A 44274-nucleotide genomic window follows, 5' to 3' on the forward strand; every position below is an offset into this window, starting at 1 on the left:
TGAGGCTGCAATTTGAAGCTAGAGAAGGCTTGTGAGCTGAAGCCAGAGTAGGATGATTATCTGAATCTGAAAGAGGCTTTCGAACTGAAGCCAGAGAAGGATTATTATCTGGATCTGAAAAAGGCTGCGATCTGAGTCGAGAATAGGCTTGTGACTTTGTTAGGTCATGATTTCAGACCTAAGACCTAACCCCTCGTCCCTCGCTCCTCTCACCTCTCACCTCCCATCTCAGACCTATCCCCTCTTCCACCAGAAAGGAAAATAACATGACTAAGAACACAAAGTTTGTTTTCGTGACAGGCGGTGTCGTATCAGGACTTGGAAAAGGAATTACGGCGGCATCTCTTGGTAGACTGTTAAAGACCCGTGGCTATAAGGTCGCTTCAATGAAGCTTGATCCATATATGAATGTTGATCCGGGTACTATGAGTCCGTATCAGCATGGCGAGGTGTTCGTCACGGAGGATGGTGCGGAGACAGACCTTGATCTCGGTCATTACGAGAGGTTCATAGATGAGAATCTGAATAAGTTCTCGAACATGACATCCGGAAAGGTATACTGGAATGTGCTTAACCGAGAGAGATCCGGAGAGTACCTGGGACAGACAGTCCAGGTTATTCCTCATATCACGGATGAGATCAAGCATTTCATCTATCTCGGATCAGAGAGCACGAATGCAGATATCATGATAGTAGAGATCGGTGGAACGACAGGAGATATTGAGTCGCAGCCATTCCTTGAAGCCATAAGACAGGTTTCTCTGGAGAGAGGAGCAGGGAATACCCTCTTCATACATGTGACACTGGTTCCTTTCCTTGCAGGCTCCAATGAGCATAAGAGTAAGCCGACCCAGCATTCTGTAAAGGAGCTCCGCTCACTTGGAATTTCTCCTGATATAATAGTAGCAAGGGCCAATGAGCCGCTCGAGCAGAGCATAAAGGACAAGATAAGCCTCTTCTGTAATGTCAAGAAGGACTGTGTCATAGAGAATACGACAATGGAATCCCTTTATGAGGCGCCTCTGATGCTCCATGACAACGGACTTGATACAGTAGTCTGTCGTGAGTTGAATCTCGGAAACAAGAAGCCTGATCTGACAGAATGGCAGAATCTTGTCAAGAGGATTCATAATCTGAAGAAGAGTGTGAAGGTCGGAATAGTGGGAAAGTACGTAGCTCTGCATGACGCATACCTTTCTGTAAGAGAGGCACTCTATCACGGCGGATATGAAAATGATGCCAATGTAGAGATAGCATGGATCGATTCAGAGAAGATCACAGATGAGAATGTAGCCGATACCCTGAAAGGACTCGATGGAATGGTGGTTCCGGGAGGCTTTGGCGAAAGAGGTATCGAGGGCATGGTTACAGCCTGCAGATATGCCAGAGAAAATGATATCCCTTACCTTGGTATTTGCCTTGGAATGCAGATATCAGTGATAGAGTATGCCCGTGACGTGGTTGGGATTGATGATGCCAACAGCCGTGAATTTGATGAGAATGGAAAGCATCTGGTCATCGATCTTATGGAAGAGCAGATGCGGATAGTTAGAAAGGGCGGCACAATGCGTCTTGGAGCATATCCTTGCAAGATCGTAAAGGGTACCATGCTCGAGAAGGCATATGGACAGCATCAGGTAGATGAGCGTCACAGACACAGATTCGAGTTCAATAATGAATACAAGGAGACGCTTACTAAGGCAGGACTTAAGATCTCCGGAACCTCTCCGGATGGTTCTATAGTTGAGGCTGTTGAGGAGCCTAAGAACCGTTTCCATGTCGGAGTCCAGTTCCATCCTGAGTTCAAGAGCCGTCCTAATAAGGCGCATCCTCTGTTCAGAGAATTTATAACAGCATGCGTAAGTAAATAAAAAGACAGGGATCATGGATTAATGCTAATTCCTGAAGGCATTGAAAGACTTTAATATAGAGCCACCCAATTCTCATATGAGAATTGGGTGGCTCTATTTATCAAAGACAAGTCTCTTTATATCGGAGACCGGCATCCTTTGTCCCGTCCATTCATAGAATGATGATGCTCCCTGAAACAGGAGCATATATCTGCCATTGGCATAGCGGCAGCCCATTTCCCTGGCATAGGAAAGAAGAGTGGTTTCACAGGGATGGTATATGATATCTGATACAAAAAGCGAAGGACGCAGAAGCTCCTTTGGAACAAGACTATTTTTATCATCCTCCATGCCGACGTTTGTGGCATTTGTCAGGATATCTGAGGAAGCGATAGAAGCTCTCATGGCGTCCATATCCTCCATTGGGAAGAGGCGGACATTACAATCTGTTTCTGCTGACAGTCTGTCGACAAAATCCTGTACTGATCCGTATGTCTTGTTTCTGCGCTTTAAGATATCGATCTCCCTTAGTCCGGAAAGGGCGGCGGATACTGCAATGGATGTCGCAGCACCACCGGCGCCGAGAAGAGTCATCTTTTTACCGTGATAATCGAAGCCGGCATCTGAAAGCGAATCCAGATAACCGGTCCCGTCTGTGGTATCACCGATGAGCTCACCGTCATTATTTACCACAGTGTTTACAGAGCCCGACAGACGTGAGGCCTCGGTAATCCTGTCAAGGAAAGGGATGACTGAGCGCTTGAAGGGCATGGTCAGATTGAATCCGCCTGCGTTCATAAGACGAAGCGATGCGACAGCCTCTTCTATCTTGTCAGGCTCAATATCGAAGGCCAGATATACCATATTTATGCCTAGAAGCTCTGCCGCAGTCGTATGCATGATCGGGGAAATGCTGTGTCTGGCCGGATGTCCGAGAAGACAGAATAATCTTGTATGACCATCGATATTCATATCTTTTTCCTCAGGCCTGCTCAGCCATTTCGTAGAGAAGACGCTCAGTATCCTCCCAGCCCAGGCAGGCATCGGTGATCGACTGGCCGTAGGTTGTATGATCGGAGATTTTCTGATTGCCCTCGACCAGATAGCTTTCTATCATCACACCCTTGACAAGGCTGTGTATATCACTTGAGAAATGACGGTTGTGCATTACCTCGTGAACGATCCTTATCTGCTGCTTGAACTGCTTTCCTGAATTGGAATGGTTGGCATCAATGATAGCAGCAGGATTTACTACATCCATGTCGTTATACATGGAAAGAAGTCTGATCAGATCCTCGTAATGATAGTTCTGTGTTGTGTTACCATGCTTGCTTACGGCTCCGCGGAGAATGGTATGAGCCAGAGGATTGCCGCTGGTCTCCACCTCGTAGCCGGCAAAGGTGAAATGATGCGGATGCTGGGCAGCATAGACTGAATTGAGCATTACAGAGAAATCACCGCTTGTAGGATTCTTCATACCGCTTGCGACATCAAATCCGGAAACTGTCAGTCTGTGGTGCTGATCCTCTACTGATCTGGCGCCTATTGCAACATATGAGAGAAGATCATTCACATAGACCCAGTTCTCAGGATAGAGCATTTCGTCTGCTGCGCTCATTCCGAATTCGCTTATGGCTCTGATATGCATATGCCTCATGGCCTTAAGACCGGCGATCATATCTGGTTTCTCCATAGGGTCAGGCTGTGAGGCTATACCCTTGTAGCCCTCTCCTGTAGTACGGGGCTTATTCGTATAGATCCTTGGAACTACGAGTACAGCATCCTTGATCTTGTCAGCTACTCTTGAGAGCCTTTCGATATATTCAAGAACAGCATCCTCATTGTCCGCAGAGCATGGACCGATAATAGCCAGAAATCTGTCATCGGCGCCTGTTATTATATCTGCGATCTCCCTGTCTCTTTTTTTCTTCACCTCTCTGGCCTCCGCTGAGAGAGGAAGCTCCTCCTTTATTTCCTCAGGAGTAGGCATTTTCTTTAAGAAATTAAAACTCATCTGTTATTCCCTTTCCTTGAATTAAGTGCTTTCTTATGATAGAGTATTAAAGGAGTTTTGTCAATCAACCAGGAACCGTGAAAAGCTATATGAAAATAAGAAATCTTGAGATAAATAATGGAGTCCCGACTGTATGTATCCCGCTTACTGATACGGTACAGGAGGAAATGGTGGAGCATGCCGGCCATGTGACCCAGGAGACTGATATCATTGAATGGAGGATCGATCTCTGCACAGGTCTTAAGGACCTTGGGCAGGCACTTTCTGACCTGAGAGGGGCGGCATCCGATACTCCACTTCTTGCGACACTAAGGACTGAGATGGAGGGCGGAGGCTTCAGAGGAAGCTCATCCGAATATCGTGATATTATAATGCAGTGTGCCTCGAGCAGCTGCGTGGATCTTGTCGATGTGGAATACAGAGCACTTCCGGACCTTAAGGCATTTCTTAAAGCCATAAAGGATAATGGAGTGAGATCCGTGGTCTCACATCATGATTTTTCTGAGACGCCGGATGAGAAGGAGATGTATTCGATCCTTGAGGAGATGGCTGATACAGGGGCTGATATAGTAAAGCTTGCTGTAATGCCACGCACCGTTCATGATGTCTTATCCCTTCTGTCGGTCACTTACAGATTCCATGCTCTTCATCCAGATAAGCCTCTTGTCACGATGAGTATGGGACCGCTTGGAGTCTCAAGCAGGGTATGTGGTGGAACATTTGGCTCATGCATCACATTTGGATGCGATGGTAAGGCCAGCGCTCCCGGCCAGCTTGACTATCGTAAGCTTAAGGAAATGATCAGGATCCTTGATGAGGCAGGCAAAAGATGATATATCTTATCGGATTTATGGGATGTGGCAAGACATCCACAGGAATAGAGCTTGCAGGCTTACTTGGCTTTCCATTTCTTGATACCGACCAGCTTATCGTAGACAGGGAGGGCATGTCGATCCCCGATATTTTTGCAAAAGAGGGAGAGAGAGGCTTTCGGGAAATAGAGACTGCCGTGTTCAGGGATCTCTCAGGGGATACAAAGGATGCGGTCGTATCGTGCGGAGGCGGCGCTGTTTTAAGAGATGAGAATGTCATCCTTATGAAAAAGAGCGGAAGGGTGATCCGCCTCAGCGCAGATGCCAGGACAGTATATGACAGGGTGAAGGGGGACAGTAACCGCCCTCTTCTTATGAGCCCCGATCCGCTTTCCCGTATAAGGGAGCTTATGGCAGAGAGGGAGGAGGCCTATAGCAGGGCCTCTGATATCACGGTCGCGACCGATGGCCTGACACCTGCTGAGGTGGCCTCCAGAATACTGGCTGTCTTGACAAAGTAGGACCATACTGATATCATACAAAGGCACGGTTGCCTTTATGGGACACCATGCCTGTAGGCGTAGCGCAGCTGGATAGCGCGTCAGACTCCGACTCTGAAGGCCGTGGGTTCGAATCCCATCGTCTACATTTTTTTACTGCCGCTGATGCGGCAGTTCTTTTTTTTTATACTGGTATCGTGTTATGCCTGACTGATAAGCTGATCCCTATAAACAGAAAAGCCTGGTTGTGCCCTGTGGGAGTATTATGATTCCTGGCCCGGGTCTTTTTTTACTATGTTTTAACCATATGATCACACTTTTATCACAATAGGGCTGTATCATATGAATTGTCAAAGGGACAAACCCTTTGATGGAAATTGTTTTCGTTTTTCATACTCCCCCTCTTTTACAAGGAGCCCCGCGCGGGGCTCTTTTGTTTTATCATAACTGGTGGGAATTGTGCATCTGTTACAAATGTGTTATAATTGTTGACTGTAACTGTGACTTTTGTGAGAGCAAGGTTATGGGAATCATAAAGTATCAGGATTGGAGAAGGATAATGAAATTCCTGGATGAGATAAAGAAGTTTTTTTATAACAAGAGACATATAGAAGCGATAGTGCTGTCAGTTATTCTACTGGTAATCGTATCTGTGGTGCTATCCGAAGGCCCCGGAAGCATAAGTCATTACGGAGGGAGCGCTTCCTCAGGAGATGCAAGCATTTCAGGGGGCTCAGGTAAGACAGAAAAAACAGCCTACAAGAAGGAGAAGAAGGGGTCACAGCTGCATGATCTGCTTGAATCATATTATAAGGACTATGCGGCAGGCGATACGGATGATCTGGCAAAGATCGCCGATCCTATCTCGGATATGGAGAAGAGCTATATCAGGTTCATGAGCTCCATAGTCGATTCCTATGATATAGAACAGATCTATACGAAAAAGGGAGTAAGCGAGACGTCATGGCTTGTCTCGGCCTATGTCAATATGCACTTCAAGGGACTTAAGTCTGCGGCACCGGGACTTGATTTCTTCTATGTGGAGCAGGGAAGTAACGGCGCGCTCAGGATAAATAATCTATACAGCTCATTCAACCAGACCAACCGTGAGAATGTGATGGATCCTAAGGTCGTTTCTGCAATAGCCTCATTTGAGGAGCAGAAGGATGTTGTCGATCTGCAAACCAAGGTGCAGAAGGAGTATAACGAGATCTCACTTTCTGACAAGGACTTTGATGAATTCATGACTAAGACCTACCCTAAGAAGGTGAAGTCATGGCAGGCAAAGTACAGAGTAGTCGCGAAGAAGGCGAAGAAGGCAGAGGAGGCAAAGAAGAAGGCAGAGGAAAAGGCAGCTCGGAAGGAACAGAAGAAGGAAGAGGAAAAGAAGGAAGAGAGCACAGAGAGTAAGAATTCCGGAAAGCCTCTTTACAAGACAAAGACCAAGACCAATCTGAGAAAGCACTCCTCAGTAAATTCAGATATCATAAAGACACTTGCCAAGGGAACTAAGGTCACAAAGATAAAGGACAAGGGCAAGTGGATGAAGGTCAAGTACAATGATAAGACAGGATACATCAGGAAGATGTATCTGAAGAAGGTAAAGTCGTCATCGTCTTCATCTGAGAAATCTGATAAGGCCCAGAAGCCGAAAGAGGGGAAGAAGCTTATCCTTAAGGATACGCTTAATATCAGGAAGAAGCCTGATACGGATGCCAAAAGGATCAATCTCGCCTATGCGGGAGAAAAGGTTCTCGTAATAAAGAACCGTGATGACGGCTGGACCAAGGTTTCGTATCATCATAAGAAGGGATATGTCAAGACGGAGTATCTTAAGTAATGGAAGAGATAAGGATAAATAAATATCTGTCAGAATGCGGCTACTGCTCGAGAAGGGCTGCGGACAAGCTTGTAGAAGAGGGAAGGGTAACGGCTGATTCCAGAACGCTTACTACCGGAGATAAGGTGACAGAGTCAATGGATGTAAGAGTCGATGGAAAATCAGTAAAGCTCGAGACCAGACGGGTCGTCATTGCCTTTAACAAGCCGGCTGGCATAGTATGTACCTCAGATAAGAAGGAGCCGGACAATATCATAGACGCGATCTCATATCCAATCAGGATATATACTGTCGGCAGGCTTGACAAGGAATCCAGAGGACTGATTTTTCTTACAAATGACGGCGATTTCATGAACCAGATGACCGCTGCCAGATATCATCATGATAAGGAATACTATGTTACCGTAGACAAGGAGGTAACAGACGATTTTATAAAGAGGATGGCGGGTGGAGTCTATCTGCCTGAGCTGCGCCAGAGGACCAGGAGATGTCAGGTCAGAAAGATCAGATATGATTCATTTGCAATTACTCTTAATCAGGGCATGAACAGACAGATCAGACGGATGTGCGAGGCCTTAGGTTACAGGGTAAATGACCTGCAGAGGATAAGAATCTCAGGGTTGAATCTTAAGGCTCTTAATCTGCGAGAGGGAGAATACAGAGAGCTTACCGATGAAGAGATGAAAAAACTGGAGATACGATGAATTATCAGGATTATCAGGCGCTTTGTGATAAGATAAGCTATCACATGGATCTTTATTACAATAAGGATCGAAATGAGATAAGCGACTATGAGTATGATCAGCTGATGCAGAGTCTGAAGGAGGCGGAGAAGGAGCACCCTGAATGGATAAGCCCGGATTCTCCGACCCAGAGGATAGGCGGAAGTGTAAAGCGTGAGGCCGGAGTCAGGGTGACTCACAGAGTCCCGATGCTTTCAATAGAGGACGTTTTCGATAAGAATGAGGTAAGGGCATATGTGGCAAGAGTGCTTGCCGCGCATCCTGATGCCTCTTTTTCTGTTGAAAGAAAGATCGATGGACTTTCGATGACACTTCGATATGAGCATAGCGATTCTGACAATATGCTGCATCTGTCTCTGGCCGAGACGAGAGGAGACGGCTTTGTAGGAGAGGATGTGACTCTTAATGCAAGGGTCATACCAGATGTAAAAGAGACAATAGATCTGCCCTTCGAATATCTGGAGCTTCGCGGTGAGGTCTATATGAGCCATCAGGATTTCTTCAGATACAATGACGAGATGGAGGAGCAGGGGAAAAAGCCGGCTGCAAATCCGAGAAATCTGGCAGCAGGCACATTGAGACAGCTTGATCCGGAGGTCACAAGATCCCGTGGACTTAGGATGTTTATCTTTAATGTACAGGATGGACCGGCTGATTTCATGAAAAGCCATACACAAGCTCTTGCAGAGCTATCCAGGAAAGGGGTCCCGGTCGTTTATCATAAAAAGTGCGATAACGCCGACCAGGTGATAGCTGTGATCGATGAGATAGGATCCATGCGTGACGGACTGGCCTTTGATATAGATGGCGCAGTCGTAAAGATCGACCAGGTGGCATACAGAGGAGATTTCCCGGAGGGAGCCAAGTACAGCGCAGGTCATATAGCCTTTAAGTATCCTCCTGAGGAAAAGAGAGTCAGGATGGACCAGATAGAGGAGACGGTCGGCCGGACCGGAAAGATAGGCTTTATTGGACATATTTCCGATGAACAGACTAATAGGCCTGTAAGGCTGAACGGGACCAATGTGTCAAGAGTCACACTCCATAATCAGGACTATATAAACGAGAAAAGGATAGGAATAGGTGGTATCTATCTGCTGAAGAAGTCCGGAGACATAATACCAAAGATAAGCGGTACCGTGAAGGAGCCTGAACGGATCTATCATGTCGGAGATACATGCCCGGTATGCGGACATAAGCTTATAAAGGAAGCGGACACAGCAGATTATTACTGTATAAACCCTTCATGCCCATCCCAGCTTCTAAGGACCTTAAGCTATTTTACAAGCCGCGGATGTATGGATATAGCCGGACTTGGCGAGAAGCAGATAAAAAACCTTATAGATGCCGGATACCTGAAGGATTTTACCGATATTTACAGACTTAAGGACAGCCGCGATAAGCTTATAGCGGATGGTATAATAGGCAGGGAAAAAAATACTGACAAGATCCTTGCTGCAATAGAGGAATCAAAGACAAGAGGACCAGTAAGACTCTTAAGCGCTCTTGGCATAAGAAATGTAGGCGGCAGGACTGCCGCGGCTCTTATAGGTCATTTTCATTCGATAAGTGCTCTTTCAGAGGCCGGGAAGGATGAGCTTACTGAAATAACCGATGTAGGCCCTGTTATAGCAGATGACATAGTCAGCTTTTTTGCTCAGGATGATTCTAAAAAGCTTATAGCAGAGCTTAGGGATATGGGGCTCGTGATGGAGGAGAAGCCTGAGGAGAAGGGGACTGCGCTTTTGGGACTTACGATCGTTGTCACAGGGACTCTCCCTGGACTTGGCAGGGCAGAGGTAAAGGAGCTTATAGAAAAGAATGGCGGCAAATGCACAGGCTCTGTTAGCAGAAAAACAGACTATCTGGTGGCCGGAGAGGCAGCAGGCAGTAAGCTTGATAAGGCAAGGGAGCTTGGTATCCCTGTGATCACAGAGCAGGACCTTATCGGTATGATAGGGGATCCTACACATCAGGCTTAATGAATATTGCATTGTCATGGCTTAAGTGTAATGATAGTAGGAAAAGATGAGAGAAAGGAGCAGATTATGCCGATCAGAACTCAGGCTGATATGCCGGTCAATGAGATACTTGAACAGGAGAATATCTTTCTTATGGACGAGAACCGGGCAATGCACCAGGACATCCGCCCGATCGAGATAGGTATCCTTAATCTGATGCCTCTCAAGGAGGAAACCGAGCTTGCTCTTCTGCGTTCTCTTTCAAATACACCGCTGCAGATAGATGTGACCTTTGTCTGTACCAAATCACATCTGGCAACTCATACATCAAGGAGCCATCTGAATAAGTTCTATGAGACATATGATGATATAAAGGATCGCCAGATGGACGGCTTTATAGTCACAGGTGCGCCTGTCGAGCTTATGCCATTTGAGGAGGTCGATTACTGGGAGGAATTCACCCGGATACTGGACTGGGCCAGACAGAATGTGACCAGTACCATGTTTCTCTGCTGGGGCGCTCAGGCAGCAATGTATTATTATTACGGGATCGACAAGATCACGCTTCCGAAAAAGCTTTTCGGCGTCTATCCTCACAGGGTTTCCCACAGGAAGGTGCCGCTGGTAAGAGGCTTTGATGATATATTCTGGGCTCCTCATTCCAGAAATACAGAGGTGGATGATGAGGCGGTAAGAAAGGATGACAGGTTCATAATCCTTGCCGAATCCAATGAGGCCGGAATCTTTCTGGCTACGACCTGTGATGGAAGTGAGATCTACTGTATGGGACATCCTGAGTATGACAGGATGACTCTTGACAAGGAGTACAGAAGGGATCTGGCAAAGGGAATTCCTATTGATATGCCGGTGAACTATTATCCTGGTAATGATATGAATAAGAAGCCGCTCCTGCAGTGGAGAGGACATGCCAATACCCTTTATACCAACTGGCTCAACTATTATGTATATCAGAATACACCATATGAGATGAACAGAATCAAAAAAGAACTGATCTGACTGCTATAGTTTCCTGTCCTATAGATACTAATCAGATATGTCAGGTCAGCATAAATGCGGCGATAGAAAAACGGTACACCACGAGGATGTACCGTTTTTTTATTGCTTTTATGGGCAGGACCAAGGGATCCGGATGCCCTTGTCATGGATCACTGGTTATTGGACTTCTCGTTTTCCTTGACCTCACGCATCTTCATAGCTCTTACCTTCATAGGCAGACCGAACAGGGTGATGAAGCCCTGTGCGTCATGGTGGTCGTAGAGATCACCGGTTGTGAAGCTTGCCAGAGACTCATTATAGAGTGAGTAAGGTGATGTGGTGCCTGCCTTTATGATATTTCCCTTGTAGAGCTCGAAACGGACCTCTCCGGTAACCGGCTTCTGAACGGTCTTTGTAAACGCGATAAGACCCTCCATAGTAGGAGTATACCATTTGCCTTCGTATACCAGCTGAGCCATACGGTTTGCAACGTCCTTCTTGAAGTCCATTGTGTCACGGTCGAGAGTCAGCTCCTCCAGCTGCTTGTGAGCCTCACAGAGGATAGTTCCGCCCGGAGTCTCATAGACGCCGCGGCTCTTCATACCTACGACACGGTTTTCTACAATATCAATGATGCCGATTCCGTGCTTTCCGCCGAGACGGTTGAGCTCTCTTATGATATCAGCAACCTTCATCTTCTTTCCGTTGATCGATGTAGGAACGCCCTCCTCAAAGGTCATCGTAACGAACTCGCCCTGATCAGGAGCTTTCTGCGGGGTACTTGACAGAACGAGAAGATGGTCGTAATCAGGCTCGTTTGAAGGATCCTCTAGCTCGAGTCCCTCATGGCTTATATGCCAGAGATTCCTGTCACGGGAGTAGGACTGGTCTACTGAGAAAGGAAGGTTGATACCGTGAGCCTTTGCGTAGTCTATCTCGTCCTGTCTTGACTGAAGAGTCCATTTGTCATCACGCCATGGGGCAATGATCTTTATATCAGGTGCTAAAGCCTTGATAGAAAGCTCGAATCTGATCTGGTCATTACCCTTTCCTGTTGCTCCGTGACAGATAGCCACAGCGTTTTCCTTACGTGCGACCTCGACAAGCTTCTTTGCTATGCCAGGACGAGCCATAGAGGTGCCGAGCAGATACTTGTCCTCATATACAGCATCAGCCATCACGCATGGCATGATATAATTCTCTGCGAAGTCATCTGTGATATCCTCGATATAGAGCTTGCTGGCTCCTGAGAGCCTTGCCCTCTCCTCGAGACCATCAAGCTCCTCTTCCTGTCCGCAGTCAACGCAGCAGCAGATCACATCATATCCATAATTCTCCTTGAGCCACGGAATGATAGCCGTGGTGTCCAGTCCGCCGGAGTAAGCGAGTACAACCTTTTCTTTTGCCATTTCTGATCCTTTCATCAAGAATATATTTTTTAACATCTATATGTTACTACAAGTTTCTTTATGATTCAAGTGGAAATTTATACAAATGGCATGAATAAATATACGGATGCATTCATCAAAATCCAAAAAGAACTTTCCTAATACCACTTGAAAATTATAAGACAAAGATGTATTATTATTCAGTCACGAAAAAGGTACTTCATTTATGCCATGGTTGTGCTATCATAGTATTCGGAGTTTTTATTATGAATTATAGAGAAATGACAATTGATGATTTTGAAAAGGTGCATGCTCTGTGGATGTCGATACACGGGTTTGGCATAAGGAGTATAGATGACTCCAGAGAGGGAGTGGAGGCCTTTCTGAACAGGAATCCAGGATTCTCGGTAGTCGCAGAGGAAGGCGGACAGATAGTCGGAAGCATTCTCTGTGGCCATGACGGAAGGACAGCATGCTTCTATCATGTCTGTGTCCGTGAGGACAAGAGACGACAGGGTATAGGCAAGGATATGACGGTCTGGTGCATGAGAAAACTGAACCAGGCTCATGTAAATAAGATATCACTGGTTGCCTTCAAGGATAATTCGATCGGCAACAGCTTCTGGCAGCAGGAGGGATGGAAGGAGAGGGAGGATTATAATGTGTATGATTTTTATCTGAATGAGAAGAATATAACGGAGTTTAACAGGTGAAAACAAGGAGGCAATTATGCAATTAATAAAAGGCGGCGTTACCGCTCCAAAGGGTTTTATGGCAGCTCATGCTGCTGCCGGAGTAAAGTATGCAGGCAGGGATGACATGGCTATGATCGTCAGCAAGAAGCCATGCATAGCGGCTGGCACCTTTACAAGAAATGTAGTAAAGGCGGCTCCGGTTCTTTTTGATAAGGAGATAGTCGAGAAGTCCGATGAGGTCCATACAGTAGTTGTAAATGCCGGAATAGCAAATGCCTGTACCGGGGAGGAGGGCTTCTCATACTGCAGACAGACCGCAGAGGTAGCGGAGAGGGAACTGGGCTTCCCTTCTGATTCTACTCTTGTCGCATCGACTGGTGTTATAGGAATGCAGCTTCCTATGGACAGGGTAAAGGCCGGAGTAGTAAAGCTGGCAGGAGCGCTGGATGATAGTAATGAGGCATCAGATGCAGCTGCAGCGGCCATAATGACTACAGATACCAGGCCAAAGCAGGTCGCAGTAGGGGTGATGATGAGCGATGGAAGTGAGATCAGGATAGGAGCCATGGCCAAGGGCAGCGGAATGATCCATCCGGATATGTGCACTATGCTCTGCTTTATCACGACTGACTGCAATATAGACAAGCAGTTAATGAGCGAGGCCTTAAGGTCAGTCGTCTGTGATACCTTCAATATGATCTCTGTCGACGGTGATACATCGACAAACGATACCTGTCTTCTTCTGTCAAACGGAGAGGCAGGAAATAAGCGCATAGTATCTGAGGATAAGGACTTTGCAGCCTTTACAGAGGGACTTTTCTATGTGGCAAGAAAGATGGCCATGATGATGGCAGGAGATGGCGAGGGAGCCACGGCACTGTTTGAGGTGAAGGCAGTCCACTGCAGGGACAGGCAGGAGGCAAAGACCTTTGCCAAGTCTGTCATCACATCCAATCTGACAAAGGCAGCCATATTCGGACATGATGCCAACTGGGGAAGGATACTTTGTGCCCTTGGCTATTCAGGCGCATCCTTTGATCCGTCAAGGGTGGATATCTCTGTAGAGAGCGAAAACGGCAGGATAGAGCTTGTAAAGGATGGAGTCGCTACCGATTACAGCGAGGAACTGGCAAGCAGGGTCCTCTCAGCCGAAAAGGTCACCTGCATATGCGATATGAAGCAGGGTATAGAGGAGGCGACAGCCTGGGGCTGCGACCTGACCTATGACTATGTAAAGATAAATGCTGATTACAGAAGCTGACTTAGGAGTATAAATATATGATAATGCGTAAGGATGAGATGCAGACGGTGATGAAAAAGGCCGAGGTCCTTATAGAGGCACTGCCATACATCCAGAGATTTAACCGTAAGATAATGGTGGTAAAGTATGGTGGATCAGCCATGCTCGATGAGAATCTGAAGCAGCAGGTCATAAAGGATGTGACCCTGCTGAAGCTGGTAGGCTTCAAGCCCATAATAGTACATGGCGGAGGAAAGGAGATCTCCGAATGGGTAAAAAAGGACGGAAGAGAGCCACAGTTTATTAACGGACTTCGTGTCACGGACAAGCCTACAATGGATATAGCAGAAATGGTCCTTAACAGGGTAAACAAGTCACTTGTATCAATGGTCGAGCGTCTGGGAGTCAGGGCCTGCGGGATAAGCGGCAAGGACGGAGGTCTCCTTCATGTACAGAAGAAGTATTCTAATGGACAGGATATAGGTTTTGTAGGCGATGTGGACAGGGTAGATCCCAAGATCCTCTATGATCTTTTAGACAACGATTTCCTGCCAATAGTATGTCCTATAGGATTGGATGACGATTACAACACTTACAATATAAATGCCGACGATGCTGCAACAGCGATAGCGGAGGCAATGGAGGCGGACAAGCTGGTATTCCTTTCAGATACACCTGGAGTTCTTAAGGATAAGGACGATCCATCGTCACTTATATCTGAGCTTTCTGTAACAGAGGCAAGGGAGCTTATAGATGACGGAGTGATCCAGGGAGGAATGCTTCCAAAGGTAAAGAGCTGCATTGGTGCTATCACCAACGGAGTTCACAGGGTCCATGTCCTTGACGGAAGGATAGAGCATTGCCTGCTGCTCGAGTTCTTTACCAACAAGGGAATCGGAACAGCAATTTTATCAGATAACGAGGAAAGATACGATGAACAGGAATGAGTTTATGAATAAGGCCGAAGAGCATCTGATCCATGTATACAACCGTTTTCCGGTTGTCTTCGAAAGGGGAGAGGGAGTCTATCTCTATGATACGAACGGGAGAGAATATCTCGATTTCGGCAGCGGAATCGGTGTAATGGCCTTTGGCTACAACGATAAGGAATACAATGATGCGCTTAAGGCGCAGATAGACAAGATCATCCATACATCAAATCTCTTCTATCATGAGCCTCTTCTTCTGGCAGCAGAAAAGGTATGTAGGATCAGCGGAATGGATCGTGTCTTTTTTACCAATTCAGGTGCAGAGGCCATAGAGGGAGCCTTAAAGACCGCCAAGAAATATGCCTACAAGAAGCACGGAGCCGGAAAATACGAGATAATCGCCATGAGAAACAGCTTTCACGGACGCACGGTAGGAGCTGTTTCTGTCACAGGAACTTCAGAGTACAGGCAGCCATTCTATCCTCTGATGGATGGAGCCAGATTTGCTGATTTCAATGACATAAAAAGCGTCGAGGATCAGATAGACGAGAATACCTGCGCTATCATTACAGAGACAGTACAGGGAGAGGGCGGAGTGACCCCGGCCAGCAAGGAGTTCATTAAGGGACTTAGAAAGCTCTGCGATCAGCATGACATCCTTCTTATCCTTGATGAGATCCAGTGCGGAATGGGACGTACAGGCTCTATATTTACCTACAAGCAGTATGGGATCACACCTGATATCCTGACAACTGCAAAGGCACTCGGCGGAGGAGTTCCTGTCGGAGCCTTCCTTGTCACAGAAAAGGTTGCAGCCAATTCTCTTGAGCCAGGAGATCACGGCAGCACCTATGGCGGTAATCCGCTTGCCCTTAGCGCTGTAAGCAAGTCAATAGACATAATAGAAGGAAGGCATCTGCCTGAAAACGTGGTTGCCCTTACACCTTACTTTGAGAGCATCCTTGATTCGTTTACGGAAAAGTATTCCTTTATCAGGGGGCACAGAGGCATGGGCTTCATGCAGGGACTAATAGTCGATAAGAGCATCCCTGTAGGAGGAATCTTAAACAAGGCTCTTGATGAGGGACTCGTCATACTTTCCGCAGAAGGCAATCTGATCCGTTTCCTGCCGCCTCTTATAATGGATAAGGATGGCTTTGATCAGATGGAAGAAAAATTAAATAAAGTATTTGCTGCTATTTAGCCTTGCAGAAATCTCATCTTTCATTTAGAATATAAGGAGCAGTTACCGGATACTCCCTGAAAGGAGATCCGATTATGAAAAAAGGTTTGATAACAGCTCTTGTGATGCTCATGCTTATGCTTGCTTCCTGCGCAGACAGCTCCTATCTGGAGAAGTCCAATGCCCGAGGAGACTTAGAATCTGTCTCCTCCTCTGATAAGGAAAGCGTGAAGGCGACAGAGGACAGAATCTTTGTGCAGATAGAGGGCGCAGTGAAGTCTCCAGGTGTATACCAGATGGAGCAGGGCGACAGGGTCTTTGCTCTGATCGAAAAGGCAGGAGGCTTCAGAAAGGATGCCTATACAGTTGATATCAATCAGGCAGAGCCACTTAGCGATGGAATGAAGCTTATCGTATCCACAAAGGATGAAAGAAAGCAGCAGGCAAGCGGGACCGCCTCATCTGAAGGATCGCAGATAGATATCAATACAGCGGATTCTGCTGAGCTTATGACTATAAGCGGCATAGGCCCGGGAAAGGCTGCTGCCATTATAGAGTACAGGGAGCAGAACGGGAGATTTTCCTCTACAGAGGATATCACTAAGGTAAGCGGTATAGGTGAGAGCACCTACAAGAGGATCAAGGACAGGATAAGGGTTTAGTATGGCACGGGTTCTGATAGTCGATGATGAGGAGCATATCATTAAGGGAGTCAAGCTTGTATTAGAGCATGACGGAATGGAGTGCGACTGCGCATATGATGGCGCGAGCGCCCTTGAGAAGGCATTGAGTGAGGATTATGATATAATCCTTCTTGACCTTATGCTTCCTAAGATGGACGGATATGAGGTCTGTCAGAGGATCAGGGAGAAGTCACAGGTCCCTATCATCATGCTTACCGCAAAGGGAGACGACATGGACAAGATCATGGGTCTCGAGTACGGAGCTGACGACTATATCACAAAGCCCTTTAATGTCCTGGAAGTCCGTGCCAGAGTCAAGGCCATTCTAAGGAGAATGCAGCACAGTGAGTCATCCGATGAGGTCATCGAGAATGGCGACATCAGGATCGATACATCGAGTCGGAGACTCTTTATCAAGGGAAAGGAGCTTAATCTCACAAGCAAGGAGTTTGAGATGCTCTATCTCCTTGTAAGTCACCCTGGAAAGGTCTACAGCAGGGATGCTCTGCTGAAGGAGGTCTGGGGAGAGGATTTCCCGGGAGACGCGAGGACAGTAGATGTACATATAAGGAGACTCCGCGAAAAGATAGAGCCCAACCCATCGGAGCCGAAGTACGTACTTACCAAATGGGGGCTCGGATATTATTATCAGAAATGAAGCTTATTTTTTCTCTCGAAAAGAAACTTCATAGCATGAGGGCGGCGATCTTTCTCGCCCTTCTTTTATTGGGAGTCATCCCTGGTGTGATCACAGGGGGGATCTTTTTTCGTATGTATGAGAGCAGGGCTCTGGATATGGATGCAGTATCCATGACCAACCAGACTCAGCTGCTCTCTGACCAGATACTCTCGACCGGTTATCTGAAGAATACCCAGGTGGATGAGATCAATACCCAGCTCAAGGCCCTTGGCAATATCTATTCCGGAAGGATCATAATCATTGACAATTCCCTTCGCGTAGTAAAGGATACCTATGATATCAGTGAGGGAAAGACCTTTGTCTGGAAAAATGTGATCGAATCCTTAAGAGGACAGAGGACATCTGTCTATGACAGGGTAAGTCACTGCCTTATCATAACAGTTCCTATTCAGAACAGTGATTCCTCCAACAATATAGAGGGCGTGATACTTGTGACTAGATCCACGGAGAATATGGAGCAGAATCTTTCCTTCTACAGGAATCTCCTTGTCTATCTGTCTATAGTCATCATTGTAGTTGTATTTCTATTATCATGTCTGCTTGCCGACCGCTTCACCAGACCACTCCACAAGCTATCCGATGCAATAAAGGATTCACAGGAGCTGCATGACGAGGTCGCAGTAGAGGACTTCACTGAGACAGGGGATATCTCTCATAATTATAATGAGGTAATGAGAAAGATGAGGGCCATCGACGAGTCGAGGCAGGAATTCGTATCTAACGTCTCACATGAGCTGAAGACCCCTCTTACATCTATGAAGGTTCTTGCCGACTCGCTTAATGCTATGGAGGATGAGGCCACTATAGATATGTATCAGGACTTCATGCATGATATCACTCAGGAGATAGACAGGGAGACAAAGATCATAAATGATCTGCTTTCTCTTGTAAGGATGGATAAATCAGGAGCCACCTTAAATATCACCTCGGTAAATATAAATGATATGCTTGAGTCTCTTCTTAAGCGCCTGGGGCCAATAGCTAAGAAACAGAATGTCGAGCTTGTGCTCGAGAGCTTTCGGCCTGTGACAGCCGAGGTCGATGAGGTCAAGCTGTCACTTGGTATCATGAATCTGATAGAGAATGGTATCAAGTATAATGACAAGGGTGGTTATGTCCATGTGACCTTAAATGCCGATCATCAGTACTTCTATATAAGCATTGAGGACAATGGAATGGGAATTCCAAAGGATTCGATAGAGCATATTTTTGACAGATTCTACCGCGTGGACAAATCCCATTCCAGGGAGATAGGAGGAACCGGACTCGGACTTGCTATCACGAAGAATGCGATAGATATGCACAGGGGCCTGATAAAGGTCCATTCCGAGGTTGGTGAAGGCACCACCTTTGATGTGAGGGTTCCTCTTATCTATATAAAGGAGCAGGCATGAAAAAGCTGATCAGAAAGACTCTTGTGATCCTTCTTTTATTTACCCTTATAATAAGCATGGCCTCCTGCACTAACAGACCGGAGGGCCGGGAAAAGAAGGAGAGGGGCAGTATAGAGGTGTATTTCCTTAACCAGACCAAAAGCGCTCTTTATCCGGTGGAAACTAATATAAAGGGACAGACGCCACGGGTTAAGGCAGAAAAGGCCATAGATATGCTCTCTACAGCTCAGGAGGATTCAGATTATGTGAACTCCATCCCGTCAAGCATAATGGTTAGAAGCTTCTGGATAAAGAATAAGAATCTTACTATCTCATTTACCCGTGCCTACAGAAATATGAACAGGGTAAACGAGGCCCTTATGAGAGCCTCTCTTGTAAAGACCCTGGTCCAGATCGACGGAATAGATACTGTGACATTTCGGGTAGTAAATGACCAGATAACCGATAGCCAGGGTAATCCTATAGGAGCCATGAACGCAGAATCCTTTGTCGATGATTTTGGAAGCGAGCAGGATTCTACAAAGGCACTTGAGCTGGTGCTTTACTGTCCGGCTGCTGACGGAAGCGGTCTGATCCGGGAGAAAAGAGACGTCCATGTAAACGAGAACGTGCCTCTGGCTACTGCAGTGATAAGACAGCTGCAGAAGAATCCTGATTCCAACGGAGCCCTTGTGACGCTGCCTTCTTCAGTCAAGGTCCTGTCTGTCAATGTAAATGACGGTATCTGCTATGTGGACCTCGATCAGTCGATCGACAATTTAGACAGCAGGGTATCGACCAACATGAGGATCTATTCGATCGTCGATTCGCTCTGTGAGCTTGGTCAGATATCAAGGGTCCAGATCCTTGTAGGCTCAGGAGATCAGGCCTCAGTGATCACAGACGATGAAAAGAACGGGACCTACAGCCCGAATCTGGATTTCGTGGTCAATGACTGAGAGCCGTGCTTATCTCTCCTGATTCCAAAAGCATGATCTGTCCACTGTCTATAGTACAAAGATAGGGAATGCCCTTTTCCTTAAGACGTGAGAGTGTATCACTTCCGGGATGGCCGTATCTGTTACCGGCTCCGGCTGATATGATCACAAGGTCCGGATCGGTCGCAGAAAGCCATTCCTCACAGTTAGAATAATTGCTCCCGTGATGGGCTGACTTTAGTATCAGTCTCTCACCGGGGCTTTTTCTTATTTTTGAACCATATCGCTTAAGGATATACTTTTCCTGGTCTGCGCCGATATCACCAGTTTCTATTATACGGATGCTTTTTCCATTGTCTGGTCTTATAGTTATAAGAGTCACAAGGCTGTTCTCATTGGCTCCCTCAAAGTCGCTTACATTATCCGGGAAAAGAGTCTCTATGGTAAAGAGGCGGCAGGAGAGCCTGTCGCCTCCGTTGAGGTAGCTTATTGCTATTCCGCTTTTGCGGCACAGTTCCTCTATCATAGTAAGCTTCTCATCCTTTTCGATCCCTGAAGAAAGGTAGAGTCTTCTGATAGGATAGCCCTTTTTGGCAAGCTCTACAAATCCGCTTATATGGTCGTCGTCCAGATGGGTCAGGAAGTATCCCTCTATTGATGATATTCCTCTGTATTTAAGAGAAGGTATTATAACATTTTTGCCGATGGATGAGCTGCTGGAGCTTCCGCCATCGAACATAAAGCAGCGTCCGTTAGAGCTTGTGAGCATCATTCCATCCCCCTGCCCGACATCAAGCATTGCAAAGGAATCGCTGTGGGCTGGATGGGAGAGTATGGCTATAAGGAGCAGGGAAAGCACAGTAAAGACCGTAAATGTCCTTCCGCTTCCAAAGACAGGAAAAAGCTTAAGCTTGGACCAGGTCCTTTTGGTGAAACGCATAGTAAACAGCCTGCGGTACTGAAGCCTTAAGGCAAGGGAAATAAGTATCACAATAAGGAGGCAGACAAGTATCTTTGCAGGGCCAATCCTTCCTGTTACAACAGAAGAAAGCGTAAGCCCCTTGAAGCCGGAGGAGAAAAGCTCATAGAGGTAGAGAATCAGATGGCAGGGGAAGAGTATGATCCTTGCCATAAGAGTGGAGAAAAGGCCTGCGAAGCCGCCTGCGAGACCTGCGACAAGCAGGAAGGGAAGCAGGGGCAGGACGATCACATTCAGAATGCATGCTGCAAGTGGAAAGGAATAGAAATATGAGGCACAGATAGCTCCCATAGAGATCTGTATGCAGAATGAGCTTATAAGGGCCAAAGCCGTATCCTCGGCCAAGGAAGGGATATGTCGCCGTCCCTTTTCCTTCCTGTGCCTGTTTTCCCATCGCAGATCAGTATAAAGACTGTAGCATTTCCCGGCAGGAGTCGCAAAAAGGGCTATAAAAAATATGGCTGAAAAGGACATGGCAAAGGCAGGACCGCTTATCTGCAGCGGATCGGTAAGACAAATGAGAATTGCAGCTGCAGAAAGAGAGGTCAGTGTATCGGTCTTATCCACCGCAAGCTTTGAAAGCATATAGATAAGATACATGGCAACGGCTCTTTTTGCCGAGACAGAGTCTGAGATCGAAAATGCATAGATGATCACAAGAAGAGATGAGAAAACAGCTGAGATGCGTACAGGGACTAAAAGCCGCTTCAGAGCCTTAAAGACCAGACCGCCGACTATTGATATATGAAGGCCTGAGATGGCCAGTATATGACTTAGCCCGGCATCGGTAAGAAGCTCCTTTACATCGGAGTCCAGAAGGCCATTTGTCCCAATAGTAAGAGAGGCCAGAAGAGTTCCTTCCTCTCCGGGAAGGGTAGCGGTAAATACAGAAAGAAGCCTGTACTTAAGTATGTATAGAAGCTCCGCGAATGGGAGGAGGGAGCGCCTTATCGTAGCAGGGGAAGGGTCATTTATCTCCGTGATCACAGAAAGCGATCTGTAGTAGGCTTTCTGGTCAAAGCATCCGGGATTTCTGGCCGGCTCCATCTCTCTTACAGCTCCGCTGACCCTTATCATATCTCCGGTCCTTAACATATCATCTGTACTGGTAAAGACAGCCTTAAGGCCAGCAGATCCGCGAAGGGAAATATAGTGCCTTATACCGGATGCGGTCCGTTCCTTTCTTACCAGCCTTCCGTACAGAGTCACATTTCCAGCGGAATTTACCGCAGAGTATCCCTTATCGTAGTCTGCCTGGCGTATTCCGGCGGAGACTGCTCCAGAGACAAAGGCCAGAACCGTCACGCATAGAAGAATGGCGCAACGCTTTCCCTCTCTTTTATAGAAGATAAATGGTATAAGAAGAAGCGGTATAAGTAAAAGGATCCGCTTGCCATATAGTATAAAAAAGCAGCCGCCCAGCATTGAAACAGCGGCGATCATTATAGGTCGTTTGTTCATATTCTCTCCTTTGTAGGGCCTACTAATCCCTATTATGCTCCCTTCCGATAATATTTGCAACCACATTATATCGGTGCTATAATGCAAGATATCGGGAGGCGTAAGAATGGATCAGAGCATGGACATGGTCAGGGTAAAGGACTCTGACTGCGAGAAGATCGAAAGGATCGGAAGAGACATTTTAGATTCCTGTGAATTCAGAAGGATCATTGGCCAGAGGCATCATATTTTTTCGACAGTCGGCTATCATAGCGTACACGTTGCGTTTATGATGCTTTTTTTTGCGAGGATATTCAGGCTGAGCGAAAGCGATGCAGTAAGAGGGAGCTTATGGCATGATGTCGGTATCTATGACAGGGACTCTTTCTCTGGAAGCAGGGATACTGCGCATTCACATCCGATAAGATCGCTTGAATCAGCAGAGAAGAGCGGTACCATAAACAGGATTCAGGCAGACATGATAGCGAACCATATGTGGCCGGTGACCCGGAAGAGGCCAGGAACAAGAGAAGGATTCATGATCACTATCGCAGACAAGTGCTGCGCAGTCACAGAATTCCTAAGGCTCCATAACGACCGGGTCGAGAGGGTTTTGAAGGATATAGCCGATGAGGTCGATTGACAGCGAGATAGAAAAGGGAAACTTCAAGAGAGTATATCTCTTGTTTGGAAATGAACATTACCTGCTGGCCAGAGGGAGGGAAAAGCTTCTTGCTGCCTTAGGAGTGAAGGATAAGACAGATATGAATTACAGCTGTCTCGATCAGAACAGCTTTTCAGTGGATGCGCTTATAGCTGACAGTGACACTCTTCCTTTTTTTGCTGAAAGAAGAGTGATCCTTGTGATGAACAGCGGCTTCTTCAAGGGCAATAAAAAGGATAAGGACAGGCTGGTAAAATATATAGCGGATATTCCGCAGACTACGGTGATAGTCTTTGTCGACCAGGAGGTAGACAAGAGGGACAGGCTCTATAAGGCAGTTTCAAAGAATGGGACCGCAGAGGAGTACAAGCTTCCTCAGGAAAAGGAGCTTATAGGCTGGATAGGAGGCAGGCTGAAGGAGGCCGGCCTTAGCATGAAACGTGACGCCTGGGATGAGTTTTACTTAAGGACCGGCTCATCAATGGATCTTATGGATCAGGAGTTTGAGAAGCTTGCAGCCTATTGTATGAATAAAAAGCTTATAGAGAAGAAGGACGTGGAGGATATCTGTGCAAATGCAAGCGAGACTATAGTCTTCGCACTTACAGATGCCATAGCAGCAAGAGATGCCACTCGGGTATTTAACGTATATCAGGACATGCTCAGGCAGAATGAGCCCGCCCCGGTGATATTTTCCCTGATAGAAAGACAGTTCATGCAGCTGCTGCAGCTTAAGAGGATGGGAGGCGCAGGGGCCTCGTCAGATCTTAAGAAAAAGGTGACCGGTGTGAAAAATGACTGGGCCTTAGGCAAGCTTGAGAGGTCTGCACAGAGGTTTTCCGAGGCAGAGCTTATGCATCTGCTCAGTGCCGCAGCAGAATATGAGGAGGGCTATAAGCGGAGCAGGATAAATGACCATCTGGCAGTCGAGCTGCTAATAACCGAGGCAATAAAAAAGCCCCGCCCGGAATGACGGTACCGGACGGGGTTTAATATTTATATCTTAGTCCATAGCATTTACAGCCTTGGTAAGGCGTGAGACCTTCCTTGCTGCATTGTTGGCATGAAGGATTCCCTTGGAACAAGCCTTAGGGATAGCAACTGTTGCAACCTTGAGTGCAGACTCTGCTGCAGCCTTGTCACCGCTTGCTACTGCCTTCTCAACATTAGTAACTACAGTCTTGACATTAGATCTGATAGCCTTGTTGCGGGCAGCCTTCTTAGCGCTTACTACAACTCTCTTCTTTGCAGATTTGATGTTTGCCAATTCTATTCACCTCCTGAATCTGGATTATCACGTGATAATGAGTGCAGGGGATTGACACGGTTCTCCCAAGCAATCATACCTATCTATAATACAGATATAAGAAGTGTTTGTCAAGGGGGAGTTTGTCTGATATAATAGACAGGATATAGGGGATAGGGTTTAGGGTATAGGGTATATAAAGGATACTACTATTCCCTAGCTCCTAGCTCCTAACCCCTAACCCCTAACCCCTAATATAAGGAGATAGAATGGATCAGTCACATATCAGGAATTTTTGTATTATAGCACACATCGATCATGGTAAGTCAACTCTTGCGGACAGGATGATCGAGATGACGCATACACTCACCAAGAGAGAAATGCAGGACCAGGTTCTTGACAATATGGATCTGGAGAGGGAAAGAGGGATCACGATCAAATCCCAGGCGGTCAGGCTCATCTACCATGCAAAGAATGGAGAGGAGTATATCTTCAACCTGATCGATACACCGGGACATGTAGATTTCAATTACGAGGTTTCCCGTTCGCTTGCAGCCTGTGACGGCGCTATCCTGGTCGTAGACGCGGCCCAGGGTATAGAGGCCCAGACGCTTGCGAATGTCTATCTGGCGCTCGATCATGACCTTGAGGTCTTACCTGTCATCAATAAGATAGATCTGCCTTCTGCTGATCCTGATAAGGTAGCAAAGGAGATCGAGGATGTCATCGGTCTGGACTGTGAGAATGCTCCGCGTATTTCAGCAAAGACAGGTCAGGGCGTGGATGAGGTCTTAGAGCAGGTCATCACACAGCTTCCTGCTCCAACTGGAGATGCAAATGCACCGCTCAAGGCTCTGATCTTCGACTCACTCTATGATTCATACAGGGGTGTTATCGTATTCGTCCGCATCCGCGAGGGAAAGGTAAGGCCGAAGGACAGGATCAGGATGATGGCCTCTGGTGCTGAATATGACTGCGTGGAGGTGGGATATTTTGGCGCTGGTCAGTTCATCCCATGTGATGAGCTTTCAGCCGGAATGGTAGGGTATATCACAGCTTCTATCAAGGATGTAAGAGAGACGAGGGTCGGAGATACAGTGACACTGGCCACCAATCCGGTGGCAGAGGCGCTCCCAGGATACAGACCTGTGAAGCCTATGGTCTTCTGCGGTATCTATCCTGCAGACGGGGCAAAGTATCCGGAGCTTAAGGATGCTCTGATGAAGCTCCAGTTAAACGACGCAGCGCTTACCTTTGAACCGGAGACCTCACAGGCACTTGGCTTCGGCTTCAGATGCGGCTTTCTGGGCCTTCTCCATCTCGATGTAGTCCAGGAGAGACTCGAGAGAGAATATGATCTGGATCTGGTCACGACGGCTCCGGGAGTAGTTTACAAGGTCCATAGGACAGATGGCACAGTGACAGAGCTTACCAATCCGTCAAATCTTCCTGACCCTTCAGAGATAGAATATATGGAGGAGCCTGTTGTCGATGCTGAGATAATGGTCACAAGCGACTATATAGGCCCGATAATGGATCTGTGTCAGGAGAGAAGAGGGCAGTACGTTTCTCTTGAGTACATAGAGGAGACAAGGGCAGTCCTTAAATACGTCCTGCCCCTCAACGAGATAATCTACGACTTCTTTGATGTCTTGAAATCGAGATCCAGAGGCTACGCCTCATTTGACTATGAGCTTAAGGGCTATCAGAAATCGGAGCTGGTAAAGCTTGATATCCTTATCAATAAGGAAAGAGTGGATGCCCTTTCCTTTATTGTATTCAAGGATACTGCATATGATCGCGCCAGAAAGATGTGTGAGAAGCTTAAGGAAAATATACCGCGTCATCTTTTCGAGATACCTATCCAGGCCGCCGTGGGAAGCAAGGTAATCGCTAGAGAGACAGTAAAGGCCATGAGAAAGGATGTCCTGGCCAAGTGCTATGGCGGAGATATTTCCCGTAAGAGAAAGCTGCTGGAGAAGCAGAAGGAAGGAAAGAAGAGGATGAGGCAGGTGGGAAATGTGGAGATACCGCAGGAAGCATTCATGAGCGTGTTAAAGCTCGATAATGATGAATAAGATGGAAGATTACCGCAGATTTGAACTATATATACATATACCCTTCTGTTTGAGAAAATGCGACTATTGCGACTTTCTCTCAGGGGTTTATGGATCAGAGGATCAGGATGAATATGTAGAGGCGCTCATAAGGGAGCTTGTCTTTATGTCCTACCGGGTGCATGGGACTGTAAGTTCTGTATATATAGGAGGGGGGACTCCGACCTGCATAGATCCTGACCATATCGCAAAAATAATCGAAAGCGTCCGGGAATACTACAGCCTTGATCCTCTTGCGGAGATAACTATCGAGGCAAATCCGGGCACAGTGACAGAACAGGGAGCAAATACATACCGGGCAGTCGGTATAAACAGGGTCTCTGTCGGGCTCCAGTCGGCTGATAATGATGAGCTTAAGCTTCTGGGCAGGATCCATACATATGAGAAGTTTCTTTCTACATATGAGATCCTTCGCCGGGCCGGCTTTACAAATATCAATATAGATATAATGACAGCTCTTCCGGGCCAGACTCCGGACAAGCTAATCCACACTCTGGATAATGTCGTAGCATTACGGCCTGAGCACATTTCATGCTATTCTCTTATTATTGAAGAAAATACACCGTTTTACCAGCGCTACCATGAAGATTGCGTCCGCAAGGAAAAAGGAGAGGCGACCCTTGCCCTGCCTGATGAAGATCAGGAATATGAGCTTATGAAAAGAGCCCAGAATTTCCTTGTTTCAAAGGGATATATCAGATATGAGATATCAAACTATGCGAAATTCGGCTACGAATGTGTCCATAATGAAGGCTACTGGAGGAGGACGCCATATCTGGGAGTAGGAGTTGGAGCTGCATCCCTGATACCGCCTGGCTATTTTGCCTTTGAGCCTGAGGACCCTGAGGAGACTGGCGGGATGGGGCTTGAATGGAGGACAACCAATGAATCCTATATATATGACTATATTGAGGACACCCTCCATTACAATGAGATCACATCAGAGGCATCATTCCTTGATATACCGACGATCGATAAGGCGACCCAGCTAAGCCGCAGGGAGGCAATGGAGGAATTTATGTTCCTTGGTCTTCGGATGACAGAGGGAGTGAAAAAAAGCGTTTTTCTTAAGTCTTTCGGTACCCCTATAGAAAAGATATACGATGTTCCTATAAAGAAGCTTATCCGGGAGGGACTGCTTTCGGATAAGGGGGATGATCTGGCTCTTACAGAAAGAGGACTCGATATTTCCAACTACTGCATGTCATTGTTTTTGATGGATTGAAAAAACTATTGACAAACAAGGTCAACAGGCGTATATTATGTATCAGATGGTATTAGCACTCCAATCATTTGAGTGCTAACAGACGAAAGACAGGAGGTGAGCTTTTGGAAGAGGATGAAGAGTTATCAGAAAGGCAGAGGAAGATCCTTGATGTGATCATCAAGAATTATCTGGAAACCGGAGAGCCGGTCGGCTCGAGGACGATCTCGAAGAGCTCCGATCTTAACCTTAGCTCAGCAACCATCAGGAATGAGATGAGCGATCTCGAGGAGATGGGGTATATTCTCCAGCCTCACACCTCAGCAGGGCGGATCCCTTCAGACAGGGGCTACCGCTTTTATGTAAACGAGCTGATGGTCGAGAAGGAGACCTCTCCTCCCGCTGAGACATCGAATCAGATGCTTGTGGAGAGGACAGACAGACTTGAGAAGATGCTGCGTCAGGTAGTAGATATCCTGGCTGCCAATACCCAGTATACATCGATGATATCGGCACCGGCTATCTCAGGAGTCAGAGTCAGGTTCGTGCAGCTGTCGGCTCTGAATGAGAGACAGATACTCTCGGTGGTCGTTATGGATGGAAATTCCATCAAGAACCGTATCATAGATGTCGATTCACCGATCGACAATGAAGATCTGCTGAAGCTCAACATGCTTCTGAATACGAATCTGTCAGGCCTTACAGTAAATGATATTAACCTGACCCTGATCCAGAAGATGAAGCAGTCAGCCGGAGAGTATTCGGATATCATTGAGAATGTTCTGGAGAATGTAGCAGGCACCATAGAGCAGGATGAGGGCCGTACCATATTTACCAGCGGCACTACGAATATTTTCAAATATCCTGAGCTTTCGGATGCCAACAGAGCAAGTCATCTGATCTCGACCTTTGAGAACAAGGAAGAGCTCGAGAATCTGATAAATGATATAGAGTCAGACGAGGAGGGCAATCCTAACGGCATTCAGGTATATATAGGTGATGACATTCCTAATATGCCTGATGTGTCACTTGTCACAGCAAAGTATGATCTGGGTGATGGCTTCAAGGGAACCATAGGGATCCTTGGTCCCAAGCGAATGGATTATGAGAATGTGATGAAGAATCTGAAGTCTCTTAAGAAGCAGCTTAAGGACATAGTCGTTACATCGAGACTTTCGGATCGATCTGAAAAGCCGAAACAGATCACTAAGAAGAAGGAATAGAGGTAGCTGGAATTGAGCGAAGAAAAGGATAAGAAGGAAGAGGAAGTAAAGAAGGACGAGACCTCCGTGGAGAAGAAGGAGGACTCAGTAAAGAAGGAATCTTCAAAGCCTGAGGGCAAGGAAGAAAAGAAGGATTCTGAAAAGACAGAAGGCAGCAAGGAAGAGGATAAGACAGAAACTGATAAGAAAAAGGGCCCGTTTTCAAAGGATAAGAAGAAAAAGGACCCTAAGGACGAGCAGATAAAGGATCTTAAGGATCAGCTTCTCCGGCAGATGGCTGAATTCGATAATTTCAGGAAGCGTACAGACAAGGAGAAATCCACAATGTACGATGCCGGAGCCACAGATGTGATAGCAAAGATCCTTCCGGTCCTCGACAATTTCGAACGGGGACTCTCAGATGTGACGGACGACACTGATGATGCCTTCAAAAAGGGCATACTGATGATCTATAAGCAGCTCCTTACAGTCATAAATGATCTCGGAGTAAAGGAGATCGCGGCAGAAGGAGAGAAGTTCAATCCCGATCTTCATAATGCAGTAATGCATGAGGATGATCCTGATAAGGGAGAGCAGGAAATAGTGCAGGTCTTACAGAAGGGATACACCTTCCACGACAAGGTCGTAAGACATGCAATGGTAAAGGTAGCAAACTAAGGAGGAATAATAATGAGTAAAATAATCGGAATCGACTTAGGTACGACAAACAGCTGCGTAGCAGTTATGGAGGGAGGACAGCCTACAGTTATCCCTAACAGTGAGGGAATGAGGACTACACCTTCTATCGTAGCATTTACAAAGGACGGACAGAGACTCGTAGGTGAACCGGCAAAGCGTCAGGCAGTTACAAACGCTGACAAGACCATCTCATCGATCAAGAGAAAGATGGGAACTACTGACGGCCCTACTATAGATGGCAAGAAGTATTCACCTCAGCAGATTTCAGCAATGATCCTTCAGAAGCTTAAAAGCGATGCAGAGGCTTATCTGGGTGAGAAGGTTTCTGAGGCAGTCATCACTGTTCCTGCTTACTTCAACGATGCCCAGCGTCAGGCTACAAAGGATGCCGGAAAGATCGCAGGCCTCGAGGTAAAGCGTATCATAAACGAGCCTACAGCAGCAGCCTTAGCTTACGGACTTGATAATGAGAACGAGCAGAAGATCATGGTATATGATCTCGGTGGCGGTACATTCGATGTATCTGTTATAGAGATCGGTGATGGTGTCATCGAGGTTCTTTCTACAAACGGCGATACCCATCTCGGCGGAGATGATTTCGATAACCGTGTAATGCAGTGGATGATAGATGAGTTCAAGGCCAAGGAGGGTGTTGACCTTTCCGGAGACAAGATGGCTATGCAGCGTATCAAGGAAGCTGCCGAGAAGGCCAAGAAGGAGCTCTCAAGCGCAACCACTACCAATATCAACCTTCCATTCATCACAGCTACTGCCGATGGCCCTAAGCATCTTGATCTCGACCTTACTAGAGCAAAGTTCGATGAGATCACAGCAGATCTGGTAGAGAAGACAGCCATCCCTGTACAGAATGCCTTAAAGGACGCAGGACTTACAGCAGCAGACCTCTCAAAGGTACTTCTTGTAGGTGGTTCTACCCGTATCCCGGCAGTACAGGCCAAGGTAAAGCAGCTGACCGGCAAGGAGCCATCAAAGAACTTAAATCCTGATGAGTGCGTGGCATTAGGAGCCTGCATCCAGGGTGGTAAGCTCGCAGGAGATAAGGGAGCAGGAGAGGTGCTTCTTCTCGATGTCACTCCTCTTACACTTTCTATCGAGACAATGGGAGGTATCGCTACTCATCTGATCGAGAGAAATACCACCATCCCTACAAAGAAGAGCCAGATTTTCTCTACAGCAGAGGATAATCAGACAGCAGTAGATATAAACGTAGTACAGGGTGAGAGACAGTTCGCCCGTGACAATAAGTCACTTGGTCAGTTCCGTCTCGACGGGATTCCTCCTGCTAGAAGAGGAGTTCCTCAGATCGAGGTCACATTCGATATCGATGCAAATGGTATCGTAACTGTATCCGCAAAGGATCTGGGAACTGGCAAGGAGCAGCATATCACTATCACCGGAGGAAGCAGTATGTCCGATGAGGAGATCGATAAGGCTGTCAAGGAAGCAGCTGAGTACGAAGCTCAGGATAAGAAGCGTAAGGAAGCTGTCGATACGAGAAACGATGCTGACGCATTTGCTGTTCAGACAAGAAAGGCTCTTGACGAGGTAGGAGACAAGCTCGATCCTAATGACAGGAGTGCAGTTGAGGCCGATCTCAAGGCTGTCGAGGATCTGGTAAACAAGAATCAGAAGCCTGAGGATATGTCAGATGATGATGTAGCATCCTTAAAGAGCGCTAAGGAGAAGCTCGAGCAGTCAGCCCAGAAGGTATTCACAAAGATGTATGAGAATGCCCAGGCTGCAGGCGCTGCACAGGGCGGCCCTACCCCGGGAGCTGGCGCAGGTCCACAGCCGAATGCAGGCAGCACTGGCAACGGTAACAACGGCGGCGATGATGTCGTTGACGCAGATTTTAAAGAGGTTTGAGGTTAGAGGTCAGAGGTCTGAGGTCTCAGGGTTAAACCTTAAGACCTCACACATTATGACCTCGCATCTCAAATAACCTACACAAGGAAGGAATTACATGGCAGAACAGAAAAGAGACTACTACGAGGTTCTGGGTGTTGATAAGAGTGCCGATGAGGAGACTATCAAGAAAGCCTATCGTAAGCTCGCGAAGAAATATCATCCTGATATGAATCCCGGAGACAAAAACGCAGAAGCAAAATTCAAGGAAGCTTCGGAAGCATATGCCGTTCTGTCTGATCCAAAGAAGCGTCAGCAGTATGACCAGTTCGGGCATGCGGCATTTGATGGAGGCGCCGGTGGCGGCGGCTTTGATTTCAACAATGTTGACTTCTCTGATATATTCGGAGATTTTGGAGGCTTTGGAAGTGTATTTAGCGATTTCTTTGGCGGTGGAAGCCAGGGAAGAAGAGCCGCAAATAATGGACCCCAGCGAGGAGCTGATGTCAGGACAGCTGTAAGGGTCTCCTTCAGGGAAGCCTGCTTTGGCTGTGAGAAGGAGATAGAGCTTACCTTAAAGGATCCGTGCCCTACCTGCCACGGCAGTGGCTGCAAGCCCGGCACCAGTAAGTCGACCTGTACCAAGTGCGGAGGCTCTGGACAGGTCGTATCTACAGAGAGATCCATATTCGGTATGGTTACTCGTTCCAGTGTCTGTCCGGACTGCGGAGGCAGCGGATTTATCATTAAGGATAAGTGCCCAGACTGTCGTGGAACCGGATTCAAGCCTCAGAAAAAGAAGATCCTTGTAGCGATCCCTGCGGGAATCGATGACGGACAGATGGTACGTCTTAGAGGAAAGGGTGATCCTGGAGCAAACAACGGACCGCGCGGTGACCTGCTCGTAGAAGTCAGAGTCGTAAAGAACAATGAGTTCCAGAGAAATGGATATGATATCTATTCTACTCACCCGATCTCATTTGCCCAGGCAGCTCTCGGAAGCAAGATAATCATCAATACCATCGACGGCAAGGTCGAGTATGAGGTGAAGGCAGGTACACAGCCTGGCACCCGTATCAGACTTCGTGGAAAAGGCGTCCCTACTATCAGGAACAAGGATGTAAGAGGGGATCACTATGTGACCCTTGACGTACAGGTACCTCGTTCACTTACAGCCCCTCAGAAGGAAGCTCTGAAGGCATTTGATGATGCATGCGGCGGAAGTCTTTCCCCGCAGCCTTCCCAAAAGAAGGGCAAAGGACCTTTCGGACGACGTAAATAATAAATGAAGTGTATATATCAGAATGAATGCGGTTCATGTGACTGCATAAATATGGAATATCAGGCAACCCTTGACAATAAGCAGAGGCTTATGGAAAATCTCTTCGGAGAGGATCTGACCCTGCCCGTCAGGGGTATGCCTTTTCCTTTTTATTACAGATATAAGGTGAATTATGCCTTGGGCTATGATCGTGACAGTAAGCGTATAGTCTGCGGCAAATATTCAAGAGGAGGCCATGATCTGGCAGGCATCGATTCATGTCTTATCGAGTCGAGGGATTGTCAGAAGCTTGTTTTTTTTATCACAGAGCTTCTTCCCAGGCTAAGGATCAGGGTATATGACGAGGACACAGGGACTGGTAGCCTTCGGTATATTTTTGTAAGACAAAGCTTTTCCACCGGGGAAATGATGCTTGTTCTTGTAAGCTACAATACCGATATACCAGGCAAGAAGCATCTGATCGAGAGTATTGTTTCGAATTTTCCCAACGTAAAAAGCATATATTTAGATATAAACAAACGAAGCGACAGTATGGTGCTCACACCTGAGCTTAAGCTGCTTTACGGGCAGAGAGCTATTATTGACAAGGTATGCGGCAAGACCTTCCGTCTTTCTCCACTTGCCTTCTATCAGGTAAACCCTGCCCAGATGAAGAAGCTATATCAGACCGCCATCGAATTCGCTTCTCTTACAGGCAGTGAGCATATCATAGATGCATACTGTGGCATTGGTACCATTGGCATCATCGCCTCGGATAAGGCAGCCTCAGTCACTGGCATTGAGAACAACAGAGATGCTGTGAAGGATGCGATCTTTAACGCCAGAACAAACGGAGTAAAGAACGCCAGATACATCTGCGGCGATGCATCTGAGCTTTTTCTACAGAAGGACCTGAAGGCCGACCTGGTCTTCATGGACCCTCCGAGGGCCGGAGCCGACAGGAAATTCCTCCGCTCACTTATGGCCCTTCATCCAGAGCGTATAGTCTACATATCCTGCAATCCGACGACCCTCTCACGCGACATCAGGATCCTTTCGGATGAGTACCGCCTCAAAAAAGTGCAGCCTGTCGATATGTTTCCTTTCACAGATCACATAGAATCCGTCTGCCTTCTGGATGCGAAAAGTTAAAGGCCTTATCTGTAAAATCTCCTTGACAATAGCTCTGCTATAGTAGAATATGGATATAAGAAGAAACTGTTTTTTCTGGAGGAGGAATGGCAGTCATAGTCTTTACGTCGGCGGTGGGGATTATGTTTTTCAGAGGAAAGTGATCAGTGAAAATGGCGCATAGGTTATAAATTGTGGCGTAAACCCCACGGGAAAAGCCCGTGGGAGCAGTCAGAGCTTTTGCGGGAAAACAGATGCCAAAGGCTTCACAGGGAAAGCCTACACGGGGGCAAAGAAGGAGATAACATGGAGACAAGGGAAGTAAGGAATGGCAACAGGGGATTTACTCTAATCGAGCTTATCGTGGTTATGGCTATCATAGCGGTACTTGCGGTGATTCTTGCACCGCAGTATCTCAGATATGTGGAGAAATCGCGGATAGCAGTGGATTGTCAGGTGGCTGCAGAGATACTGAATGCTGCCAGGACATCATGCAGCGAGCAGGATATATATGATAGTCTGGATCTGAAGGGTGATACCCTTGTATGGGGATCCAATGGTGAGATCACTTCAAAGAAAAAGAATACCAGGCTTCTGAACGAGGTTTTAAAAACTGCAACAGGCGATAGCAAAAATAAAACTATAGCAAGACAGTCAAGGGCTCTTAAAAATAAAGGCACATATACGATCACTATCGTTCCTGAAACCCGCAGTACCACTTATTCCATTACAGGAGAGTGGAGCGATACAGGAAACGCCAGCCTTGATGATGACCTCACGAAGAAGTCTGGTGGAAAGTAAACGTATTATAGGAAGATAGAATGTTTTTGATATGAGCCTGTCAATGATCTATGATCTTCTTACTGCTAAGGCATTAAAAAAGGGTAGAAGACAGGATGAGGTAGACAGACTGATCCTCTGCTAATAGTATTATGATCAATCATCCCCTAATAGTATCTGGTCCTCTCTGCCAGGTCATTATAACAGCAAAAAACGGGATTGGCTAGTTATATTTAAGGAACAATGAAATTGTCAGTCACGCGCTTTCAGCAAAGCGTGGCGATCGTATGACCTACATAAGCGGGCTGAAAGACCTCCTTGAGCTGAAAAGAGCACATCCTGAATATCAGATGATTCTTCATAGTGATCAGGGCTCTGTATATGCATCAAAAGCTTTCAACGACCTGCTCCCAATGTACGTAAACCGGTCTATGTCACGCGCAGGAACACCTACGGATAATGCTGCGATGGAATCTATTAATGGATGGATTAAAGCAGAGCTCTTCACGGATTTTCATGTTACTGGAGATAAACCGGTAGAAAAGGAGATAGATGAATATATCGCCTTTTTCAACGAAGAGAGACCGGCATACTCACTCAACTACCTGACTCCTAAGCAATACAGGGAAGTTCATGCCGTCTAACTTGCCCATGAATCCATCTCTGTCGATACAGAGTGACCGGCAATGCATAGCGTAATGCCCAATGTATCGTCTAAGGAGTCCACATCACTGAAAGGAGAGACAAAAAACATAATTTTGTGTCCAAAATTTGTTGACTACTGCATTTCGCGTGATGCCCTCGTTCCTGGAGAAGTATTTTCTCCGGAGCTCATGGGGTGCCTGAAATTATATACAGAATATAGCAAAGCCAGCGTCCTGAAAAAAGATGCTGGTTATTTGACGCTTACAAACAGTATCACCTGAAAAGCGGGTGCTATATAAAGACACGTGTGACTGAATTTTTAAATGTCATGTGACTGAATTTTTACTTTACAAATACAGCTTTGTCAATATCACTGTCTTTACAGCTGTCAAGGGCGAAATCTGTGCCTGTCATTGAAGGGCCGTCGGGGTCGGCTATCTCCGCGTGGAACGTGGATATATCCGAGAACCCTGCTTTCTCAGCTTCCGTCAGTGTGATAACTCCGTATTTTGAGCGGATAGTGACTTTTATTCCGTTGCGATAGAAGACCGCAAAAGAGTCTTTTAAGCCCACTTCGAACTTACCGATAAGCCCGTCGGCATTTAGCTTCTCGTCGTTCTCGTTCTGCATGAGGTGATGATAATTAAGTCAGCGCTCGTAGTCCGTGATGTGCTACACGCTGTTCTACTCACAGATACTGATGTCGACAGTTCTTGTGAGCTTCTGCTAGTCAAGAGCGTTGGCGATTGTCTCCCGGATAGCGTGGGACACTTCCTGGTTTTAGAGAATCTTCTATAGATTGAGGTTGAATTCTTTGATCATGAGTTGTATGTCTCCATAGTGTTTAAAGCGTCAAGAAACAAATCTTCCATGTACAACTTACCTGAAAAATCGTCTACATTGCCTGTTTCCTGAATTTTGTCATTGCCATGTGCATATATTGATACATATTTAGCAACTACACAACATAAATAAGAAACTATAATTTCGTCACCGTCTTGTGCTGATCCATTATCTGTTGATTCAGCAAACAGCCTTGCTATGGGCTTGTCGTTATGGTTATAAGCAAGCTCATTAGTGATGTGTTCGTGGAAGGGCATATAATCGCTATCAACGGGATTGGGAGTAATAAGGGATGCGTTTTGTCTTTTCTTTTCTTCATCAATAGCACATCTGAGAGAAGGGACTATTTTATTCCCGTTATTTATGAGTGCCCTTTCGAGATATTTGCCTTCATCATAGAATATGTCAAGGTCATTGGGACAATATAGAGATTGTACTTTCTTATAGGCATCAAGTAATTTTGTGTAATAGTCGTCGACCGTCTGACTACTTAATTCAATTTGGCTACGTGATAATATCTCGTTCTGTACTTCTTCAGTAAGGCTACAGAACTCACGATATATTTCCCTATGGAAATGGTAAATGGGATTGTATTTATATGCAGACACGCATAACGGTAACAGCAAGATTTCAGACGCATAACCTTTGCTGTTGTATTTTTGAATGAACTGCGTAGCTTGGGCTGTGACCTTGGCTTTTCTTCGGGTTTCATCGCGTTTATCCTGACGCTCTTCAAACCCCTTCATTTTACACGCAATATAAATCTGACCGCCGCCAATAACAATGGCAACTATAATAGATATCCAAAAAGACGCATCCATTTATATAACCTCATCCCTACAATCAATCTTTCCAGTCACCATATAGTAAACAACTAAAACTTCCCACACCCAAAAGGTTCGTTGAACCTTGAAAATTCAATAAAAAGCGGGTCCAAATAAGGCATAGAAGCCTTTTATGGTAAAATAAGATTACGACATCAAACTACCAAAGAAAGGATTTTCTATGCCGAACTCTATTATACCACAGGGACAGGACGGACAAAACCTTTATAATGTAATTTCTTTATTTCTTCGTGATTTTAGGGTAGGTAAGCAGCTTGGCAAGTGCAATGCCCATAAAGAGAAAGGCATTTCTGTCATGGATGTCTTCAGATACAAGCTTTGTAACGTCTTTTAAGAACTGCAGTATGTATATGCAGCAGAAGATAGGTTCTTTCAGGGAGGCCTTTTCAAAGAATACGTTTTACCGTTTCCTGAACTGCTCAAAGATAAACTAGCTGCGCTACATCACTCTTTTATCAAAAGAGGTAGAAGACACCATCGAGCCCCTTACCAATGAAGACCGTGTAAATCCCTTTGTGGTTGACGACAGTCTGTTTGAACGCACAAGCTGTAAAAAGACGGAGCTTGCTTCCTGTGTGTTTGATTACGCAGGCAGGAGACACTGTTTAGGATATCGGCTCGTGACTCTCGGATGTACAGACGGAAATACATTTCTGCCAATAAACAGCAGTCTCCTTGCGTCCTCAAAGGAGAAAAATGTCATCTGCTCGGCTGAAAAGTTCGATGTAAGATCTCTCGCTGCGAAAAGAAGAAAGCTAGCCAGAACCAAAGGTACTGAGGTTATGATCGAGCTGATAAAAAAGACTGGATCGCATTTATCTGCACAAATACAGAGCTTTCCGAAGAAGAGATCATAAAATTCTACTGTGGACGAGGGCAGATGGAGAACTATATCAAGGAATGCAAAAACGGATTTGATTTTTCATCCGTAAGCAGTCATTCCATGATAACAAACGCAAACCGGCTTAAGATCCACCAGCTGGCATACAACCTGTTCAACTGGTTCCGTCGCCTGATGCTTCCAGAGAAAATGAGAAGGCAACAGGCACCGACGATCAGAAACAGTCTGTTAAAGATTGCCGCAAGAGTCGTCCACAAAGCAGGTTATATATACTTCAAGCTATGCAGCAGTTGTCCGTATATCAGAGAATATACAAAAGACCTTGCAGAACATAAGAGAGTATGACATACAGCTTGAATAAGGAAGCACAAATATGTACCTTGATAACTGGATAGATCCCAAAGACCGGATCAGCAGGGTCAGTCTGATCTTTTTCAGGCAACTGCTGTCATGGAATCACCAAAGAGGCCGGAAAATTTGCTAAAATTTTTTGGCTGAGTGATTTTTGGACCTATCCAGGTGGCTTATGAACAATTCGGGTTTACTCATTTATTTCGTTTTATCAATAAAAAATCATCCCCGCCAGGGGACGGGGATGATTACTTTATCGTGATGATACGAAATGCTTATCACGGATTATGAAGCTGTAGGATGAGCTGTAGGATGAGCTGTAGGATCTGGGAAAGTTTCTTCCAAACTAACTGAACTATCTGTTTCATTGACTTTTATCGTGATCGTATAAACGCCTTTATTGTCTGTCAGCTGCCATTTCTTTGATTTCATCTTAGGAACTTCTTTTATTGTCTTATCAAGCTCAGCTTTGAGCGTTCCATTTGAAACCTCCAAAGCATTCGAACTAGCTTTCCATTCAACTGTATCGTTATTCTTTAACGCCGTAAATACATCATCCTCTGCGCAAGCTGTTTGCACTGCATTCTTGATTTCCTTTGCTGTCGACTCATCAGCTGAAACCCTCGACTTCTCCACATACCTCAGATACTGTGGTGCAAGGATTGCAGCGAGTACTACGATGATTGCGATTACTACGATGAGCTCGATAAGAGTGAAGCCCTTGTTGTTCTTCTTTGCTACCTTTGTGTTCATTTGCATTTTCTCCTTTTCACTGAACACCTGTATCCGCATCTCTTGAGATTTAAATATGCTGTCATAGTTCGCACTGATCAGAAAACTTTTCTGATCGGGCAGAAAAAAATATTATACATGCTATAATAAGAATATAAGGTTAGAATCTTATTGGAGGTATATATGGAAAGACGACTACCTGTTGGGATACAGAGCTTTAAAAACCTGAGGGAAAATGGTTATGTATATGTAGACAAGACAGAGTATATATGCAGGCTCCAGAGCGGATCCAAAAGCTATTTCCTTTACCGCCCGAGGAGGTTCGGGAAAAGTCTGTTCATCTCTACTCTTGAAAGCTACTTTTCAGGAGAGAAGGAGCTCTTCAAGGGACTCTATATCGAGGAAAAGGAAAATTCCAGAGGTCGTGATGCCTGGACTAAGTATCCTGTGATATCATTTTATCTGTCAGGCGGAGCATATAATTCTGAAATAGGCCTTGATGATCTGCTTTCTGCTGTGCTTGAGGGCTGCATTGAAAGATATCAACTGGATAGGAAATCTATCATAGGTGATACACTCCCCGTGAGATTTCGTTCAATTATCGAGTGTCTGTATGAAAAAACCGGTAGTCAGGTCGTAGTCCTTGTGGATGAATATGATAAGCCACTTCTGGCTACAGCAATCTCCAATCCAAAGCAGGAGGAAGCGAACCGACAACTGTATAAGGGCTTTTTTTCAGTACTTAAGGATATGGACGGATATCTGAAGTTCGTATTCTTTACCGGAGTCACGAAGTTTTCTAAGGTTTCGATCTTTTCGGATCTGAACCAGCTTAACGATATATCTATGGACGATAAGTATTCTGGAATCTGTGGAATAACAGAGGACGAGCTTGAGGCCAGCTTCAGACCGGAGATAGAGTTACTTGCAGAAAAGCACGGGCTGAGCTTCGATGCTTGTCTTGCCAGGCTCAGGAAGACCTATGATGGATATCATTTCTCAGGTGAGGGGGTCGGGGTATATAATCCATTCAGTCTGCTTTCTGCGTTTGAGAAAAAGAATTTCAGGCGATACTGGTTCGGAACTGCAACCCCTGAAATCCTTATAAAGAAACTTAAAGAATCCGAATTATCCCTTTCTACGATAGTGGATGGAGTAGCTGCATCAGAAGATGAGCTTATGGATTACCGGATCGAGGACAAAAATCCGATCCCTCTATTCTATCAGTCCGGATATCTTACCATATGCGGCTATGATGATGAATTCGGTATATATTCATTAAAGTTCCCAAATGATGAGGTGAAATATGGGTTCCTGAATTCCCTGATACCTTCTGTTCTGGGACAGGGAGGGCAGGAGAATCCGCTGTCCCTCAAATTTATGCTGGAGGACCTGAGGTCAGGAGCGCCGGATTCCTTCTTAAACCATATCAGATCCCTCTTTGCTTCGATCCCCTATCCTGAGGGAAGAGCACCGGAGTACGAGGGTGAATGGTCAAGGCAGATCTTTTTGATCCTGTCACTTATGGGCGCATATACCCAGTGCGAGGTACATATGGCCACAGGTCGTGCAGACTGCGTGGTAAAGACATCTGACTATATATACGTATTCGAGTTCAAGCTCGATGCACCGGTAGAGGAGGCAATGGCCCAGATCGATACAAGAGGATATGCCATTCCATACTCAGCCGACGGTAGAAAGCTCTATAAGATCGGAGTATCATTCTTGACAGAGAAGAGAAATATAGACAAGTGGCTGGTGATAGGTCAGTAGGTGTGAGGTCTGAGGTCTGAGGTGTGAGGTCTGAGGTGTGAGGTCTGAGGTGCGAGGACCCAGAGGCTAGGGATTAGGACTTAGGATCTAGGGACATCTAAATCCAAACTAAGTCCTGAACCCTTCTCCCTATCCCCTGAGCTCTCATGCCTGTGCTATTAACTCTCTGAACTGATAATATTCTTCACTTCATCTACAGGCAGATCTATTCCAGCAGCTATCTGATCAAACGAAAGTCCCTGAAGGTACAGTCTTCTGACACTTGCTTTTGTCTTTAGCTCTGCCTCACTAGAGGCCTTACCCCAAGCTTCATTCCAAGCTTCATCCCAAGCCTCATTCCATACTTCCTTACGCATCTCTTCGATTACCTTACACATAGTTCTCACTCCCTTCGTATCTTCCTTGAAGTAAGGAAGGGATTAGGGCCTAGGGGCTAGGGATAAATCCAAACTAAGTCCTGAACCCTTCTCCCTACACCCTGAGCTCTCATACCTGCGCTATTAACTTTCTGAGCTGATAATATTCTTCACTTCATCTACAGGCAGATCTATTCCAGCAGCTATCTGATCAAACGAAAGTCCCTGAAGGTACAGTCTTCTTACACTAGCTTCTTTTGTCTTTCGCTCTGCCACACTAGAAGCTTCATTCCATACTTCCTTACGCATTTCTTCGATTACCTTACACATAGTTCTCACTCCCTTCGTATCTTCCTTAAAATATCTCACTCGGTCTGCCAGTACGGAATAGTTCATATCACCGGGATCCTCACAGAAGAAATCATGGATCAGTTTTCCGAGCTCTGTTCCGTCATCCCTTATTTCGCAGTTCACATATACTATATGCTCTCCATCTCCAAATGGTTTCCCTGAGCCTCTGATGATCCTTTCGATCCTGTATATCTGCTGATTATCTCCGAGCACATCATTTTCAGTGATAAAGATCACATAGGTCTCCGGGAGCATGGTAAAATCCTCGCTTGGCTTCAGGCTGTGAGAATCAAGGATACTGGAATGATAGCGGGCTCTCTTGGGATCGGCTCCACTATCCGAGCGCTGGATCTCTACGTTCATCTGTGTGCCGTCATCCTCAACCGCAAGCACATCCAGATAGAGGTCCCTGCCAACAAGGTTCTTGAAATTCCGCTGTGTACGCACCTGCTTTACAAAAACCTGTCTGCCAAGTATGATGCGAAGCAGCAGCTCCGTCACTGGTATGTTATCATCGAAGCAGACATTCATGAAATCGTCATCTATCAGGCGAAATCCCCTGATCCGCTCCAGATCCTTCTGATGCTCGCGCTCCAGGCGCTCCCTGTCCATTTCTGCTGCAGGCAAAGTCTCATTCAATCTCATAATACTCCTTTCTTTGCACATATGGCGACAAAAGGAGTATACCTGTGGCGTCTTCGCTTCTGTTTCTCATACTCTCCTCTGTCTCCTGTAAATTGTTACTGGTATTATTTTATCATGGATCTGATGGATTTGCAAGCTTTTTTCGAACGTATGAACAGGTGGGAGGCCTGAGGTGCGAGGTGTGAGGTCAGAGGTGCGAGGCTGAAAGTTTCGAGATGAGAGCAAGCTGAAAGCGAAGCTCGAATCCGAAACGAAGCCGTTCTTTGAGATTAGCGAGCACAAGTCGAAGACGCCGTGCGAGCTTAGCGAAAAGAACTTCCTTATAAGCGATGGTCGAACCTAGCGAAGAGAACTTCCTTATAGGCGCAGCTCGAATTTAGTGAAAAGAACTTCCTTATCCCACCTCTTTTCTCTCACGACCACTCAGGATCAGAAATATCTAAAGAAAGGACAGATCATGGCAGCAGAACAGAAATCAAGACAGACAAAACAGTTCGGTTACATCCGGGTAAGCACCGCGACCCAGGCAATCAAGGGCAACAGCCTAGCTGAACAGCAGGCGCAGCTTATGGAGCACGGAGTAAAGAAGAGAAATATCTACCGCGATGTCTACACCGGAGCGACGACAGACAGGCCCCAGCTCAAGAGGCTGATAAAGAGGCTTCAGGAGGGAGATACTCTTATAGTGACCAAGCTGGACCGGATCTCAAGGTCGGTATCGGACGGCGCAGTGCTGATCCAGAGCCTTATAGACAGAGGAATAAGGATAAAGATCCTTTCGATGGGCGATATGGCAATGGACAATACGCCTGCCGGCAAGCTAATCGTGCACATTTTCCTGTCCTTTGCCGAGTTCGAACGTGATATGATAATACAGAGGACGAGAGAGGGTCGGCTCGCCTCGGGACATCTGGGAGGGCGTCCGAGAATCCCTGAGGAAAAGATCAGTCATGCGCTTGTACTTTTAGAGACAAAATCCTACAGACAGGTAGCTAGAGAGACCGGAATTTCTAAGAGTACATTGCTTAGAGCAAGGAGAAGAATGAGGGGAATATCCGACAGACAGCCTGATCAGGAGAAAACGGCGGATTTGGGTAGCACAAATAAAGGTGCCACAGGAAACTAAAAATATTTTTTCAGTACACATGCGTTTGCAATACGTGATACTAAAACGTTTTAGAGATTGTACTGGAAACTATGCAATATTTTCTAAAAATCCTATTAACAAATCGATTGTTTTGTGTTAATATTTTGTTTAGAAATTCTTCACGAATATTTCAGGGAAGAAGTAAGACGACGATGAGAGTGTTCCAGGGGACGCGCACATCGCTGACCCACAGCAGTGAACCTGCCGTGGGACTCCACTCAACTGATAGTGGGGGTAACTATTGGTTCTGTATCCAAATCTCAAGAGATGCGGATACAGGTGTTCAGTGAAAAGGAGAAAATGCAAATGAACACAAAGGTAGCAAAGAAGAACAACAAGGGCTTCACTCTTATCGAGCTCATCGTAGTAATCGCAATCATCGCAGTACTCGCTGCAATCCTTGCTCCACAGTATCTGAGATATGTGGAGAAGTCGAGGGTTAGTGCAGACAAGTCCACAGAAAACGAGCTGATTAATGTTGTAAAAACAGCATGTGCTGATGAGGATCTTTATAGTAAGCTGTCGACTAAAAAAACAGATATATTAGAGTGGTCTAGTTCTGGTATTACCGTAAAAGCATCAGACTTTACAAATGAGATAAAAGCTAATTTCTCAAGTGCCGATCTTGCAAAAGGTCCAAAATCAAATACTTATAAGGAGCAGACTTTAACAGTTTCAGCAGAGGTGGATGCAACAACAAAGGCTGTATCAGTTACCGGATCATGGTCTGGTGGCAACCAGGCAGGTGGCAACCAGGGAGGTGGCAACTAGGGAGCTGTCAACCCTTGAGCTGGCAACCAGGGAGCTGGTAAACCATAAGATCTAGCTAGATTGATTGGCACTTTTCATCCCCGTCCCCTGGCGGGGATGATTTTTTATTGATAAAACGAAATAAACGAGTAAAACAAATCTATCGGGTGAAACCGATGAGCTTGCTAATAATATCTCAGGGATTAGATCGCTCACTATCAGAGTAGTACCGAAACCTGAGATTTTTTATGCGGAAATGTATATGATCGTTGTTGCCTTAGATATCTGGTTTTGCCTTGGATAAACATGATCTGGTAATAAGAGAAATTCGACAGATCGGAGTTGGATTCAGCCTTCAAATTTGGTAATGCTGCTTTTTAAATCAAAACTTTGGATTCCTTATGTTAGCTATTTTAGATTCTGATTGTAATAAAATCTGATATTTTTTACGGCTCTTCATCAGTTTGTGTGGGTAGCTAAAACGCTGTAACCCTTGTAAATATTGAAAAAGCATACATTTTCCTGTACAATTTTTTCGCCAAAAAAAATCTATAGTACAGA

At 46.0% G+C, this 44274-nt stretch carries 41 protein-coding genes, 1 tRNA gene and 1 pseudogene; 33 read left to right on the top strand and 10 right to left on the bottom strand.

Going from position 1 to position 44274, the window contains the following annotated elements:
- Window positions 1-266: 266 nt before the first annotated feature.
- Complete coding sequence (locus ACTNCK_RS09535; RefSeq protein ID WP_441082316.1) at window positions 267-1871, top strand: CTP synthase; 1605 nt, start codon at window positions 267-269, stop codon at window positions 1869-1871.
- A 93-nt stretch (window positions 1872-1964) separates the two neighbouring features.
- Here ACTNCK_RS09535 and aroE read toward each other — a convergent pair whose 3' ends face one another.
- Together aroE and ACTNCK_RS09545 are read right to left on the bottom strand one after the other, a co-directional pair.
- Window positions 1965-2822 (bottom strand): shikimate dehydrogenase, encoded by an 858-nt coding sequence (aroE, locus tag ACTNCK_RS09540; RefSeq protein ID WP_441082318.1) that lies wholly within the window; start codon window positions 2820-2822, stop codon window positions 1965-1967.
- A gap of 10 nt (window positions 2823-2832) precedes the next feature.
- Window positions 2833-3864, bottom strand: a complete 1032-nt coding sequence (locus ACTNCK_RS09545) for a 3-deoxy-7-phosphoheptulonate synthase (protein ID WP_441082320.1) — start codon at window positions 3862-3864, stop codon at window positions 2833-2835.
- An 89-nt stretch (window positions 3865-3953) separates the two neighbouring features.
- On the opposite strand from ACTNCK_RS09545, the gene aroD reads away from it, so the two are divergent.
- From aroD to ACTNCK_RS09580, 7 genes are all read left to right on the top strand, one after another.
- The gene (gene aroD, locus ACTNCK_RS09550; protein ID WP_441082322.1) at window positions 3954-4697 is read left to right on the top strand and encodes a type I 3-dehydroquinate dehydratase; all 744 of its coding nucleotides are present in this window, start codon (window positions 3954-3956) and stop codon (window positions 4695-4697) included.
- The gene (locus tag ACTNCK_RS09555) at window positions 4694-5197 is read left to right on the top strand and encodes a shikimate kinase (protein ID WP_441082324.1); all 504 of its coding nucleotides are present in this window, start codon (window positions 4694-4696) and stop codon (window positions 5195-5197) included. Before aroD ends, ACTNCK_RS09555 begins: the two co-directional genes overlap by 4 nt.
- 53 nt (window positions 5198-5250) lie before the next feature.
- A tRNA-Arg gene (locus tag ACTNCK_RS09560) sits at window positions 5251-5324 on the top strand.
- Between the two features lie 375 nt (window positions 5325-5699).
- Window positions 5700-7016: an SH3 domain-containing protein gene (locus ACTNCK_RS09565; protein ID WP_441082326.1), complete on the top strand. Its 1317-nt coding sequence runs from the start codon at window positions 5700-5702 to the stop codon at window positions 7014-7016.
- Window positions 7016-7720 carry a pseudouridine synthase gene (locus tag ACTNCK_RS09570; protein ID WP_441082328.1) on the top strand — a complete coding sequence of 235 codons (705 nt, stop codon included), beginning with the start codon at window positions 7016-7018 and terminating at the stop codon, window positions 7718-7720. The genes ACTNCK_RS09565 and ACTNCK_RS09570 overlap by 1 nt, the downstream gene beginning before the upstream one ends.
- Window positions 7717-9741 (top strand): NAD-dependent DNA ligase LigA, encoded by a 2025-nt coding sequence (gene ligA, locus ACTNCK_RS09575; RefSeq protein ID WP_441082330.1) that lies wholly within the window; start codon window positions 7717-7719, stop codon window positions 9739-9741. Before ACTNCK_RS09570 ends, ligA begins: the two co-directional genes overlap by 4 nt.
- Before the next feature lie 66 nt (window positions 9742-9807).
- Window positions 9808-10737 (top strand): homoserine O-succinyltransferase, encoded by a 930-nt coding sequence (locus ACTNCK_RS09580; protein WP_441082332.1) that lies wholly within the window; start codon window positions 9808-9810, stop codon window positions 10735-10737.
- Window positions 10738-10886: 149 nt separating this feature from the next.
- Here ACTNCK_RS09580 and ACTNCK_RS09585 read toward each other — a convergent pair whose 3' ends face one another.
- The gene (locus ACTNCK_RS09585) at window positions 10887-12125 is read right to left on the bottom strand and encodes an argininosuccinate synthase (protein WP_441082334.1); all 1239 of its coding nucleotides are present in this window, start codon (window positions 12123-12125) and stop codon (window positions 10887-10889) included.
- 245 nt (window positions 12126-12370) lie between these two features.
- On the opposite strand from ACTNCK_RS09585, the gene ACTNCK_RS09590 reads away from it, so the two are divergent.
- From ACTNCK_RS09590 to ACTNCK_RS09625, 8 genes are all read left to right on the top strand, one after another.
- Window positions 12371-12817, top strand: coding sequence for a GNAT family N-acetyltransferase (locus ACTNCK_RS09590; RefSeq protein WP_441082336.1), 447 nt, complete (start codon window positions 12371-12373; stop codon window positions 12815-12817).
- Window positions 12818-12833: 16 nt separating this feature from the next.
- Window positions 12834-14060, top strand: a complete 1227-nt coding sequence (gene argJ, locus ACTNCK_RS09595) for a bifunctional glutamate N-acetyltransferase/amino-acid acetyltransferase ArgJ (protein ID WP_441082338.1) — start codon at window positions 12834-12836, stop codon at window positions 14058-14060.
- A 17-nt stretch (window positions 14061-14077) separates the two neighbouring features.
- Window positions 14078-14986 (top strand): acetylglutamate kinase, encoded by a 909-nt coding sequence (argB, locus tag ACTNCK_RS09600; protein ID WP_441082341.1) that lies wholly within the window; start codon window positions 14078-14080, stop codon window positions 14984-14986.
- Window positions 14973-16172 carry an aspartate aminotransferase family protein gene (locus tag ACTNCK_RS09605; RefSeq protein WP_441082343.1) on the top strand — a complete coding sequence of 400 codons (1200 nt, stop codon included), beginning with the start codon at window positions 14973-14975 and terminating at the stop codon, window positions 16170-16172. The genes argB and ACTNCK_RS09605 overlap by 14 nt, the downstream gene beginning before the upstream one ends.
- A gap of 74 nt (window positions 16173-16246) precedes the next feature.
- Complete coding sequence (locus ACTNCK_RS09610) at window positions 16247-16813, top strand: helix-hairpin-helix domain-containing protein (protein ID WP_441082345.1); 567 nt, start codon at window positions 16247-16249, stop codon at window positions 16811-16813.
- 1 nt (window position 16814) lies between these two features.
- Complete coding sequence (locus ACTNCK_RS09615) at window positions 16815-17492, top strand: response regulator transcription factor (protein WP_441082347.1); 678 nt, start codon at window positions 16815-16817, stop codon at window positions 17490-17492.
- Window positions 17489-18928, top strand: a complete 1440-nt coding sequence (locus ACTNCK_RS09620; protein WP_441082349.1) for a sensor histidine kinase — start codon at window positions 17489-17491, stop codon at window positions 18926-18928. Before ACTNCK_RS09615 ends, ACTNCK_RS09620 begins: the two co-directional genes overlap by 4 nt.
- A complete protein-coding gene (locus tag ACTNCK_RS09625; protein ID WP_441082351.1) occupies window positions 18925-19866 on the top strand; it encodes a GerMN domain-containing protein in 942 nt (313 codons plus the stop codon). The genes ACTNCK_RS09620 and ACTNCK_RS09625 overlap by 4 nt, the downstream gene beginning before the upstream one ends.
- Here the strand turns inward: ACTNCK_RS09625 and ACTNCK_RS09630 are convergent.
- The gene (locus ACTNCK_RS09630) at window positions 19856-22285 is read right to left on the bottom strand and encodes a DNA internalization-related competence protein ComEC/Rec2 (protein WP_441082353.1); all 2430 of its coding nucleotides are present in this window, start codon (window positions 22283-22285) and stop codon (window positions 19856-19858) included. The genes ACTNCK_RS09625 and ACTNCK_RS09630 overlap by 11 nt on opposite strands.
- Window positions 22286-22391: 106 nt before the next feature.
- On the opposite strand from ACTNCK_RS09630, the gene ACTNCK_RS09635 reads away from it, so the two are divergent.
- Window positions 22392-22907 (top strand): HD domain-containing protein, encoded by a 516-nt coding sequence (locus ACTNCK_RS09635; RefSeq protein WP_441082355.1) that lies wholly within the window; start codon window positions 22392-22394, stop codon window positions 22905-22907.
- Window positions 22894-23901 carry a DNA polymerase III subunit delta gene (gene holA, locus ACTNCK_RS09640; RefSeq protein WP_441082357.1) on the top strand — a complete coding sequence of 336 codons (1008 nt, stop codon included), beginning with the start codon at window positions 22894-22896 and terminating at the stop codon, window positions 23899-23901. Before ACTNCK_RS09635 ends, holA begins: the two co-directional genes overlap by 14 nt.
- Before the next feature lie 30 nt (window positions 23902-23931).
- On the opposite strand, the gene rpsT is transcribed toward holA, so the two are convergent.
- A complete protein-coding gene (gene rpsT / locus ACTNCK_RS09645) occupies window positions 23932-24195 on the bottom strand; it encodes a 30S ribosomal protein S20 (protein WP_441082359.1) in 264 nt (87 codons plus the stop codon).
- A 248-nt stretch (window positions 24196-24443) separates the two neighbouring features.
- On the opposite strand from rpsT, the gene lepA reads away from it, so the two are divergent.
- The 10 genes from lepA (at window position 24444) to ACTNCK_RS09695 (ending at window position 35078) form a co-directional block, all read left to right on the top strand.
- On the top strand, window positions 24444-26252 hold the full coding sequence (lepA, locus tag ACTNCK_RS09650; protein WP_441082361.1) for a translation elongation factor 4: 1809 nt from the start codon (window positions 24444-24446) through the stop codon (window positions 26250-26252).
- A 1-nt stretch (window position 26253) separates the two neighbouring features.
- Entirely contained in the window at window positions 26254-27516 is a 1263-nt protein-coding gene (hemW, locus tag ACTNCK_RS09655) for a radical SAM family heme chaperone HemW (RefSeq protein ID WP_441082363.1), read from the top strand.
- 104 nt (window positions 27517-27620) lie between these two features.
- Window positions 27621-28718 carry a heat-inducible transcriptional repressor HrcA gene (gene hrcA, locus ACTNCK_RS09660; RefSeq protein ID WP_441082365.1) on the top strand — a complete coding sequence of 366 codons (1098 nt, stop codon included), beginning with the start codon at window positions 27621-27623 and terminating at the stop codon, window positions 28716-28718.
- A gap of 12 nt (window positions 28719-28730) precedes the next feature.
- Window positions 28731-29375 carry a nucleotide exchange factor GrpE gene (gene grpE, locus ACTNCK_RS09665; protein ID WP_441082367.1) on the top strand — a complete coding sequence of 215 codons (645 nt, stop codon included), beginning with the start codon at window positions 28731-28733 and terminating at the stop codon, window positions 29373-29375.
- 12 nt (window positions 29376-29387) lie between these two features.
- Window positions 29388-31283: a molecular chaperone DnaK gene (gene dnaK / locus ACTNCK_RS09670; RefSeq protein WP_441082369.1), complete on the top strand. Its 1896-nt coding sequence runs from the start codon at window positions 29388-29390 to the stop codon at window positions 31281-31283.
- 97 nt (window positions 31284-31380) lie between these two features.
- Window positions 31381-32544 (top strand): molecular chaperone DnaJ, encoded by a 1164-nt coding sequence (gene dnaJ, locus ACTNCK_RS09675; protein WP_441082371.1) that lies wholly within the window; start codon window positions 31381-31383, stop codon window positions 32542-32544.
- A 3-nt stretch (window positions 32545-32547) separates the two neighbouring features.
- Window positions 32548-33675 (top strand): 23S rRNA (uracil(1939)-C(5))-methyltransferase RlmD, encoded by a 1128-nt coding sequence (gene rlmD / locus ACTNCK_RS09680; RefSeq protein ID WP_441082373.1) that lies wholly within the window; start codon window positions 32548-32550, stop codon window positions 33673-33675.
- A 285-nt stretch (window positions 33676-33960) separates the two neighbouring features.
- Complete coding sequence (locus ACTNCK_RS09685) at window positions 33961-34455, top strand: type II secretion system protein (RefSeq protein ID WP_441082375.1); 495 nt, start codon at window positions 33961-33963, stop codon at window positions 34453-34455.
- Between the two features lie 31 nt (window positions 34456-34486).
- Window positions 34487-34579, top strand: a complete 93-nt coding sequence (locus ACTNCK_RS09690; RefSeq protein WP_441082377.1) for a hypothetical protein — start codon at window positions 34487-34489, stop codon at window positions 34577-34579.
- Window positions 34580-34721: 142 nt separating this feature from the next.
- Window positions 34722-35078, top strand: a complete 357-nt coding sequence (locus ACTNCK_RS09695; RefSeq protein WP_441082379.1) for a transposase — start codon at window positions 34722-34724, stop codon at window positions 35076-35078.
- 343 nt (window positions 35079-35421) lie between these two features.
- Here the strand turns inward: ACTNCK_RS09695 and ACTNCK_RS09700 are convergent, their stop codons facing one another.
- Both ACTNCK_RS09700 and ACTNCK_RS09705 read right to left on the bottom strand, forming a co-directional pair.
- Entirely contained in the window at window positions 35422-35709 is a 288-nt protein-coding gene (locus ACTNCK_RS09700; protein ID WP_441082381.1) for a hypothetical protein, read from the bottom strand.
- A 188-nt stretch (window positions 35710-35897) separates the two neighbouring features.
- Window positions 35898-36743, bottom strand: coding sequence for a hypothetical protein (locus tag ACTNCK_RS09705; protein WP_441082383.1), 846 nt, complete (start codon window positions 36741-36743; stop codon window positions 35898-35900).
- A 599-nt stretch (window positions 36744-37342) separates the two neighbouring features.
- Between ACTNCK_RS09705 and ACTNCK_RS09710 the strand changes: the two genes are divergently transcribed.
- The gene (locus ACTNCK_RS09710; RefSeq protein ID WP_441082385.1) at window positions 37343-37624 is read left to right on the top strand and encodes a hypothetical protein; all 282 of its coding nucleotides are present in this window, start codon (window positions 37343-37345) and stop codon (window positions 37622-37624) included.
- Window positions 37582-37969, top strand: a pseudogene (locus tag ACTNCK_RS09715) (transposase); the annotation flags it as partial. The gene ACTNCK_RS09710 and the pseudogene ACTNCK_RS09715, both read left to right, overlap by 43 nt.
- 275 nt (window positions 37970-38244) lie before the next feature.
- On the opposite strand, the gene ACTNCK_RS09720 reads toward ACTNCK_RS09715, so the two are convergent.
- Window positions 38245-38712 (bottom strand): prepilin-type N-terminal cleavage/methylation domain-containing protein, encoded by a 468-nt coding sequence (locus ACTNCK_RS09720; RefSeq protein WP_441082387.1) that lies wholly within the window; start codon window positions 38710-38712, stop codon window positions 38245-38247.
- A gap of 162 nt (window positions 38713-38874) precedes the next feature.
- Between ACTNCK_RS09720 and ACTNCK_RS09725 the strand changes: the two genes are divergently transcribed.
- On the top strand, window positions 38875-40464 hold the full coding sequence (locus ACTNCK_RS09725; RefSeq protein ID WP_441082389.1) for an AAA family ATPase: 1590 nt from the start codon (window positions 38875-38877) through the stop codon (window positions 40462-40464).
- 158 nt (window positions 40465-40622) lie between these two features.
- On the opposite strand, the gene ACTNCK_RS09730 is transcribed toward ACTNCK_RS09725, so the two are convergent.
- Together ACTNCK_RS09730 and ACTNCK_RS09735 are read right to left on the bottom strand one after the other, a co-directional pair.
- Complete coding sequence (locus tag ACTNCK_RS09730) at window positions 40623-40841, bottom strand: hypothetical protein (protein WP_441082391.1); 219 nt, start codon at window positions 40839-40841, stop codon at window positions 40623-40625.
- A 123-nt stretch (window positions 40842-40964) separates the two neighbouring features.
- On the bottom strand, window positions 40965-41816 hold the full coding sequence (locus tag ACTNCK_RS09735) for a PD-(D/E)XK nuclease family transposase (RefSeq protein WP_441082392.1): 852 nt from the start codon (window positions 41814-41816) through the stop codon (window positions 40965-40967).
- A 457-nt stretch (window positions 41817-42273) separates the two neighbouring features.
- Between ACTNCK_RS09735 and ACTNCK_RS09740 the strand changes: the two genes are divergently transcribed.
- Both ACTNCK_RS09740 and ACTNCK_RS09745 read left to right on the top strand, forming a co-directional pair.
- Window positions 42274-42942 carry a recombinase family protein gene (locus tag ACTNCK_RS09740; RefSeq protein WP_441082394.1) on the top strand — a complete coding sequence of 223 codons (669 nt, stop codon included), beginning with the start codon at window positions 42274-42276 and terminating at the stop codon, window positions 42940-42942.
- Window positions 42943-43269: 327 nt separating this feature from the next.
- Entirely contained in the window at window positions 43270-43734 is a 465-nt protein-coding gene (locus tag ACTNCK_RS09745; RefSeq protein WP_441082397.1) for a prepilin-type N-terminal cleavage/methylation domain-containing protein, read from the top strand.
- Window positions 43735-44274: the final 540 nt, after the last annotated feature.

It is taken from the genome of Candidatus Weimeria sp. HCP3S3_B5 (genome assembly GCF_052064335.1).
Lineage (GTDB): Bacteria > Bacillota > Clostridia > Lachnospirales > Lachnospiraceae > Weimeria.

Excerpts from the sequence above, each read along its gene's own strand:
- aroD (WP_441082322.1), top strand. The coding sequence starts at position 3,954 with ATGAAAATAAGAAATCTTGAGATAAATAATGGAGTCCCGACTGTATGT.
- dnaJ (WP_441082371.1), top strand. The coding sequence starts at position 31,381 with ATGGCAGAACAGAAAAGAGACTACTACGAGGTTCTGGGTGTTGATAAG.
- hemW (WP_441082363.1), top strand. The coding sequence starts at position 26,254 with ATGGAAGATTACCGCAGATTTGAACTATATATACATATACCCTTCTGT.
- ACTNCK_RS09735 (WP_441082392.1), bottom strand. The coding sequence starts at position 41,816 with ATGAGATTGAATGAGACTTTGCCTGCAGCAGAAATGGACAGGGAGCGC.
- ACTNCK_RS09685 (WP_441082375.1), top strand. The coding sequence starts at position 33,961 with ATGGAGACAAGGGAAGTAAGGAATGGCAACAGGGGATTTACTCTAATC.
- lepA (WP_441082361.1), top strand. The coding sequence starts at position 24,444 with ATGGATCAGTCACATATCAGGAATTTTTGTATTATAGCACACATCGAT.
- ACTNCK_RS09740 (WP_441082394.1), top strand. The coding sequence starts at position 42,274 with ATGGCAGCAGAACAGAAATCAAGACAGACAAAACAGTTCGGTTACATC.
- rlmD (WP_441082373.1), top strand. The coding sequence starts at position 32,548 with ATGAAGTGTATATATCAGAATGAATGCGGTTCATGTGACTGCATAAAT.
- holA (WP_441082357.1), top strand. The coding sequence starts at position 22,894 with ATGAGGTCGATTGACAGCGAGATAGAAAAGGGAAACTTCAAGAGAGTA.
- ACTNCK_RS09585 (WP_441082334.1), bottom strand. The coding sequence starts at position 12,125 with ATGGCAAAAGAAAAGGTTGTACTCGCTTACTCCGGCGGACTGGACACC.
- ACTNCK_RS09635 (WP_441082355.1), top strand. The coding sequence starts at position 22,392 with ATGGATCAGAGCATGGACATGGTCAGGGTAAAGGACTCTGACTGCGAG.
- ACTNCK_RS09630 (WP_441082353.1), bottom strand. The coding sequence starts at position 22,285 with ATGAACAAACGACCTATAATGATCGCCGCTGTTTCAATGCTGGGCGGC.
- argJ (WP_441082338.1), top strand. The coding sequence starts at position 12,834 with ATGCAATTAATAAAAGGCGGCGTTACCGCTCCAAAGGGTTTTATGGCA.
- ACTNCK_RS09580 (WP_441082332.1), top strand. The coding sequence starts at position 9,808 with ATGCCGATCAGAACTCAGGCTGATATGCCGGTCAATGAGATACTTGAA.
- ACTNCK_RS09620 (WP_441082349.1), top strand. The coding sequence starts at position 17,489 with ATGAAGCTTATTTTTTCTCTCGAAAAGAAACTTCATAGCATGAGGGCG.
- ACTNCK_RS09725 (WP_441082389.1), top strand. The coding sequence starts at position 38,875 with ATGGAAAGACGACTACCTGTTGGGATACAGAGCTTTAAAAACCTGAGG.
- ligA (WP_441082330.1), top strand. The coding sequence starts at position 7,717 with ATGAATTATCAGGATTATCAGGCGCTTTGTGATAAGATAAGCTATCAC.
- ACTNCK_RS09565 (WP_441082326.1), top strand. The coding sequence starts at position 5,700 with ATGGGAATCATAAAGTATCAGGATTGGAGAAGGATAATGAAATTCCTG.
- ACTNCK_RS09705 (WP_441082383.1), bottom strand. The coding sequence starts at position 36,743 with ATGGATGCGTCTTTTTGGATATCTATTATAGTTGCCATTGTTATTGGC.
- ACTNCK_RS09720 (WP_441082387.1), bottom strand. The coding sequence starts at position 38,712 with ATGAACACAAAGGTAGCAAAGAAGAACAACAAGGGCTTCACTCTTATC.
- ACTNCK_RS09615 (WP_441082347.1), top strand. The coding sequence starts at position 16,815 with ATGGCACGGGTTCTGATAGTCGATGATGAGGAGCATATCATTAAGGGA.
- ACTNCK_RS09730 (WP_441082391.1), bottom strand. The coding sequence starts at position 40,841 with ATGTGTAAGGTAATCGAAGAGATGCGTAAGGAAGTATGGAATGAGGCT.
- ACTNCK_RS09545 (WP_441082320.1), bottom strand. The coding sequence starts at position 3,864 with ATGAGTTTTAATTTCTTAAAGAAAATGCCTACTCCTGAGGAAATAAAG.
- ACTNCK_RS09625 (WP_441082351.1), top strand. The coding sequence starts at position 18,925 with ATGAAAAAGCTGATCAGAAAGACTCTTGTGATCCTTCTTTTATTTACC.
- ACTNCK_RS09535 (WP_441082316.1), top strand. The coding sequence starts at position 267 with ATGACTAAGAACACAAAGTTTGTTTTCGTGACAGGCGGTGTCGTATCA.
- ACTNCK_RS09690 (WP_441082377.1), top strand. The coding sequence starts at position 34,487 with ATGAGCCTGTCAATGATCTATGATCTTCTTACTGCTAAGGCATTAAAA.
- aroE (WP_441082318.1), bottom strand. The coding sequence starts at position 2,822 with ATGAATATCGATGGTCATACAAGATTATTCTGTCTTCTCGGACATCCG.
- argB (WP_441082341.1), top strand. The coding sequence starts at position 14,078 with ATGATAATGCGTAAGGATGAGATGCAGACGGTGATGAAAAAGGCCGAG.
- dnaK (WP_441082369.1), top strand. The coding sequence starts at position 29,388 with ATGAGTAAAATAATCGGAATCGACTTAGGTACGACAAACAGCTGCGTA.
- ACTNCK_RS09605 (WP_441082343.1), top strand. The coding sequence starts at position 14,973 with ATGAACAGGAATGAGTTTATGAATAAGGCCGAAGAGCATCTGATCCAT.
- ACTNCK_RS09700 (WP_441082381.1), bottom strand. The coding sequence starts at position 35,709 with ATGCAGAACGAGAACGACGAGAAGCTAAATGCCGACGGGCTTATCGGT.
- ACTNCK_RS09695 (WP_441082379.1), top strand. The coding sequence starts at position 34,722 with ATGACCTACATAAGCGGGCTGAAAGACCTCCTTGAGCTGAAAAGAGCA.
- ACTNCK_RS09745 (WP_441082397.1), top strand. The coding sequence starts at position 43,270 with ATGAACACAAAGGTAGCAAAGAAGAACAACAAGGGCTTCACTCTTATC.
- ACTNCK_RS09610 (WP_441082345.1), top strand. The coding sequence starts at position 16,247 with ATGAAAAAAGGTTTGATAACAGCTCTTGTGATGCTCATGCTTATGCTT.
- ACTNCK_RS09555 (WP_441082324.1), top strand. The coding sequence starts at position 4,694 with ATGATATATCTTATCGGATTTATGGGATGTGGCAAGACATCCACAGGA.
- ACTNCK_RS09570 (WP_441082328.1), top strand. The coding sequence starts at position 7,016 with ATGGAAGAGATAAGGATAAATAAATATCTGTCAGAATGCGGCTACTGC.
- ACTNCK_RS09590 (WP_441082336.1), top strand. The coding sequence starts at position 12,371 with ATGAATTATAGAGAAATGACAATTGATGATTTTGAAAAGGTGCATGCT.